This window comes from Winogradskyella ouciana (assembly GCF_965284585.1).
Lineage (GTDB): Bacteria > Bacteroidota > Bacteroidia > Flavobacteriales > Flavobacteriaceae > Winogradskyella > Winogradskyella ouciana.
The window spans coordinates 1211104-1268774 of the sequence record NZ_OZ260095.1 but is presented as its reverse complement, the minus strand read 5'-3'; the positions used below and the strand labels follow the sequence as shown (position 1 = coordinate 1268774).

General features: G+C 35.7%; 44 protein-coding genes and 1 tRNA gene (2 of these 45 only partly in view). 22 read left to right on the top strand and 23 right to left on the bottom strand.

Features of this window, described 5'->3' with window-relative positions; genetic code table 11:
• The 4 genes from ACQ65V_RS05660 to ACQ65V_RS05645 all read right to left on the bottom strand — a co-directional run.
• A protein-coding gene (locus tag ACQ65V_RS05660; RefSeq protein ID WP_273289172.1) for an IPExxxVDY family protein crosses the window boundary here: on the bottom strand, positions 1-91 show its 5' portion. The gene continues 386 nt to the left of window position 1, outside the view; 91 of the gene's 477 nt are visible here — the first part of the coding sequence; its start codon is at positions 89-91; the stop codon falls past the left edge of the window.
• A gap of 121 nt (positions 92-212) precedes the next feature.
• Positions 213-956 carry a ribonuclease III gene (gene rnc / locus ACQ65V_RS05655; RefSeq protein ID WP_430467203.1) on the bottom strand — a complete coding sequence of 248 codons (744 nt, stop codon included), beginning with the start codon at positions 954-956 and terminating at the stop codon, positions 213-215.
• Positions 957-963: 7 nt separating this feature from the next.
• The gene (fabF, locus tag ACQ65V_RS05650; protein ID WP_155089080.1) at positions 964-2214 is read right to left on the bottom strand and encodes a beta-ketoacyl-ACP synthase II; all 1251 of its coding nucleotides are present in this window, start codon (positions 2212-2214) and stop codon (positions 964-966) included.
• Positions 2215-2227: 13 nt separating this feature from the next.
• Positions 2228-2461 (bottom strand): acyl carrier protein, encoded by a 234-nt coding sequence (locus ACQ65V_RS05645; RefSeq protein WP_008269813.1) that lies wholly within the window; start codon positions 2459-2461, stop codon positions 2228-2230.
• 182 nt (positions 2462-2643) lie between these two features.
• Between ACQ65V_RS05645 and ACQ65V_RS05640 the strand changes: the two genes are divergently transcribed.
• From ACQ65V_RS05640 to ACQ65V_RS05625, 4 genes are all read left to right on the top strand, one after another.
• Positions 2644-3207 carry a phosphoribosylglycinamide formyltransferase gene (locus tag ACQ65V_RS05640; protein WP_430467202.1) on the top strand — a complete coding sequence of 188 codons (564 nt, stop codon included), beginning with the start codon at positions 2644-2646 and terminating at the stop codon, positions 3205-3207.
• A gap of 113 nt (positions 3208-3320) precedes the next feature.
• Complete coding sequence (locus ACQ65V_RS05635) at positions 3321-3962, top strand: viroplasmin family protein (RefSeq protein ID WP_430467201.1); 642 nt, start codon at positions 3321-3323, stop codon at positions 3960-3962.
• Between the two features lie 79 nt (positions 3963-4041).
• Positions 4042-4968 (top strand): PfkB family carbohydrate kinase, encoded by a 927-nt coding sequence (locus ACQ65V_RS05630; RefSeq protein ID WP_430467200.1) that lies wholly within the window; start codon positions 4042-4044, stop codon positions 4966-4968.
• Between the two features lie 44 nt (positions 4969-5012).
• Positions 5013-6911, top strand: coding sequence for an amidophosphoribosyltransferase (locus tag ACQ65V_RS05625; protein WP_430467199.1), 1899 nt, complete (start codon positions 5013-5015; stop codon positions 6909-6911).
• 479 nt (positions 6912-7390) lie between these two features.
• On the opposite strand, the gene ACQ65V_RS05620 is transcribed toward ACQ65V_RS05625, so the two are convergent.
• Positions 7391-7999, bottom strand: a complete 609-nt coding sequence (locus ACQ65V_RS05620) for a superoxide dismutase (protein WP_155089085.1) — start codon at positions 7997-7999, stop codon at positions 7391-7393.
• Between the two features lie 113 nt (positions 8000-8112).
• On the opposite strand from ACQ65V_RS05620, the gene ACQ65V_RS05615 reads away from it, so the two are divergent.
• From ACQ65V_RS05615 to ACQ65V_RS05595, 5 genes are all read left to right on the top strand, one after another.
• Complete coding sequence (locus ACQ65V_RS05615; protein WP_430467198.1) at positions 8113-11244, top strand: UvrD-helicase domain-containing protein; 3132 nt, start codon at positions 8113-8115, stop codon at positions 11242-11244.
• 42 nt (positions 11245-11286) lie between these two features.
• On the top strand, positions 11287-12480 hold the full coding sequence (kbl, locus tag ACQ65V_RS05610) for a glycine C-acetyltransferase (protein ID WP_430467197.1): 1194 nt from the start codon (positions 11287-11289) through the stop codon (positions 12478-12480).
• A gap of 127 nt (positions 12481-12607) precedes the next feature.
• Complete coding sequence (locus tag ACQ65V_RS05605; RefSeq protein ID WP_430467196.1) at positions 12608-14005, top strand: OmpA family protein; 1398 nt, start codon at positions 12608-12610, stop codon at positions 14003-14005.
• Positions 14006-14068: 63 nt separating this feature from the next.
• Positions 14069-16831, top strand: a complete 2763-nt coding sequence (locus ACQ65V_RS05600; protein WP_430467195.1) for a PD-(D/E)XK nuclease family protein — start codon at positions 14069-14071, stop codon at positions 16829-16831.
• Entirely contained in the window at positions 16831-17670 is an 840-nt protein-coding gene (locus ACQ65V_RS05595) for an alpha/beta hydrolase family protein (RefSeq protein ID WP_430467194.1), read from the top strand. Before ACQ65V_RS05600 ends, ACQ65V_RS05595 begins: the two co-directional genes overlap by 1 nt.
• 36 nt (positions 17671-17706) lie before the next feature.
• On the opposite strand, the gene ACQ65V_RS05590 is transcribed toward ACQ65V_RS05595, so the two are convergent.
• Together ACQ65V_RS05590 and ACQ65V_RS05585 are read right to left on the bottom strand one after the other, a co-directional pair.
• A tRNA-Ala gene (locus ACQ65V_RS05590) sits at positions 17707-17780 on the bottom strand.
• A 103-nt stretch (positions 17781-17883) separates the two neighbouring features.
• Positions 17884-18681, bottom strand: a complete 798-nt coding sequence (locus ACQ65V_RS05585) for a universal stress protein (RefSeq protein WP_430467193.1) — start codon at positions 18679-18681, stop codon at positions 17884-17886.
• Positions 18682-18717: 36 nt separating this feature from the next.
• Here ACQ65V_RS05585 and ACQ65V_RS05580 point away from each other — a divergent pair, with 36 nt between their 5' ends.
• From ACQ65V_RS05580 to ACQ65V_RS05565, 4 genes are all read left to right on the top strand, one after another.
• Complete coding sequence (locus ACQ65V_RS05580; protein WP_273289159.1) at positions 18718-19218, top strand: GNAT family N-acetyltransferase; 501 nt, start codon at positions 18718-18720, stop codon at positions 19216-19218.
• Positions 19215-20549, top strand: a complete 1335-nt coding sequence (locus ACQ65V_RS05575; protein WP_430467192.1) for an MATE family efflux transporter — start codon at positions 19215-19217, stop codon at positions 20547-20549. Before ACQ65V_RS05580 ends, ACQ65V_RS05575 begins: the two co-directional genes overlap by 4 nt.
• A gap of 114 nt (positions 20550-20663) precedes the next feature.
• The gene (locus ACQ65V_RS05570; RefSeq protein ID WP_430467191.1) at positions 20664-21116 is read left to right on the top strand and encodes a 6-pyruvoyl trahydropterin synthase family protein; all 453 of its coding nucleotides are present in this window, start codon (positions 20664-20666) and stop codon (positions 21114-21116) included.
• A gap of 10 nt (positions 21117-21126) precedes the next feature.
• Complete coding sequence (locus ACQ65V_RS05565) at positions 21127-21882, top strand: UDP-2,3-diacylglucosamine diphosphatase (RefSeq protein WP_430468619.1); 756 nt, start codon at positions 21127-21129, stop codon at positions 21880-21882.
• Here ACQ65V_RS05565 and ACQ65V_RS05560 read toward each other — a convergent pair.
• From ACQ65V_RS05560 to ACQ65V_RS05550, 3 genes are read right to left on the bottom strand one after another with little or no spacing between them, the layout of a single operon-like run.
• On the bottom strand, positions 21879-23153 hold the full coding sequence (locus ACQ65V_RS05560) for an MFS transporter (protein WP_155089096.1): 1275 nt from the start codon (positions 23151-23153) through the stop codon (positions 21879-21881). The genes ACQ65V_RS05565 and ACQ65V_RS05560 overlap by 4 nt on opposite strands.
• A gap of 3 nt (positions 23154-23156) precedes the next feature.
• On the bottom strand, positions 23157-24848 hold the full coding sequence (recJ, locus tag ACQ65V_RS05555; RefSeq protein WP_430467190.1) for a single-stranded-DNA-specific exonuclease RecJ: 1692 nt from the start codon (positions 24846-24848) through the stop codon (positions 23157-23159).
• 2 nt (positions 24849-24850) lie between these two features.
• Positions 24851-26413 (bottom strand): hypothetical protein, encoded by a 1563-nt coding sequence (locus ACQ65V_RS05550; RefSeq protein ID WP_430467189.1) that lies wholly within the window; start codon positions 26411-26413, stop codon positions 24851-24853.
• A 143-nt stretch (positions 26414-26556) separates the two neighbouring features.
• Between ACQ65V_RS05550 and ACQ65V_RS05545 the strand changes: the two genes are divergently transcribed.
• The 5 genes from ACQ65V_RS05545 to ACQ65V_RS05525 all read left to right on the top strand — a co-directional run bounded on the left by ACQ65V_RS05545 (position 26557) and on the right by ACQ65V_RS05525 (position 33507).
• Entirely contained in the window at positions 26557-27732 is a 1176-nt protein-coding gene (locus tag ACQ65V_RS05545; RefSeq protein ID WP_430467188.1) for a 2-isopropylmalate synthase, read from the top strand.
• Positions 27733-29118 (top strand): 3-isopropylmalate dehydratase large subunit, encoded by a 1386-nt coding sequence (gene leuC / locus ACQ65V_RS05540; protein ID WP_430467187.1) that lies wholly within the window; start codon positions 27733-27735, stop codon positions 29116-29118.
• Positions 29119-29205: 87 nt separating this feature from the next.
• Positions 29206-29796, top strand: coding sequence for a 3-isopropylmalate dehydratase small subunit (gene leuD / locus ACQ65V_RS05535; protein ID WP_430467186.1), 591 nt, complete (start codon positions 29206-29208; stop codon positions 29794-29796).
• A gap of 6 nt (positions 29797-29802) precedes the next feature.
• Complete coding sequence (gene leuB / locus ACQ65V_RS05530) at positions 29803-30921, top strand: 3-isopropylmalate dehydrogenase (RefSeq protein WP_430467185.1); 1119 nt, start codon at positions 29803-29805, stop codon at positions 30919-30921.
• A 3-nt stretch (positions 30922-30924) separates the two neighbouring features.
• Positions 30925-33507 (top strand): phosphoenolpyruvate carboxylase, encoded by a 2583-nt coding sequence (locus tag ACQ65V_RS05525; protein ID WP_430467184.1) that lies wholly within the window; start codon positions 30925-30927, stop codon positions 33505-33507.
• Positions 33508-33641: 134 nt separating this feature from the next.
• Here ACQ65V_RS05525 and ACQ65V_RS05520 read toward each other — a convergent pair whose 3' ends face one another.
• Genes ACQ65V_RS05520 through ACQ65V_RS05510 form a run of 3 tightly spaced genes read right to left on the bottom strand, consistent with a single transcriptional unit; the run spans position 33642 to position 36293 of the window.
• Positions 33642-34874, bottom strand: coding sequence for an ammonium transporter (locus ACQ65V_RS05520; protein WP_430467183.1), 1233 nt, complete (start codon positions 34872-34874; stop codon positions 33642-33644).
• 5 nt (positions 34875-34879) lie between these two features.
• On the bottom strand, positions 34880-35218 hold the full coding sequence (locus ACQ65V_RS05515) for a P-II family nitrogen regulator (protein ID WP_155089105.1): 339 nt from the start codon (positions 35216-35218) through the stop codon (positions 34880-34882).
• Between the two features lie 55 nt (positions 35219-35273).
• Positions 35274-36293, bottom strand: a complete 1020-nt coding sequence (locus ACQ65V_RS05510; protein ID WP_430467182.1) for a porin — start codon at positions 36291-36293, stop codon at positions 35274-35276.
• 440 nt (positions 36294-36733) lie between these two features.
• Here ACQ65V_RS05510 and gltB point away from each other — a divergent pair, with 440 nt between their 5' ends.
• Entirely contained in the window at positions 36734-41230 is a 4497-nt protein-coding gene (gene gltB, locus ACQ65V_RS05505; protein WP_430467181.1) for a glutamate synthase large subunit, read from the top strand.
• Positions 41231-41233: 3 nt separating this feature from the next.
• On the top strand, positions 41234-42700 hold the full coding sequence (locus ACQ65V_RS05500; protein ID WP_430467180.1) for a glutamate synthase subunit beta: 1467 nt from the start codon (positions 41234-41236) through the stop codon (positions 42698-42700).
• 121 nt (positions 42701-42821) lie between these two features.
• Here the strand turns inward: ACQ65V_RS05500 and ACQ65V_RS05495 are convergent, their stop codons facing one another.
• The 10 genes from ACQ65V_RS05495 to ACQ65V_RS05450 form a co-directional block, all read right to left on the bottom strand.
• Positions 42822-44411: an NADP-dependent glyceraldehyde-3-phosphate dehydrogenase gene (locus ACQ65V_RS05495; RefSeq protein WP_430467179.1), complete on the bottom strand. Its 1590-nt coding sequence runs from the start codon at positions 44409-44411 to the stop codon at positions 42822-42824.
• 11 nt (positions 44412-44422) lie between these two features.
• Positions 44423-45721 carry a threonine synthase gene (gene thrC, locus ACQ65V_RS05490; protein ID WP_430467178.1) on the bottom strand — a complete coding sequence of 433 codons (1299 nt, stop codon included), beginning with the start codon at positions 45719-45721 and terminating at the stop codon, positions 44423-44425.
• 36 nt (positions 45722-45757) lie between these two features.
• A complete protein-coding gene (locus ACQ65V_RS05485) occupies positions 45758-46699 on the bottom strand; it encodes a homoserine kinase (RefSeq protein WP_430467177.1) in 942 nt (313 codons plus the stop codon).
• Positions 46700-46703: 4 nt separating this feature from the next.
• Positions 46704-49151, bottom strand: coding sequence for a bifunctional aspartate kinase/homoserine dehydrogenase I (gene thrA, locus ACQ65V_RS05480; protein WP_430467176.1), 2448 nt, complete (start codon positions 49149-49151; stop codon positions 46704-46706).
• A gap of 22 nt (positions 49152-49173) precedes the next feature.
• Complete coding sequence (gene ilvA, locus ACQ65V_RS05475; RefSeq protein ID WP_430467175.1) at positions 49174-50442, bottom strand: threonine ammonia-lyase; 1269 nt, start codon at positions 50440-50442, stop codon at positions 49174-49176.
• A 60-nt stretch (positions 50443-50502) separates the two neighbouring features.
• Entirely contained in the window at positions 50503-52002 is a 1500-nt protein-coding gene (gene ilvC / locus ACQ65V_RS05470) for a ketol-acid reductoisomerase (protein WP_430467174.1), read from the bottom strand.
• Positions 52003-52021: 19 nt separating this feature from the next.
• On the bottom strand, positions 52022-52552 hold the full coding sequence (gene ilvN, locus ACQ65V_RS05465; protein ID WP_430467173.1) for an acetolactate synthase small subunit: 531 nt from the start codon (positions 52550-52552) through the stop codon (positions 52022-52024).
• Positions 52552-54288, bottom strand: coding sequence for a biosynthetic-type acetolactate synthase large subunit (gene ilvB / locus ACQ65V_RS05460; protein WP_430467172.1), 1737 nt, complete (start codon positions 54286-54288; stop codon positions 52552-52554). The genes ilvN and ilvB overlap by 1 nt, the downstream gene beginning before the upstream one ends.
• Before the next feature lie 56 nt (positions 54289-54344).
• On the bottom strand, positions 54345-56024 hold the full coding sequence (gene ilvD / locus ACQ65V_RS05455) for a dihydroxy-acid dehydratase (RefSeq protein WP_430467171.1): 1680 nt from the start codon (positions 56022-56024) through the stop codon (positions 54345-54347).
• 215 nt (positions 56025-56239) lie between these two features.
• Positions 56240-56668, bottom strand: a complete 429-nt coding sequence (locus ACQ65V_RS05450; RefSeq protein ID WP_430467170.1) for an OsmC family protein — start codon at positions 56666-56668, stop codon at positions 56240-56242.
• Between the two features lie 66 nt (positions 56669-56734).
• Here ACQ65V_RS05450 and ACQ65V_RS05445 point away from each other — a divergent pair, with 66 nt between their 5' ends.
• Both ACQ65V_RS05445 and ACQ65V_RS05440 read left to right on the top strand, forming a co-directional pair.
• Positions 56735-57337 (top strand): carboxymuconolactone decarboxylase family protein, encoded by a 603-nt coding sequence (locus ACQ65V_RS05445; RefSeq protein ID WP_430467169.1) that lies wholly within the window; start codon positions 56735-56737, stop codon positions 57335-57337.
• Positions 57338-57490: 153 nt separating this feature from the next.
• Positions 57491-57671, top strand: partial view of a hypothetical protein gene (locus ACQ65V_RS05440; protein WP_430467168.1) — the start only. The gene runs 314 nt beyond the window's last position; the window shows 181 of its 495 coding nt (coding positions 1-181); it begins with the start codon at positions 57491-57493; the stop codon falls past the right edge of the window.

Sequence of the window (57671 nt, the reverse complement as noted above, 5' to 3'; positions counted from 1 at the left end):
CCAATCGATAGTCTTCTAGCCCACAATGAATAGCAATGAGTTTGTAGGTGTCGTCATAAAAATCGTCAACAAGAAGTTTGTGTAAAGCCATATAGTCATAACTCTGAAATGTAAATATAGAATATAAATGCCTTAGATTTATTAACTTTTGGTTAATCTTAACCCTTAAAATCTACGAAAACGTTGTAGTTTAATAAAATTAAATTCTTGAATTAAATAAGCTTGGTAATTTGCTTCTGAAATGCAAAAAAAGCGCGTTTGGATGCCTTTTCTTCCGCTTTCTTTTTTGAAGTTGCCCTGGCCTTTGAGACCACTTTATCATTAATACTAAGTTTAACAGAAAAGTGCTTTAACTCATCTTTGCCTGTGTCCTCATAAACTTCATAATCGAATGTGTTTTTTTCTTTTTGGCACCACTCAATCAACAGACTTTTATAACTAATAACTTTGCCTTCTAAGGTCTCTATATCTACATGAGGATTAATAACACGTTTGTAAATAAAGTTTTCGCAAGTTTTATAACCTTTATCTAAATAAATGGCACCTACTAATGCTTCAAAAAGGTTACCGTGGATGTTGTTACCAAAATTAGACTTTGGTATTCTACTTTGCACCAAGTCAATGAGGTTGAGTTCTTTACCAAGTTCATTTAGGTGCTCCCTACTTACTACTTTAGAGCGCATCTTTGTAAGATAGCCTTCGTCACCATGTGGCACTTTCTCGTATAGGTATGCTGCAATAACAGAACTGAGCATGGCATCACCTACAAACTCCAAACGCTCATAGTTTATAGGATTACCCTTTTTATCCCTAATATTCATAGAGCGATGAGTAAAGGCTTTTATGTAAAGTGATTTAGATTTTGGCTTAAAGCCTAGAATATTTTTTAGTTGTAAAAAAAAATTCCCGTCTTCTTGAGAACGGGAATTTTTTAATATGTTACGAATGAAAGTCATTCGGGATTTAATCTATTTTTTTAAATAATACACAAGCGTTGTGGCCGCCAAATCCAAATGTATTACTCATTGCGACTTTTATATCTCGTTTCTGCGCTTCATTGAGCGTTAAATTTAATTCTGGATCTATATTCTCATCATGAGTTTCGTGGTTAATTGTCGGTGGAATAATTCCATGTTCTAAAGCCAAAATCGAAGCAATAGCTTCAATAGCTCCGGCTGCACCCAACAAGTGACCAGTCATAGATTTGGTAGAATTAATATTTATGTTTTTAGCATGGCTGCCAAATACTTCTGATATAGCTTTAAGTTCGGCAACATCACCTAATGGTGTGGATGTACCGTGTGTGTTAATATGATCTACATCTTCAGGATTTAAACCAGCATTCTCTAAACAATTTTTCATTACCGCAACAACTCCTATACCATCTGGGTGAGGTGCTGTCATATGATAAGCATCAGAAGATAAGCCTCCACCTACAACTTCAGCATAGATTTTTGCTCCTCTTGCTTTGGCGTGCTCATACTCTTCTAAAACAATAGAACCTGCTCCTTCTCCCAAAACAAAACCATCTCGGTTAGCATCAAAAGGTCTAGAAGCCGTTTCCGGACTATCGTTACGAGTGCTCATAGCATGCATAGCGTTGAAACCTCCCATACCAGCAATGGTAACCGCAGCTTCACTTCCACCTGTAATTACAACATCACAATGACCTAAACGTATCGTGTTTAAGGCATCGATCATTGAATTAGCGGAAGAAGCACACGCAGAAACCGTTGTGTAGTTTGGTCCCATGAAACCATATTTAATAGATATGTTTCCTGGTGCAATATCAGCAATCATTTTCGGAATGAAGAAAGGGTTAAAACGAGGTGTGCCATCACCAGCAGCATAGTTTAACACTTCTTCCTGAAATGTCTCTAAACCACCAATACCAGCTCCCCAAATAACTCCTACTCTATATTTGTTTAATGAATCTAGATCTAGTTTTGAGTCTGCAATTGCTTCATCCGAAGCAACCATTGCATACTGCGAAAACTTGTCCATTCGCTTTGCCAGCTTTCTGTCAATAAAGTCAGTAACTTCAAAGTTTTTTACTTCACAAGCGAATTGTGTTTTGAACTTCTCAGCATCAAAATGTGTAATTGGAGCAGCACCACTTTCACCATTAACAAGACCATTCCAATATTCATCTTTGGTATTGCCAATTGGCGTAAGAGCACCTAGACCAGTAACTACGACTCGCTTTAATTCCATAAAAATAAAGTTCTTATTTTGCTTCTTCTATGTAAGAGATAGCTTGACCAACTGTTGCAATGTTCTCAGCTTGATCATCTGGGATTTGAATATCAAATTCTTTTTCAAATTCCATTATTAATTCTACAGTATCCAATGAATCTGCACCTAAGTCGTTAGTGAAGCTCGCTTCAGTTACAACTTCGTTTTCATCAACACCTAATTTGTCTACGATAATCGCTTTTACTCGTGATGCAATGTCTGACATAATCTTTTAATTTTAAGTTTTAATTAGATGGCAAAAATAAAAAACTTTACGTTAAAAATCATCTTTACCGATAAAATGTGCTTTTAATTTAGTAAAAATAAAATAGAAGTATTCCGTTTTGCCCTAATTGTTAATTATTATTCTTTTTTTTGTTTGAATAATTTGAACATGATGGCAAGTATATGAAACGAATTGTAATTTTTGCGTCCGGAAGTGGAAGTAATGCTGAAAATTTAATTAAGTTTTTTCACAACAGCGATAATGCGTCTGTTATTCAGGTATTGACCAACAATCCTCATGCCAAAGTCTTAGAGCGATGTAAGAAATTGAAAGTGAGTGGTTTATCATTCAATAGAATTGCCTTTTCAAAGTCTGAAGACGTGTTGAATATTCTAAAAGCGTCTCAACCAGACCTTATTGTATTGGCTGGTTTTCTTTGGAAATTTCCTGAATTTATCCTCAAGGAGTTTGAAAATAAAGTAATAAATATCCACCCTGCTTTACTACCAAAATATGGTGGAAAAGGGATGTATGGGCAATTTGTTCACGAAGCTGTTGTAGCAAATAAAGAAACCGAAACTGGGATAACAATTCATTATGTAAATGAAAATTATGACGAAGGAGCTATAATTTTCCAGGCTAAGTGTGAGGTTGAACCATCGGATTCTGCTGAAGATGTGGCTAAAAAGATTCATAAATTGGAGATGGAACATTTTCCTAAGATGGTACAGCAATTACTTAATTAACAAATTTCAAAAAACTAAACTCCAAAATGATTGGTGAAAATTCGTGAAATTAGTATCATGCCATTCATAGCAAGAGTCAGTGGTAATCTGTGAAATCCGTGTCAAAATAATTCATGTCAAAAAAGAAAAAAAAATATTACACCGTCTGGAAAGGCCATAACACAGGAGTCTTTGAATCTTGGGACGATTGCAAGGCTCAAATCAAAGACTTTAAAGGAGCACAGTATAAATCCTTCACAACTTTTGACGCAGCAAAGAAAGCGTATAGAGATGGACCAAAAGACTATATAGGAAAATCGAAAAGTTTTAAAAGTGAACTTTCTAACGAACTACTGAAAAAAATTGGTCAACCGAATTATAATTCTATTTCAGTTGATGCAGCATCATCTGGCAATCCTGGTAAAATGGAATATCGTGGTGTAGATACCAAGTCCAAAAAACAACTTTTTATACAAGGTCCTTTTGAGGAAGGCACTAATAACATAGGCGAATTCTTGGCCATTGTTCATGGTTTGGCTTTTTTAAAACAACATAAAAGTGACAGGATTATCTACACAGATTCTAAAACTGCCATGAGTTGGGTGCGAAAAAAAACTTGCAATACTAAACTTGAGCGGAATAACAAAAACAAAGATTTGTTTGAGTTGGTTGATAGAGCTGTAAAATGGTTGAAAATCAATAATTATTCTACTACCATAGTAAAATGGGAAACAAAGGCTTGGGGAGAAATTCCTGCAGATTTTGGGAGAAAATAATTTCTGTTATTAGGTTAGGACGCTATTTCACAAGGAAGATATTTTATGTACTTTTGCACCTTAATTCAAACTTACTTTAATGGGTAAATTAGTAATTGTCGGAACAGTGGCTTTTGATGCTATTGAAACACCTTTTGGCAAAACCGATAAAATTCTTGGTGGTGCTGGGACTTTTATAGGTTTGGCTGCGTCAAATTTTAATGTTGATTCCGCAGTTGTATCTGTGGTTGGAGGCGATTTTCCACAAGAGTACTTAGATTTAATGACAGACAGAAATATCGATATTTCTGGTGTTGAAATTGTAAAAGACGGCAAAACCTTCTTTTGGAGTGGTAAGTACCATAATGATATGAACTCTAGAGACACCTTAGCTACCGAATTAAACGTACTTGCCGATTTTGAACCTAAAGTTCCTGAAGACTATAAGGATGCTGAAGTTGTAATGCTCGGCAATTTACATCCACTAACCCAAATGAGTGTTCTAAACCAGATGGAGACCAAGCCAAAGTTGGCCATACTAGATACTATGAATTTTTGGATGGATTGTGCCCTAGAGGATTTACACAATACTATAAAACATATAGACGTTATCACTATCAATGATGAGGAAGCAAGACAATTAACCGGAGAATATTCATTGGTTGTTGCTGCTAGAAAGATTCATGAGATGGGCCCAAAATATGTAGTGATTAAAAAAGGTGAGCATGGAGCGTTATTGTTTCATGACGATAATGTGTTCTATGCGCCTGCATTACCTTTAGAAGAAGTTTTTGATCCAACAGGAGCGGGTGATACCTTTGCTGGTGGCTTTGCAGGATATTTAGCCAAAACTGAAGATTACTCTTTTGAGAATATGAAAAATGCTGTGATTTATGGTTCCACCTTAGCATCCTTTTGTGTAGAAAAGTTTGGCACAGAGCGAATGCTTAATCTCACTGCAAGTGAAGTACATAAGCGATTAGGCCAATTTAAGAGTCTAACACAATTTGATATAGAATTAACTTAAATCTAGCGCACTCTGAAAATGAGTGCGTTTTTTTATTATAGAATATGAGTGATGCTTTAAAACATGAGTGCGGTATTGCACTTATTAGACTTTTAAAACCATTAGATTATTACAAGAAAAAGTATGGGAGTGCCTTTTATGGTGTCAATAAAATGTACCTAATGATGGAAAAGCAGCACAACCGTGGACAAGATGGTGCTGGTTTTGCAAGTATTAAATTAGACACAAGCCCTGGTGAACGCTATATCAGTAGAGTGCGTTCTATTGCGCAACAGCCTATTCAAGATATATTTGCTCAGATTAATGAGCGTATTAATGAGGAAATTACAAAGCACCCAGAGTATAAAGACAACACTGAACTTCAAAAAAAGTATATTCCTTACGTTGGCGAATTGTTATTGGGTCATGTACGCTATGGCACATTTGGGAAAAACAGTGTGGAAAGTGTTCATCCTTTTCTGAGACAGAACAATTGGATGCACCGAAATCTGATTGTTGCCGGTAACTTTAACATGACCAATGTTAATGAGCTTTTCGATAATTTGATAGATCTGGGACAGCATCCCAAGGAAAAAGCGGACACCATAACTGTAATGGAAAAAATTGGTCATTTCCTAGATGACGCTGTCGCTAAAATCTATAAAGATTTAAAAAAAGAAGGCTATTCAAAAATTGAATGTTCGCCATTAATAGCTGAGCGTTTAAAACTGAGCAAAATATTAAAACGCGCGGCTAAAAATTGGGATGGCGGCTATGCTATGGCTGGCTTATTAGGTCATGGAGATTCATTTGTTTTAAGAGACCCTGCAGGCATCAGGCCTACATATTATTATAAAGATGACGAAGTTGTGGTTGTTGCTTCTGAGCGACCTGTAATACAAACCGTTTTTAATGTTGCTTTTGAAGATGTAAAAGAATTAGATCCGGGACATGCCATTATCACAAAGAAATCTGGTGAAACTAAAATTAAAAAGATACTAGAGCCCTTAGAGCGTAAAGCTTGTTCGTTTGAACGTATTTATTTCTCTAGAGGTAGTGATGCAGAAATCTATAAAGAAAGAAAAGAATTAGGTCGTTTATTGATGCCTAAGGTTCTTGAAGCTATTGGCAATGATACTGAAAACACAGTATTCTCATTTATACCAAACACCGCTGAAACTTCATTTTATGGAATGATTGATACGGTTGAAGAACATCTGAATGCTAAAAAAACTAAATCCATCTTAGATGGAAACGGAAAACTTTCAGCAGAAAGAGTTACAGAAATATTATCAGAAAGACCGCGAATAGAAAAGATTGCCATTAAAGATGTTAAGCTAAGAACATTTATTACTGAAGATAGTAGTAGGGATGATTTAGTTGCCCACGTATATGACGTAACCTATGGAGTTATAAAGTCCACAGATAATTTAGTGATTATAGATGATAGTATAGTACGAGGTACAACACTTAAAAAAAGTATCATAAAAATGATGGATCGCTTGAATCCCAAAAAGATTGTTGTGGTATCATCTGCTCCTCAAATACGCTACCCAGATTGCTACGGTATAGATATGGCAAACCTAGAAAGTCTTGTGGCTTTTAGAGCTGCCTTAGAATTATTAAGAGATAATGACCAATACCATATTGTAGAGGACGTTTACAAAAAATGTCTTGAGCAGGTCCATCTAAATGACAAAAATGTAGTGAATTATGTAAAAGAGATCTATAACAATTTTACTGACGAGCAAATTTCTGATAAAATCGCAGAACTTTTGAGTGATGAAGACGTGAACGCAGAAGTGAAAATCATTTTTCAGCCAGTTGAAAACCTTCATAAGGCTTGTCCAAAGAATTTAGGAGATTGGTATTTTACTGGAGACTATCCAACAGACGGAGGCAATAGAGTAGTGAATAGAGCATTTATAAATTTCTACGAAGGAAATAAAGAGCGCGCTTACTAATTATCGCTCAAAATTAACGTTTAATCCGAAAAAATGTGTATTTCATCCAAGAAAAGTGCATTTCATCCATTATATGTACTCTTTTAACAAATAACATTTACTTTGGTATCACCATAACATAAGTAGGTTAAGTTCATGGTAGATTTGGGGCAAAAAAAGGTGAACAGTGTTCACCTTTTTTTATGAATACCATTAAAATAAAAATCCTTGAATTTTTAATTTTCACGGGTTATTTATTAACTAAAAGCTAAGTAATCAAAGTAGTTTCCACGCTTAGACTAATATATAGGTCGTTTATCCAAAAAATTCAGAAGTTAAAATGATGTGAACTTATATTTGACTCACCATAACATAAGTAGGTTAAGTTTATGGTAGATTTGGGGCAAAAAAGGTGAACTCTCGTTCACCTTTTTTCATTTTAATTCATAAAAAATCCAAGCTCGACAAGCCTGGATTTTTTATTTGTGTTATGCCACTACTTATTTCGCTTCTGCGTAACGACGCTCAACTTCATTCCAGTTAATTACCTTAAAAAAGGCATCAATATAATCTGGTCTTCTGTTTTGGTAGTTTAAATAATATGCATGTTCCCAAACATCTAAACCTAATATTGGTGTTCCACCACAACCAACTCCTGGCATTAATGGATTATCTTGGTTAGGAGTTGAACAAACTTCAACCTTACCTCCTTTATGGACACATAACCAAGCCCAACCAGAACCAAACTGTGTTGCAGCAGCTTTAGAAAACGCATCAACAAAAGCCTCTTTGGATCCAAATTCTGCCTCAATTGCATCCTTTAAATCTCCTGAAAGGTAACCTTTATCCTCTGGATTCATAACTTCCCAAAACAATGAGTGGTTGTAAAAACCACCTCCGTTATTTCTAACTGCTTTGTTATCCATGTCTAAATTAATAAGGATATTTTCAATTGTTTTTCCTTCAAGATCGGTGCCTTCAATTGCGCCATTCAATTTATTAGTGTAACCTTGATGATGTTTAGAATGATGAATCTCCATTGTGCGAGCATCAATATGTGGTACTAAAGCATCATAAGCGTATTTTAATTTTGGTAATTCAAAAGCCATAATGTATTTATTTTTAATGGTTAATATTTCAATTTTAACAAATTTACGATTTTGAAAACAAGAAGTTCTAAATAAATTATTAAGATTCCCTATTTTGGTATAAAATTTATCTTTTGTCAAAATCACCCTTTAAAATATACAATGCTTCTGCTGGTAGTGGAAAAACATTCACTTTAGCCAAATCGTATATTAAAATATTGGTCCAATCCCAAAATTACGATCAGTTTAAATCCATTTTAGCCATTACATTTACCAATAAGGCGGTTGGTGAGATGAAAGAAAGAATTATTGAGATGCTCAAGCTGTTTTCTCAAGAAAAAAGCCTTAGAGAACCGCACCCTATGTTTACTGCTATCTGTGAAGAGTTGTCCATTTCAGCTGAAAACCTTCATAATAAGTCTAAGCACATACTCAAACATATTATCCATAATTATGGTGCGTTTGATATTTCTACTATAGACGGATTTACACATAGGATTATTAGAACTTTTGCCCACGATTTAAAATTACCTGTAAATTTTGAAGTGGAATTAGACCAAGAGCGCCTTTTGAATGAAGCCGTTGATAGTCTTATTGCCAAAGCAGGAACAGATAAAGCACTCACAAAAGTACTGGTAGATTTCGCCATTGAAAAAGCTGATGATGACAAAAGTTGGGACATCAGTTACGATTTTAATAAAATAGCGAAGCTTTTGGTGAGTGAAAACGATTTGCCGGCTATAGAAACACTAAAAGACAAAGCCATTGCTGATTTTAAAATTTTAAAATCTAGTTTAAGCCAAGAAATTACTAAACTTGAAGTTGATATTTTAAAAATTGCAGAAACAACCTTAGCCTTAATAGATGAATGTGGTTTACAGTTTGATGATTTTAGCAGAAAATCACTTCCAAATTATTTTGAGAATCTAAGTTCTAGAAATTTTAACGTGTCTTTTGATTCTTCTTGGCAGAGCGACTTAACAGAGGGCAATACACTTTACCCTAAACGAGTTACAGAAACTATTGCCTCTACGATTGAAAGTATTCAACCCGATTTGGCCGAGGCTTTTCTAAAAACTAAGGCCTTAATTATAGAGTTAAAGCTAAAAAAAGGATTTTATAAAAATATTACGCCTTTATCAGTTCTCAATGCTATTCAAAATGAACTAAATATGCTCAAGGAAGAGCAGAATAAATTGCTCATTTCGGAATTTAACAAAATCATAAGCAACGAAATTAAAGACCAACCTACACCATTTATTTATGAACGGCTGGGAGAGAAATTTAAGCATTACTTTATTGACGAGTTTCAGGATACATCTAAAATGCAATGGAGAAACCTCATTTCGCTTTTAGACAGTTCTTTATCGACTTCAAATGGCTCTGTGATGTTAGTTGGCGATGCCAAACAAGCTATTTATAGATGGCGTGGTGGTGAGGCGGAACAGTTTGTTGATCTTTATAACAAAATCGAAAATCCGTTTCAGGTAGAAGCTCAAGTCTTAACCCTCGACACCAATTACAGAAGCGCGAAGGAAATTATCAATTTTAATAATGGTTTTTTTAAGTTTTTGAGTGATAATTATTTTAGCGACAAACGTTATGCAGAACTTTACGAAAACTCAAATCAAAACTTAAATAATGACATTGAAGGCTATGTAAATATCGAATTTTTAGATATTTCTAAAGATGATGATGCTACTGATTTATACGCAAGCCAGGTGCTTAACAGAATAATAGAGTGTCAAAACAATGGCTATTCACTCAATGATATTTGTATAATTGTTAGGAAGCGAAAAGAAGGCGTAGCCATTGCTAACCACCTCAGTGAAAACGGTATAGAAATTACGTCTTCAGAGACTTTATTATTAAAGAATTCTGATAAGGTTAATTTTCTCGATTCGTTTTTACGCTTGTTGCTACAGCCTAATAATGACAGCTTAAAGATTGAAATTTTATCATTCATAGCCGAACAACATAGCATCAATGATAAACATTTGTTTTTTGAAACACACCTTAAACCAAGTATTGAAGAATTGTTTTTAAGCTTAAAGAGTTTAGATATATTTCTAGAAAAAAACGAGCTTTTGCGCATGTCGCTTTATGAGCTGGTTGAGCAACTCATAAGAACCTTCAATCTTCATAATTCATCTGATGCCTATCTTATGTTTTATTTAGATGTTGTTTTAGAATTTACTCAAAAGCAAAATTCAGATCTAGCTGCTTTTATTGACTATTTTGATAAGAAAAAGGACAGTCTTAGTGTTGTTTCCCCAAAAAACATGAATGCAGTTCAGGTAATGACCATTCATAAGTCTAAAGGGTTAGAGTTTCCTGTGGTCATATTTCCATTTGCGGATTTAAATATTTACAGAGAGTTAGACCCAAAGACATGGTTTCCAGTAGAGGAAAATGACTATAATGGCTTTGAAACTCTTTTGCTCAATTACAATAAGGACACTGAGCATTTTGGAGAAATAGGACAACTCATATATAACACACACCAATCACAATTAGAACTCGATAATTTAAATCTTTTGTACGTTACACTTACTAGAGCTGTAGAGCAGCTTTATGTAATTTCAAAAAAAGACATAAATAATAAAGGTGTGGTTGCTGAAAACACCTATGCTGGAATGTTCATTTCTTATTTACAGACTTTAGGAAAGTGGTCCGATAACCAATCAACTTATAGTTTCGGCTCACTCATTAACAATCAAGAAAGACCAGAGTCAGAAGATAAAAATGAGCCTCTTCGACTCATTTCTGTTCCCAAAGAAGATCACAACCTAAATATTATTACCAAGTCTGGTCAACTTTGGGACACAAAACAAGAAAGAGCGATGGAACGTGGTAATCTAGTGCATCTTATTCTATCTAAGATTAAAACGAGCCAGGATGTAGATTTTGCAATCAATGACTTGGTGGTGTCTGGGGATATTCTAAGCTCAGAGGAGAAAGAATTAAGAGATTTAGTAATGGAAGTAATACAACATCAAAAATTAAGCCCCTATTTTACAAGTGAATTCGAAATATATAACGAAAGAGATATTATTACCAATACTGGTCAAATCCTAAGACCAGACCGTATAAATATTCATTCCAATAATGAAGCCATAATCATAGATTACAAAACTGGTGAACAAAAAACCTCATATAAATCCCAGCTAAATAGTTATGCTTCAATTCTTGAAGTCATGAATTATTCCATAAAGCACAAGTATATTGTTTATATAAATGATACTGTCGAAGTCATTGAAGTATAATTTATTGATAGTATCTTTGCGCAACAACTAATATCAAATTACATGTACGGAAGTATAAAATCACATTTACAACAAGAAATAGAATCTATTAAAGACGCAGGCCTTTACAAGGAAGAGCGTATAATCACTTCTCCTCAAGGAGCAGAAATTACACTGAATACAGGTGAAAAAGTTCTAAACTTTTGTGCCAATAATTATTTAGGACTATCCTCTCACCCAGATGTAATACAAGCAGCTAAGAATACTTTAGATTCTCATGGTTTTGGAATGTCTTCAGTACGCTTTATTTGTGGCACACAAGACATTCATAAAGAGTTAGAACAAAAAATTGCAGATTTTTATGGCACAGAAGATACTATACTCTATGCAGCAGCTTTTGATGCAAATGGAGGTGTGTTTGAACCACTGTTAACAAAAGAAGATGCTATCATTTCAGACTCATTAAACCATGCTTCTATTATCGATGGCGTAAGGTTATGCAAAGCTGCGCGTTATCGTTATCAAAATAATGACATGGCTGATCTAGAAAAGCAGCTTATCGCAGCTAACGAAAATGGTGCACGATTTAAGATTATAGTTACAGATGGTGTGTTTTCTATGGACGGCTTAGTTGCTCCTTTAGACAAAATTTGTGACTTAGCAGACAAATATGATGCTTTGGTAATGATTGATGAATGCCATGCTACAGGTTTCATTGGAGAAACAGGAATAGGAACTCTTGAAGAAAAAGGGGTTTTAGGAAGAATAGATATCATCACAGGAACCCTTGGTAAAGCAATGGGTGGTGCCATGGGTGGTTACACCACAGCAAAAAAAGAGATTATAGAAATTTTACGTCAACGCTCTAGACCTTATTTGTTTTCAAACTCTTTAGCACCAGCAATAGTGGGCGCTTCTATTAAGGTTTTTGATATGTTAAAAAACGACACTTCACTAAGAGATAAAGTTGATTGGAACACTAAATATTTTAAAAAGGGAATGAAAGAAGCTGGGTTTGACATTGTGGATGGTGATTCTGCTATAGTACCAGTAATGTTGTATGATGCCAAGCTCTCTCAAACCATGGCTAATATGCTATTAGAGGAAGGAGTCTATGTGATAGGTTTCTTTTACCCTGTTGTTCCTAAAGATAAGGCCCGTATCCGTGTTCAGCTATCGGCCGCGCATACTAAAGAACAGCTAGATAAAGCTATAGCGGCATTTATAAAAGTAGGTAAAGAACTGGAAATTATTTAAAATCGTTCCAAACATACTATTATAGGGCATTATAACAATATTTTTATATATTTGTCTTTGTTAATAACATTTAACAACTTACTTTTGCCAACAATTAACACTTAAAAAAATTAAAATTAATTAGAATATGAAAAATCTTAGCAGATTACTTTTTGTTGCAGTGCTTCTTATAAGCTTTAGCACTACACATGCTCAAGACAAGAACAATCCATGGGCTCTTACAATTGGAGCAAACGCAGTTGATTTTTACCCTGTGGGAGAAGATTCGCCTCAAGGAGATTATTTTGACGAATACTTTAATGTTACAGACCATTGGAATATTTATCCTTCACTATCTACGATTTCTGTTTCTAGATATCTTAGTGATGGTTTTACTTTTACTGCTTCTGGTTCTATAAACAAAATCGACAAATTTGGTACTAATTTTGACCCTTTAACTGGTGAAGAGTCAATAAATAGAGTTGAAGATTTAACATATTTTGGAATTGACGGTAGAGTTTCATACAGCCTTATGGATTTAATTAACTCTAACAAATTCGACCCTTATTTAGGTGTTGGTGGTGGTTATTCATGGTTAGATGATTTAGGTGCCGGAACTCTAAACGGAACTTTAGGTTTCAAATATTGGATTACTGAAAAGTTAGGTTTAGATATTCAATCTACTTACAAGCACTCTTTTGAGGATGTTTTACCTAAGCATTTCCAACACACAGTTGGTCTTTCTTTTAAGTTTGGTGGTACTGATACTGATAACGATGGTATCTACGATCAAGATGATGCTTGTCCTGAAGAAGCTGGTTTAGAAATCTTTAATGGTTGCCCAGATTCAGATAATGATGGTATCCAAGATTCTAAAGATGATTGCCCTAACACTGCTGGTTTAGCTGAGTTCAACGGTTGTCCTGATGGTGACGGTGACGGTGTAATGGACAAGGATGATAAGTGTCCTACTGTTGCTGGTTTAAAATCATTAATGGGTTGTCCAGATGCTGATGGTGACGGTGTTGCTGATGGTGATGATAACTGTCCTAACGAAGCTGGTCCTGCTGCAAACAACGGTTGCCCTTGGCCAGATACTGATGGTGATGGTATCTTAGACAAAGATGATAAGTGTCCTAACGAAGCTGGTACAGCTGCAAATAACGGTTGCCCAGAAGTTAAGCCAACTGCAGAAGTGATGGAAGAATTAAATAGTTATGCTAGAACTATTTTATTTAATGTTGGTAAAGCTTCTTTTAGACAAGAGACTGACCAAGTATTACAAGCAATGGTAGCTATCTTTAAGGATTACCCTAAAGCTAACTTTACTATTGAAGGTCATACAGATAGCTCTGGTTCTGCTTCAATGAACCAAGCATTGTCAGAAAGACGTGCAAATGCAGTTAGAGATTATTTAATTGCCAATGGAATCGATGCTGACAGATTAGTAGCTAAAGGATTTGGTGAAGATAATCCTATTGCAACCAACAAAACAAGAGCAGGAAGAAAAGAAAACAGACGTGTAGAAGTTAAGTTGAAAAACTAACTTATACTCTAAAATAGATTTAAAAAACGCTCCGAAATTCGGAGCGTTTTTTATTTTTATATAATGGAAAGTTTTATACAAGCTGTATTAGTTAATCTTAAGAGCAAAAACCTTAATCTCGAAGATTTACACTTTATCCTTCCTAGTAAACGTGCTGGAACTTTTTTAAAACACCAACTGTCTTCTGTATTAAACCAGCCTATATTTTCTCCTCATATCTTTAGTATTGAGGAATTTGTAGAAGAATTATCCGGATTAAAGAGTTTACCCAACTCTGAATTGCTTTTTAAGTTATACGAAGCTTATAAATCTCTAACTAACAAATCTGAAACCGAATCATTTGAGTTGTTTTCTAAATGGGCTCAAATCCTGTTGCAAGACTTTAACGAAATTGATAGGTATTTAGTTGAGCATGAAAAAATATTCGATTATTTAAGCGCCATAAAGGAATTAGATCATTGGTCACTCGAGTCGCAGCAAACGGACTTAATTAAAAATCATTTAAAATTCTGGAGAAAGTTAAAAGACTATTATTTAGTCTTTACAGAAAAGTTGCTCGAATCTAAACAAGGCTACCAAGGTCTTATTTACCGAGAGGCAGCCAACAACCTCGAATATTACATAGAAAATAATACCAACCGAAAACACATTTTTCTAGGTTTTAACGCCCTAAACGAATCAGAGTCAAGAATCATACAAGGGTTGCTTCAAAGTGACTTAGCAAATATCTATTGGGATATCGACGAAACATTTATTGAGGATAACATTCATGATGCTGGTTTGTTTACCAGGCAGCATAAAAACAACTGGAATTATTTTAAAAAGAACCCTTTTAATTGGATAACGACTCACTACAACGAAAAGAAGAATATCAAAGCTGTAGGAATTCCTAAACTTATAGGTCAGGCAAAATATATAGGTCAAATTTTAGATAAGCTAAGTAAAAATAATGAAAAACTGACTAATGTTGCTGTTGTTTTGGGTGAGGAAAACCTATTAATTCCTGTTATTAATTCTATCCCTAAAACAATAACCCATATTAATGTTACTATGGGCTTGCCTTTAAGGTTTGTGCCTTTAGCTTCATTGTTCGAACTATTATTTTCAACCCATAAAAATAATCCTGAAAAGTATTACTATAAAGATATCGTTGATATTATTTCACACCCGTCAATTTATGGCCTATTTCAATTAGAATCAACAAATTACTCAACTGATATTGTAAACCATATTCAAAAAAACAACTTAGTTTACTTAACGCCATCAAATTTAAAAGGACTTGTTGATGAACCCAATCAAAACATTATAAGATTATTATTCAATTCTTGGAAAGACAACCCAAAAACAGCTTTAGAAAATTGCTCTCAACTTATTTTGGCAATAAAAGATAATCTCACTAAAAATAAACGTCTAAATAACTTAGAATTGGAATATCTTTATCGATTCAACACATTATTTAACCAATTATCAGAGCTTAACTCCAATTATAAATATCTTGATTCTGTAAATGCGCTGTATGGCATCTATAAGGAACTTTTAAACACAGAAACCTTAGACTTTCAGGGTGAGCCTTTAGAGGGCTTACAGATTATGGGTATGTTAGAATCTCGTGTTTTAGATTTTGAGACTGTAATTATAAGTTCAGTTAACGAAGGCATTCTTCCGTCTGGGAAGACAAACAATTCATTTATTCCATTTGATGTAAAAATTGAAAACAATTTACCCACTTTTAAAGAAAAAGATGCCGTTTATACGTATCATTTCTATAGACTACTACAGCGTGCTAAAAATGTCTATATATTATATAATACTGAAGTTGACGCATTAAAGGGAGGTGAAAAAAGTAGGTTCATTACACAGTTAGAAGTTGAAGGTGTTCATGATATTGAACATTCCATTATTTCACCAGAAGTTCCCGCTATTGAAAAAAAGCTAAAACAGATTACAAAAACAAATTCCGTACTAGAAAAGCTAAAACAATTATCCTCTAAAGGATTTTCACCATCCTCCTTAACTAATTATATCAGAAACCCTATTGATTTTTATTATGAAAAGATTCTTGGTATAAAAGAGTTTGAAGACGTAGAAGAAAACATTGCGGCAAATACCTTAGGTTCTGTTATCCATGATACACTTGAAGATTTTTACAAACCATTAGAGGGTGAGTTTTTGACCGTGGAGCATCTGAGTACATTTAAAGCTAATACAAAAGCAACAGTCACCAAGCATTTTAAAATTTTATATAAAGAAGGTGATTTTACAAAAGGTAAAAACCTCATCATTTTTAAAATTGCCCAGCGCTATATTTCTAATTTCATTAATTCAGAAATTGAAAATCTAAATAACGGTAACCAAATTAAAATAATTGCTATCGAAACAGAGGAAGACGTAGAACTTAAGATTGATGACTTGGATTTTTCTATTAAACTTACAGGTAAAGTTGATAGGATTGATCAGTTTAATGGAGTGACCAGAGTAATCGATTACAAATCTGGAAAAGTTGAGCAAAATAAAGTTGAGATAGTAGATTGGAGTGATTTAACCACCGATTATGATAAATATAGTAAATCTTTCCAAATCTTATGCTATGCCTATATGATGCACCGAAAAAATAAAATACAATTACCTATAGAAGCTGGTATTGTATCTTTTAAAAATCTAAATGCCGGCTTTTTAAAATTTGGCAAAAAAGAATCGGCTTATAGTAGAACAAAAAATCAAATAATTACAGAGGAAACATTGGCGAGTTTTGAAATAGAGCTGAAAAAACTCACCCTAGAGATCTGCAACCCAAATATTGACTTTGTTGAAAAAGAACTAGATTAATGATCATTAATAAAAATATAGTTATTGAAAGAAGTGGCAAAAAGCCAATTCTCTTAGACTCGTTTTATCATGAAACAAAAGAACATCAACCAATCATCATTTTCTGCCATGGTTATAAAGGGTTTAAAGATTGGGGAGCTTGGAATTTAATGGCAAAATCTATTGCTGAAGCAGGTTTTTGTTTTATAAAATTCAATTTTTCACATAATGGTGGCACCATGGAAAATCCAATAGATTTTCCAGATTTAGAGGCCTTCGGGAATAACAATTATACTAAGGAACTTGATGATTTAAACGATGTTCTCAACTGGACTCAAAACCATTTCAAAAGCAATAAATGGGTAAACACATCTCAAATCTGTTTAATTGGTCATAGTCGTGGTGGTGGTATTGCCATAATAAAAGCCTCAGAAGACGAAAGAATTTCAAAACTTATCACTTTGGCCAGTGTCAGTGATTTTGGCACCAGGACTTATACTGTTGGTAATCTTGAAGAGTGGAAAAAAAATGGTGTAAAGTATGTTCTCAATGGTAGAACAAAACAACAAATGCCACACTATTATCAATTTTATGAAGATTTTAAAGTAAATGAAAAGCGACTACATATTGAATCAGCCGAAAAACAACTTAAAATTCCACATCTCATTATTCATGGAGATAACGATACTTCAGTAAAGATTGATGAAGCCTATACACTACAACAATGGAATCCCGACAGTAAACTCAAAATAATAGAAGGTGCTGATCATGTATTCAACACCAAGCATCCTTGGGAGCAAGAAAATCTTTCACCCGAACTCAAAATTGTAACCAATTCAATAATTGACTTTTTGAAATAAAAAACTCGCCGTAGTTTAAAACCATGGCGAGTTTTGTGGAGCATATCGGAGTCGAACCGATGACCTCTACGCTGCCAGCGTAGCGCTCTAGCCAGCTGAGCTAATGCCCCAAATAAAAATATTTAATATGTAAAAATACAAATTCCAACATTGCTGTATTACCGTCTTCAACCACTGGGATGAAATTTTATTTCATGGCGTGAATATAGTTTTTTATTTTAATCCGCTCAATACCAAAACCGGCATTTTAGAACTGTGAAAGTCTTTTTTCAAAATAGTATCGTCTTCCCAAAGCTTATTAAAAAACCCTCTTTTTCTTCGCACTACACATAATAAATCAGGGTAATCAGATTTGTAATGTTCTAAAACTGCCTGAAACGTTGTTGGACTCTGGGCAAACTTAATATTTGTTACCAAGTCTTTCAACTCATCATTAAGTTCAAAATCAGCCTCAACATGATATGGAGTTTTTACTAAAAGAATATTAACAACTGCCTTAAAATGATTCTTTATATTCAGCAAGGGCCTTAAAACGCCTTCCTTTTTCGTAATGGCAGATTTAACGGCCATCAAGATTTTCACTATAGGCTTATAAGTATACCCTTCTGGCACAATAAAGGCTGGTATTTGTGTCTGTTTAATGATTTTGCCTGAGGTTTTGCCCAAATACACTTCGTCTTTTATAGAATTGGTACGAGGTTCTAAAATAATTAGGTCAACATCGAGTGCTTCACAAACTTTTTCTAGAGTATCCACAAGTTTTCCCTTAAAGGTTTTGGTATGCACTTCTACGCCTTTTGTGTCAACCGAAGCCACATGATCTTTCAAAAATTGTTTCGATTCACGTTCTATTATATGATCGACCTTTATCATGGTTCCTGCTTTGGTGTAAACATTATATATTTGAACCACATAAAGCTTGGCGCCAAAAGCTTTGGCAAAATCAATAGCATATTGTAAATGCGATTTTGCGTTTTTTGAGGATCCAACAGGAACTAGTATTGTTTTCATCAGACATGAATTTAAATGCAAAAGTAAACATTATAAATGATTCGAAAAGGTAGTTTAGAAGATATAGACAGTATAATGAATTTAACCAAGGCTTGTGCTAAGGCCATGATTGCCAATGGCATTTATCAATGGAATGAGCACTACCCTAATCCGTCTGCGTTTATAAATGATGTAAAACGAAACGAACTGTATGTTCTAGAAATTGACAACCAAGTAAAAGGCACAATTGTGATTTCTACATTTATGGATGAGGAGTATATCCCTATTAAATGGCTGACGAAAAATAAAAAGAATGTTTATATCCATCGCTTAGCTATTCATCCAGATTTACAAGGACAAGGCTATGCGCAGCAACTCATGGACTTTGCCGAAAACCATGCTATAGAAAATGACTATAGTTCTATTCGATTAGATACGTTCTCACAGAACAAAAGAAATCAAAAGTTTTACGAACTTCGCGGCTATAAAAGATTGGGAGATATTTACTTTCCGAAACAAAGTGAATTTCCGTTTCATTGTTATGAGTTAGTCCTTTGAGTGCAGCAATCACATTAAAACAAATCAATAAACTCGCCATACCAGCATTAATTTCTGGTGTGTCTGAGCCTATATTGTCTTTAACCGACGCAGCAATTATTGGTAATATGGATTACAATGCCACAGAATCTCTAGCTGCTGTTGGTATTGTTACTACATTCTTGTCTATGCTCATTTGGGTTTTAGGACAAACACGCAGTGCCATTTCATCCATTGTATCACAATATTTAGGTGCTGATAAATTGAGTGAAGTTAAAAACCTTCCCGCTCAAGCTATCTTCTTAATTACCTCTTTAAGTATACTCATCATACTGGTCACATTTCCCTTTGCAGCTCAAATTTTCAAATTGTATAATGCATCAGGCCCAATTTTAGATTTGAGTGTAGATTACTATCAAATACGTGTTTTTGGTTTTCCGTTTACCTTGTTTACCATTGCAGTTTTTGGCACATTTAGAGGATTGCAAAACACATACTATCCTATGTTAATAGCCATTACAGGTGCAGTTGCTAATATCATCCTAGATATTGTTTTTGTATATGGTATAGAGGGTGTAATCCCTGCTATGCACATAAAGGGTGCAGCTTACGCCAGTGTATTGGCACAAATCATAATGGCTGTTCTTTCTGCATTTTATATCCTTAAAAAAACTGATATTCCGTTGTTGGTGAAATTTCCGTTTAATCCAGAGATAAAGCGATTTGTATTGATGATACTCAATTTATTTATCAGAACTATTGCTCTTAACATTGCCTTATATTTTGGAACCAGTTATGCCACAAAGTATGGTACTACATATATTGCCGCTTATACCATTGCCATTAACCTTTGGTTTTTAGGGGCTTTTTTAATAGATGGTTATGCTAGTGCTGGTAATATTTTATCAGGCAAACTATTTGGTGCAAAACAGTATAAAACACTTTTAGACCTCAGTAATAAGCTTATTAAATATGGTATTATTGTAGGCTTGGTCATTGCTTTGGCTGGTGCTCTTTTGTATTACCCAATAGGTAACATATTTACCGACGATAAAGCGGTTTTAGATGAGTTCTACAGTATCTTTTGGATTATATTGGCCATGCAACCCTTATGTGCTTTAGCATTTATCTTTGATGGTGTTTTTAAAGGTTTGGGAAAGATGCGCTATCTTAGAAATGTACTCTTGTTTTCGACCCTTTTGGTATTTGTCCCAGTAATTTTCATTACGGATGAACTAAACTACAAATTATTCGGAGTCTTCACTGCTTTTACACTTTGGATTATTGCAAGAGGACTGCCTTTAATCATAAAATTCAGAAAAACATTTAAACCACTAGTTCAAAACGCTTAAATTTACTGCATCAAAAATGTAAACATTAGCAACTATGATGGGAAACATGCTTTTTTTAATTCTTGCAATCGTTTTGATAATTGTATATTTTGTTAATAGAAATAAAAGACGTTAATGAGTAACATACGCATAACAAAGCAATTTTCTTTTGAAACTGGCCATGCACTCTACGGCTATGACGGCAAATGTAAAAACGTACATGGTCATAGTTACAAATTGGATGTGACCGTTATTGGCGAGCCTATTTCAGACACTTCTCATGTAAAATTTGGGATGGTCATTGATTTTAGTGACTTAAAAAAAATTGTGAAAGAAGAAATTGTTGAAGTGTTCGACCATGCAACCGTATTTAATAAAAATACACCACATGTGGAATTGGCAAAGGAATTGGAAGACAGGGGTCACAACGTACTCCTTGTAAATTATCAACCGACCAGTGAAATGATGGTGATTGATTTTGCCGAAAAAATAAAGCAACGCTTACCCAATAATATCAAACTGCATTCTCTAAAATTACAAGAAACAGCGACCAGCTTTGCAGAATGGTACGCTTCGGATAATGAATAATAGTCATCACATAGAAATTCCTGACGGAAAAAAAATCTATTTTGCATCAGACAACCATCTTGGCGCACCTACACGCGAAGATTCTTTACCTCGAGAAAAGAAATTTGTAGCATGGTTGGATGACGTTAAACAAGATGCTGCAGCGATTTTTCTGTTGGGTGATTTGTTTGATTTTTGGATGGAGTATCGCCGAGTTGTCCCCAAAGGCTTTACAAGGACTTTAGGTAAGCTCGCTGAAATTACGGATTCTGGCATTCCTGTTTATTATTTTGTAGGTAATCACGATTTGTGGATGGATGGCTATTTTGAAGAAGAGCTTAGCATTCCTGTATATCACAAACCTCAAGAATTCAAACTTGGTAATAAAGCGTTTTTTATAGGCCATGGTGATGGTTTGGGTCCTGGTGACAAAGGTTATAAGCGCATGAAAAAAGTATTTACCAACCCTGTGTGTAAATGGCTGTTTAGGCGTTTGTTGCATCCAGATTTTGGAATGCGGATTGGGCATTATATGTCTGTAAAAAACAAAATGATTTCTGGAGATGATGATGCTAAATTCTTGGGTGAAGACAACGAATGGCTAGTTCTTTATTGCAAACGTAAACTTGAAGATAAGCACCACGACTACTTTGTTTTTGGACATAGACACTTACCTCTAGAAATTCAATTGAATGAAACATCAAAATACATCAACCTCGGAGATTGGATTCAATATTATACCTATGGTGTTTTTGATGGTGATACTCTTAAATTAAAGGAATATTAGAGAATTTCCTCCAATTCGTGTTCCTCAATATCTTTACGTAAATCCAACTCTCGTAACGGTTTATTTTTAACTCCAATTACTGCAGCTATTATCAATGTTACAGTACCTCCAAGCACAACCGCTAATGGTGCTCCAAACAGTTTTGCGGCTATACCACTCTCAAGCGCACCAAGTTCATTGGAAGATCCCACAAACATAGAATTGACCGCTCCTACACGACCTCGCATTTCATCTGGTGTCTTAAGTTGAAGGATTGTTTGACGAATCACCATGGAAACACCATCAAAGACACCAGAAAAGAATAATGCTACAACACTCAACCATAACAATTTTGAAGCTCCGAAAATGATCATAAAGACACCAAAACCAAATACCGAAACAAGTAGTTTTTTTCCTGTGTTTTTTGTGATTGGCAGATATGTGGTGGCCAGCATAGTTATAATACTACCAGACGAAAGCGCTGCATTCAGCAGTCCAAATCCTTTAGGTCCTGCATCTAAAATATCTTTAGCAAAAACAGCGAAAATCGCTACTGCACCACCAAATAGAACGGCAATCATATCTAAGGTCAATGCCCCTAAAATAACTTTATCGTTAAAGACAAAACTAAGTCCGGCTTTTAAACTTTCTTTTACTGATTCGTTATTTCCCTTGTATAGAATAGGCTTTTTTCCAATTCTAAACACCAACAATAAGGCAAACATTACCAATATAAATATAATTCCAAGGGTGTAATGCACTCCAATCCATGCAATCAAAAATCCAGCACACAAGGCTCCAAAAACATTGGCTCCTTTCCATGTGCTACTGCTCCAAGTGGCAGCATTTGGATAAGCTCGCTTTGGTACCAAAAGTGCAATAAGTGAAAAAATAGTCGGTCCGAAAAATGCTCTTAATACACCACCAAAAAACACCAACGCATAAATACCTAAGAGAATGGAACCCGTTTCCCAATTAGCTTCTATATATTCTGAAGTTAACCAGAACAGCCCAAAACTTATTAAAGAAAACAATGCAATACAAAGGGTAAACAGGTTACGTTTTTCTTTTTTATCTACGATATGCCCAGCAAAAGGAGCTAAAAGAAATGCAGGTAAAAATTCGCAAAGTCCAATAATACCTAATGAAAGTGGATCTTCAGTTAATGCATAGACCTGCCATTCTATTACTACAAACTGCATGGACCAACCTAAAACCAATGCAAATCGCAGCAATAGAAAGATGTTAAACTCTTTAAACCGAAGTGCTGCGTATGGGTCGTTTTTTGCCAAAGATTATGGTTTTATGTCTTTTAGTTTTAGCTGTAAGCTTGTATTTCCGTTCCAATGATTTTCATCAATTGAATAGGCTATGCTGAAAGGCTGTCTGGTTTTTATAAAGTCGATTTTGTCACCTAAACCAAAACCTATACAAACCATATTGTCATGAGGTGATTGTGTTGCTGTAAACCTTAAATGTTTATCATCTTCTCCAACACATTTTCCCCAACCTGTATCTTTCACTCCTTGCGTCATAAATGTTGGAGACATATTGCCAGGTCCAAATGGTGCAAATTGTCTTAGTATGCGAAATAGCTTGTGGTCTATTTGACTTAGCTCTATTTCTAAATCCACTTTAAGTTCTGGTGTTAAAAGTTTTGGGTCAATGGTGTCTTTTACAATGCTTTCAAATTTAGTTTTAAAACCCTCGTAATTCTCTGGTAGTAGCGTTAATCCTGCTGCATATTTATGACCTCCAAATTGCTCGATATATTCTGAACAGGCTTCTAAAGCATTATAAACATCAAAGCCTTTTACAGAACGTGCTGAAGCCGCTAATTTATCTCCACTTTTAGTAAACACTAAAGTTGGCCTATAGTAGGTTTCTATCAATCTTGATGCGACAATCCCAATTACTCCTTTATGCCAGTTTTCATTATAAACCACTGTGGTAAAGCCTTCTTGTTCATTGTTTTCTTCAATTTGAAGCAATGCTTCTTCTGTAATACGTCTGTCGGTTTCCTTTCGGTCTGTATTGAATTGATCGATATCCACAGCATATTCAGCAGCGAGATTAAAATCAGTTTCTGTCAATAATGTAACGGCATGGTTGCCATGTTTCATTCTTCCTGCTGCATTAATGCGAGGTGCGATGATAAAGACCACATCAGTAATAGTCAGTTCATCTTTTTTAACCTCAGCTATAATAGCCTTCATTCCTGGTCTTGGCGCGGTATTGATAACATGTAAGCCTATGTATGCCAAAGCTCTGTTTTCGCCAACTATCGGAACAATATCCGCACCAATCGCTGTTGCCACCAAATCGAGATATTCTACTAAATCTTCAACCGTTTGACCTTCCTTGGAGGCCAAAGCCGTAATCAGTTTAAAACCAACTCCACAGCCACATAATTCCTTAAAAGGGTAGTCACAGTCATCTCTTTTTGGATCTAAAACCGCTATAGCCTCAGGCAATTTGTTTCCCGGTCTGTGGTGATCGCAAATAATAAAATCGATACCCTTGTCTTTAGCATATTTGACTTTATCAACTGCTTTGACTCCACAATCTAAAGCAATAATGAGACTGAAATCATTATCGTGAGCAAAATCAATCCCTTTATGTGAAATACCATAACCTTCATCATAGCGGTCAGGAATATAAGTAGCAACGGAATCTAACCTTGTTTTTAAGTACGAAGACATTAAAGCTACAGATGTTGTACCATCCACGTCATAATCTCCATACACCAAGATATTTTCACCGTCTGCAATTGCTTTTTCAATGCGAGCAACAGCTTTATCCATATCCTTCATTAAAAATGGATCGTGCAAATCTTCAAAACTTGGCCTAAAAAACGTCTTTGCAGCTTCATAAGATTCTATACCGCGTTGTAATAATAATGTGGCAACAATATCATTGACTTGAAGTGCTTTTTTCAACTCTTCAACTTTTGAAACTTGTGGTTTTGGTTTAAGTGTCCAACGCATAGTTAAAATAGTCTTCTGTTGTTTTGAGGCGCTAAATATTTCCTCTTAATTATCTCTTGAACCGTACAATTTTCAATTTTACTCTCCAACCAGGAAATAATATCGAGATATAAAAAAGCTCTACGCTCAAAAGGGTGATCTTCATAAACCTTAAGCCTTTCAAGTAAATCCTTAAAAGCATTCTTTAAATCATGAGGGTAAATATCTTGTAGTCCGCGTATAAATTTTATCATTTCTTTTTGCACTTCGTGCAGATCGTTCATTTTTATTAAAAACTTATAGGTGCTGCGTAGAAGTGTATCTAAATGATAATCCAATCCTGCTTCATAATGGGCAACAAGATTCAATACTCTAGAAAAGCAGAGCAAATCTTCACGCATGGATAAAGATTTGTTTGATATAATTTTGCTCAAATAGGCAATGCACGCCTTATTGTTTCCCGCACCGAAATGTAAGCTGGCAAACTTGTAGTAAAATATCATTTTGTGGTGAGGATCAATACGACTTTCAAATTTAACGAGTTCTTTTTCAATTTTAGGGATGAGCTCTAACCCTTCTTCAAAACTACCGTCAATGAAGTGTTGGTTGATACTATGAAAATTTGTATAAAGAAACACCAAGGTGGAAACGTTCTCGTCTTGTATAAATTTTTTATTGTCAACGGTAGCTTTAAAATCCTTTAACTTTTCTACAAATCTTGGTTTGTTTCCTATAAAAAATATGGCTTCGAGAAGATAATTGTTGCCTTTTAAGAAAAACACTGGGTTTACGTTTATCATTTTTGGGTTTTGATAAAATAAATCCACCCATTTTGAAGCATATCTGTAACAGTTCAAAAAATCCTGAAGTAAAAAGCTATGCCATAAATGTGCTTTGTAATACCATAGCTTCTCCCTAAAACCTAATTTCTTTTTTTTAATTTTAGGAAGTCTGTTATTAAAATATTTTGTAACAATTTTAGCCTCCTCTTCGTTCTTAACGTAACCCGTTTTTAGAATGATACTGTAAAGCTGTAACGATAAATTAGAAAGCTTACTCGCTATAACATTTTGTGAACTTAAGTCACGCGCTTGTATTGCCAATTCATCAGCTCTATTGCTTATGCTTCTAGTAATATATTGGGATTCTATTATTTTTTCGAGCTCAACAATTTCAAAAGCCAAGTTCTTTTCTTCATTGGCAATGGCTAGATCCTTTGCTTTATCTAAAATTTTCAGACCTTGTTTATAAAGTCCTTTATGATATAAAATGGAAGCAAAATCTAACTGCTCTCTTATTTGAGAGCGCACATTTTGATGTGATGGATTAAGTTTTAGGCTTATTAGTATTTGCTTGTACAAGTGCGCTTTAACATTAGCCAATTGTTGTTTCTTAACTATTTTACTCTGCAAAATAGTGTCCTCGTTATAGGTTTTGGCTTTATCAAGAAGATTGAAAAGATTCAAAAACTTAGAATCCGCATTCACACCTAACCGACCCACATAGAGTTTAAATTGCCTTTTCTCTGATTTAGTCAGCGATTTAACAAGGGAAAATAGATTATCTTTTTGGTCTTTAGTTGTCAATACAAATTTGTCTTAATTGCTTGATTATATGCGTTTTAATACATGTTTTTGATTTTGAACATCGTAAAATCAAATTAACGCTTAAGTCATTGAAAAAATCAAAGTATAACTTCGTTAGACAATACTAATCTTTATTTTGTTAAATGTCAAATAACGCTATTCAAATATTCGACACAACCCTACGTGATGGTGAACAGGTTCCGGGCTGTAAACTAGATACAAAACAAAAAGTAGTGATTGCTGAGCAATTAGACACTTTAGGTGTTGATGTTATCGAAGCAGGTTTTCCGGTCTCAAGTCCAGGCGATTTTAAATCTGTCCAGTCCATCTCAAAAATAGTAAAGAATGCAACGGTCTGTGGCTTAACGCGTTCCGTAGAAAATGATATTAGAGTTGCTACAGAAGCGTTACAATATGCAAAAAAGCCTAGAATCCATACAGGAATTGGTACTTCAGAGTCTCATATTGTACATAAATTTAAAACGACTCAAGAAGATATTCTAGAACGTGCCTATGCAGCCGTTAAATACGCTAAATCATTTGTGGAAGACGTAGAATTCTATGCGGAAGATGCTGGTCGTACTGATAATGAATATTTAGCAAGAGTTTGTGAAGCAGCTATTAAAGCTGGAGCAACAGTTCTAAACATTCCCGATACCACAGGTTATTGTTTGCCAAGTGAATATGGAGCAAAGATCAAATACCTAAAGGAAAATGTAAAAGGTATTGAAAAAGCGATTTTATCTTGTCACTGCCATAACGATTTAGGTCTTGCTACGGCTAATTCTATTGAAGGCGTAATTAATGGTGCAAGGCAAATAGAGTGTACCATTAACGGTATTGGTGAACGTGCGGGAAACACAGCACTAGAAGAAGTGGTCATGGTCTTAAAACAACATCCATACCTTAATCTAGATACCAATGTTAACACCTCAATGCTTTATGGTATGAGTCAGTTGGTTAGTGACAGTATGGGTATTTACACCCAACCTAACAAAGCTATTGTGGGTGCAAATGCTTTTGCTCATAGCTCAGGGATACATCAAGATGGTGTGATAAAGAATAGAGAAACTTACGAAATTATAGATCCGAAAGATGTTGGTGTTACAGAATCAGCAATAGTTTTAACTGCAAGAAGTGGACGAGCAGCTTTAGCATATCGTGCCAAAAATGTTGGATATGAGCTAACCAAACTTCAGCTAGATGAAGTCTATGCCAACTTCTTAACTTTTGCCGATAGAAAGAAAGAGATTGATGATAACGATATTCATCAGATTATTGAAACAAGCAAAGTCTATCAACAAATTATTTCTGCTTAGATGTCAAAAAAAACATTATTCGATAAGGTCTGGGACTCGCATGTGGTAAGTACAATAGAAAATGGGCCACAGGTTCTATATATTGACAAGCATTTAATCCATGAAGTCACAAGTCCACAAGCTTTCAATGAATTGGAAGAACGTGGCATTCCAATATTCAGACCAGACCAAATTGTGGCCACTGCAGACCATAATACACCAACCTTAAATCAAGATCAGCCAGTAAAAGATGCGTTATCAAGGCAACAGTTAAAGCAACTTTCTATAAACTGTAAAAAGAACAATATTACATTATATGAGTTAGGACATAAATATAATGGAATAGTCCATGTAATGGCTCCAGAATTGGGTATTACACAACCAGGTATTACAATGGTGTGTGGAGATAGTCACACATCAACCCATGGTGCATTCGGAGCCATTGCATTTGGTATTGGCACAAGTCAAGTTGCACAAGTATTTGCTAGTCAATGTTTGTTGCTAACCAAACCCAAAAGTTTGAGGGTAACAGTAAACGGAAAACTTAAAAAAGGTGTATTGCCAAAAGATGTCATACTTTATATAATTTCAAAATTGGGCACTAATTCAGGTACAGGATATTTCTGCGAATATGCAGGCAATGTATTTGAAGAAATGAGCATGGAAGGTCGTATGACGGTTTGCAATATGAGCATTGAAATGGGAGCACGAGGAGGCATGATTGCACCAGATGAAACCACATTTAAATATATAAAAGGCCGAAAATTTGCTCCAAAAGAAGAAGAATTTGAAAAGAAAGTAGCTTATTGGAAGTCATTACCAACCGATGAAGGTGCTGTTTTTGACAAAGAATACCACTTTGATGCTGCCGATATAGAACCCATGATTACCTATGGTACCAATCCGGGAATGGGCATTAAAATTTCTGAAAACATTCCTGTAGAAGAGAATGCATCATTTAAAAAATCATTGGCTTATATGAATTTTGAAGCTGGTGAAAGTCTAATAAACAAACCCATTAATTACGTGTTTATAGGAAGTTGCACCAATTCTAGAATAGAAGACTTTAGGGTGGCGGCCAATTATATAAAAGGAAAGAAAAAAGCCCAAAATGTGACGGCTTGGCTGGTTCCTGGAAGCAAACAAGTAGAAGCCCAAATCATTGAAGAAGGCCTGAAGGACATCTTTGATAATGCAGGATTTGAACTGCGTCAACCAGGATGCTCAGCGTGTTTAGCGATGAATGATGATAAGATACCTCAAGGAGAATATTGTGTATCTACATCCAACAGAAATTTTGAAGGACGACAAGGACAAGGCTCTAGAACAATCTTAGCCAGTCCATTAGTTGCGGCTGCCACAGCAGTAGAAGGAAAGATTACTGATATTACTAAGCATTTAAATTAACTTTGGATAGGAGACCTCACAGGTTTTAAAAACCTGTGAGGTCTTGAACGATAATAAAAATAGATTACTGCTTTCGCAGTAAATAATATGGAAAAATTCACAACATTAAAGTCAACTGCAATTCCATTGAATATTGAGAATGTTGACACGGATCAAATCATCCCAGCACGGTTTCTAAAGGCAACGGACAAAAAAGGTTTTGGAGAAAATGTGTTCAAGGATTGGAGATATCATAAAGATGGTTCTATAAATTCAGATTTTGTATTAAACAAGTCAGAGTACTCTGGCAGCATTTTGGTTGCAGGCAATAATTTCGGATGTGGATCTAGTAGAGAGCATGCCGCATGGGCAATTGTGGGTTATGGTTTTAAAGTCGTAGTCTCTAGCTTTTTTGCTGATATTTTTAAAGGAAATGCTTTAAATAACGGGCTTCTTCCAGTGCAGGTTTCTGAAGAATTTTTAAGTGACCTATTGCAGAAAATTGAGTCCAATCCAAAGACGGTAATAGAGGTAAACCTTCAAAACCAAACCATTTCAATTCAAGACTCAGATTTGTCAGAACATTTTGAAATAGATGCTTACAAAAAAACATGCATGCTTAATGGGTACGACGATATTGATTATCTCGTGAATAATAAAAAACAAATTGAAGCTTTTGAGGCTCAAAAAACATACTAAATAAAAATGAAATTAAACATTGCAGTATTGCCAGGTGACGGTATAGGTCCAGAGGTTACAAATCAATCTATTAAAGTTTTAAAAGCTATAGCTTTGATGTTTGATCATAAGTTTACATTTAAAACGGCTGATGTAGGTGCTGTAGCCATAGACAGGCACAATAACCCCTTGCCAGATGCTACATTGGATTTATGTAAATCCTGTGATGCCATTTTATTTGGGTCCATAGGACATCCAAAGTACGATAATGATCCTACAGCAAAAGTACGTCCAGAACAAGGGTTGCTAAAGCTAAGAAAAGAGCTTGGTCTGTTTGCTAACATAAGACCCGTAAAGGCTTACGATACACTTTTAGATAAATCTCCTTTAAAGCAAAACATTATTCAAGGAACGGATATCAGTATCTATAGAGAACTTACTGGTGGAATATACTTTGGAGAAAAGCACTTGAGTGAAGACGGCAATATGGCTTCAGATTTATGCGAATATTCCCGTGAAGAAATTGAGCGAATTACACATTTAGCATTTAAGGCGGCTAAAACCCGAAGCCGAAAAGTGACCTTGGTAGATAAAGCCAATGTCCTTGAAAGCTCTAGATTATGGAGAAAAGTGGTTGGAGAAGTAGCTGAGCAATATAAGGATGTAACATTGGATTTTTTGTTTGTAGACAATGCAGCTATGCAAATGATTTTAAACCCAAAACAGTTTGATGTTATTTTAACTGAGAATATGTTCGGTGACATTATCAGTGATGAAGCGAGTGTCATCGGTGGTTCCATAGGATTATTGGCTTCTGCTTCCGTCGGAAATAAATACGCTATGTTTGAACCTATTCATGGATCTTTTCCGCAAGCCACAGGCAAGGGTATTGCCAACCCAATAGCATCAATTTTATCTGCAACCATGCTGTTAGAACATTTTGGTCTATTTGAAGAAGCCGAGTTAATTAAAGAGGCGGTTGACAAGTCATTAAAACTCAACATTTCAACACCAGATATCAATAACAAATATGATAATGTTACAACTGACAAGGTTGGTGATTTCATTGAGGATTTTATATTAAACCCTAATGACACCAACATGAATTTTACAAACATCCACTTAGGACAATCCACAATTATTTAATTGATGCCTACACAGCCAAAGCTTACGAGATTTAATCAAAATGTATTGTCAAAATATCAGATATACAACAGTATATTTATGACCTTGCCTTTTGATAATGTTACAAAGACGGGAGCTCTTTTGCCTTTATTTCATGAAACATGTCAGAAGGGTTTTGCTAATCAAGAAGATCCCACGACCATTGTAAATGAATTCTTTAAGAAGTATCAAGGGAGACGCTCTAAAGAAAGTCAGATTAACTTATTGTTTCGGTTTATACAATATATAGAGCGGCAAGTTGTATTGTTTGATGCTATTGAGGATGCGGCATTTCCTGTTGTCAATAACATGGATGGTATCGGAACCTTAAGAAGTTTAAAGGAATCCGTTACGGCTGAAAATAAATTAGAAACGCTCAGAAAATATCTTGAGGAGTTTAAGGTTAGAATAGTACTTACAGCACATCCAACCCAGTTTTACCCTGGTTCTGTTTTGGGTATAATAACAGATTTAACCGAGGCCATTCGCGAAAACGATTTGTTGAGAATAAATGATTTATTGGCACAACTGGGAAAGACACCCTTTTTCAAGCATAAAAAACCGACACCTTTTGACGAAGCTGTGAGTTTAATATGGTATTTGGAAAATGTGTTCTACAAATCCTTCGGAACGATTTACGATTACATTCAACAAAATATTTTTGAAGGAAAACAGATTGATAACGATATTATTAATATCGGTTTTTGGCCAGGTGGAGACAGAGATGGTAACCCATTTGTAACACCAGAAATTACATTGAATGTCGCAAAACGTTTGCATGATACAGTTATAAAAAACTATTATAGAGACGTACGTCGATTAAAAAGAAAATTGACTTTTGTCGGAGTCGAAGAACGAATAAATGTTTTAGAAAAAGAGCTCTATAAAATTATTACCAACAAGAATTCAAACTTAACAGCAGAAAGCTTTACTTCAGAATTAGAGGTAATTAAAAATGTCATTACAAAAGAACATCAGTCGCTCTATGTATCCGAAGTCAATAGTTTATTGAATAAAATTCATCTGTTCGGTTTTCATTTTGCAAATTTAGATATCCGCCAAGATAGTAGAAAGCACAACCAATTCTTCAACGATATGGTGAATGCATTGATTGAAAATGGCAGCACAATTTTCCCAAAGAACTATCACGATTTATCAGAAAAAGAACAGGTAAAAATTTTATCTAAAGTTGAAGGGGAAATTGATTTAGGCATAATTAAGGATGATGAAACCTTAAAAGCCCTAAAAACCATGAAGGTTATTAAAACCATTCAAGGTACAAATGGAGAAAAGGCTGCAAATCGTTATATAATCAGTAATAACCAAACAACATTAAACGTCATGCAATTGTTTGCCATGTTAAAATTGGTAGCTTTTCATGATGAGTTAACCGTGGATATCGGACCTTTATTTGAAACGATTACCGATTTAGAAAATGCTCCTGCTGTGATGGAAGAACTATATACCAATCCAGAATACGCAGCGCATTTAAAATCTCGTGGCAACAAGCAAACTATAATGCTTGGTTTTAGTGATGGCACCAAAGATGGTGGTTATTTAATGGCAAACTGGGCTATCTATAAGGCTAAAGAAAATCTGACCAAAGTTTCAAGAGTACATGGTATCAAAGTTATATTCTTTGATGGACGTGGAGGACCACCTGCACGTGGAGGAGGAAAAACCCATAATTTTTATGCTTCGCTTGGACCTACGATTGAGGATAAAGAAGTACAGCTTACTATACAAGGGCAAACCATTAGTTCTAATTTTGGCACCTTGGAATCTTCGCAATACAACTTAGAACAACTCATAAGTTCTGGAATTTACAACAGTATTAGCGATAAGGATTTGAGCATGACTCCAGAAAATCGAGAGGTAATGACAGATCTTGCTGAAAGAAGCTATAAAGCGTATTCAGACTTTAAAGCGCATCCAAAATTTATTTCATATTTGGAGCATATTAGTACCTTAAAATATTATGCAAAAACAAATATAGGAAGCCGACCTTCTAAACGAGGTAAATCCAAAGGCTTAGTTTTTGAAGACCTTAGAGCGATTCCCTTTGTTGGCTCTTGGAGTCAATTAAAGCAAAACGTACCAGGCTTTTTTGGAGTTGGTACCGCTTTAAAACATTATGAAGAAACTGGGAATTTTGAACAAGTCAAAAATTTATTCAAAACCTCTGATTTCTTTAAAACACTGATTGAAAACAGTATGATGTCATTATCTAAATCCTTTTTTGATTTAACACGATATATGGCAGAAGATCCTGAATACGGAGAATTTTGGAAAATTATTTATAACGAATACGAAACTTCAAAACGATTAATTTTAAAGCTTACAGGCTATAAAGAATTGATGCAAGAAGAGCCTACAGGTAAGGCGTCAATTGCCATGAGGGAATCAATTGTGTTGCCACTACTGACCATTCAGCAATATGCTTTAAAGAAAATCCAAGAGCTAGAAAAATCTGGAGCAAAACCAGATGACGAACAAATGAAGGTCTATGCTAGTATGGTAACACGTTCGTTATTTGGGAATATTAATGCAAGTCGTAATTCGGCTTAATTCATAAACTTGTCATTCCTGCGTAGGCAGGAATCTACTTTTTAAATCTTCTACATAAAAAACCCTCTAAGCAAATGCTCAGAGGGTTTTCACTAACAACTAATGACCTAAACAATCAAATTTAAAACAATCTATCAATGTTCGTTTAGTCTAAAATCTGGATATGCATCCATACCATGTTCATGGGCATCTAGCCCTTCTAATTCTTCTTTTTCAGAAACTCTAATACCAACTGTCTTCTTCAATACAAATAAGATTATAAAAGATGAGACAATACAAATGGCAGCATAAGAGGCAACACCTATTAACTGACTAACAAATTGTGCTCCACTCGCTAAATCCCCAAAAATACCTACTGCTAAAGTTCCCCAAATACCACAAGCTAAGTGTACGGCTATGGCACCTACTGGGTCGTCTAGCTTAAGTCTATCAATTAAAGACACAGCAAAGACGATAATCGCACCAGCTACGGCTCCAATAATTATAGCATCCGTAGGGCTCATTTGGTCTGCTCCTGCTGTTATACCAACAAGACCGCCTAAAATCCCATTTAGAAACATAGTTAAATCTAAATTTTTATACCGTAATGTAGAAACTAGAGCGGCTACAACACCGCCAGCCGCAGCGGCCAAACATGTAGTGACTAAAGTTAGTGAGGTTAGTTCAGGATCTGCCGACAAAACAGAACCTCCATTAAAACCAAACCATCCTAACCAAAGGATTAAAACTCCCGCTGTTGCCATAGGAATGTTATGACCAGGAATAGCTTGTAATTTTCCATCTTTAAATTTTCCTATTCTAGAGCCCAATAAACAAACGGCCACAACGGCAGCCCAACCACCAACGGAATGAACTAAAGTAGAACCAGCGAAATCATAAAACGGAGTTTCCAAAGTTTGTAAAAAGCCTCCACCCCATTTCCATGAACCTGCAATTGGATAAATTAATCCAACATATAGTACTGTAAATAACATAAATGGACCTATCTTAATACGCTCAGCTACGGCACCAGATACTATTGTTGCGGCTGTTGCAGCAAACATACCTTGGAAAAGGAAATCTGTCCAGTAGGTATAACCTTCATTATAGGCCAAATCTAAAGCGCCTGCATCTGTAAGTGGTGAGTCCAATCCAAATCCTGCAAATCCTAAAAATCCATTGAAGTCTCCTGGATACATTAAATTAAAGCCAACCAAGCAATACAATAGTAAACCTACTGTGATAATAAAGATATTTTTAAATAATATGTTAATCGTATTCTTTTGACGTGTTAATCCGATTTCTAAAAATGCAAATCCTAAGTGCATAAAGAAAACGAGTGCTGTACAGATCATCATCCATACATTATTTGTAGTTAATAATTCCATGTTAGTTATTTTAAAGTTTGTCCTCCTTTTTCTCCCGTTCGTATTCTATAGACTTCCTCAATGTGAGAGACGAATATTTTTCCGTCTCCAACATCTCCCGTAGCAGCAGATTCTAGAATGGCTTTTATAGTAACCTCTTCAAAATCATCGTTAACTACAATAGAAAGGTAGCGTCGTTGTATGTCGCTTGTGCTGTAAGTAACACCTCTGTAAACATGTCCCTCTTTTTCATTACCGAGTCCGGTAACATCCCAATACGAGAAGAAGTTTACACCAACTTCGTGCAGTGCGGTTTTCACTGCAGAAAACTTGGATTTTCTGATAATTGCTTCAACTTTTTTCATAAAAATTGGTTTTTGGTTTCCACTCAGGTGGAAATCTTTATTAATTAGTATTTAGTTAGAATTGATAAATAGCTGCTATTAAAAATGACCCTAAACTCTTAGTTGCTGCTAGGTCATTATCTATAAAGGCATCATCAGATGCACTGTCGAGTCTTAATTCTGGTTTAATGATTAAATTATCCACAGTATAGCTTCCGGTAAGTGTCGCGGTAATTACACTAGTATCTGCAACACCAGATCCTATCGCCCCAAAATTGCCATCTTCAGCGAAGTATTCTCCTCTTAAACCAAGTGTAAAATCATCAGAAATTGTGTATTGAGGGTAAAGAGCTGCACCCATGAATCCTGGACCATCATCTTCTACAGCTAGATAAGCGGCATTGATACCTAAGAAGAACTCATCTGATAAATCGAACCCACCTGTAAAATCAATTTCAAAAAATGATGGATCGTATAGTACATTTAAATATTGACCAGCATAGCCTAATTGCGCTCCGGCCGCATAATCTCCTGTTGGATTAAACTCAGTTAAATCAGTGTCATTAAAAACACCCAACATTAAATTTAAATCGTCTGATAAGGCAAAGTCAGCTTTAAATCCAGTATGACTAAACGGCCCATATGAAAATAAATAAGAAGTACTATAATTAAAGTTGGCTACTGGTGATATAACTTCATAGCCTAAAAAGGTATTAAAGTTTCCTAAAGTAAGGGTAACACTTTCGCTAACATTCCAATACGCATATAACTGGTTAACAATGTTTCCTGTTGCGGAGTACATTGGAGAAGCAAATATGGCATCAGTTCCTCTAGGGCCAAAAACTAAATCCGCAACAAATCCAACTTTTTCGCCTTCATAAGAGGCAATTACATTTGCCATACCCAATGCAAAGCCAGGTAAGTTAGCAAAGGACGACCCAGGTGCGATAGCATTCTCATCGTTTGGAGCCGTTAAATTTGCCCTATAATAAGCATCAATACTTCCGCTTATCTCAAATGACTTTTTTTCCTCGTCTTCTTGCGCGTTAGTTACTGCTACCATTAATAATAACATTAAAGTAAATAATCGTTTCATAAAAAATCTATTTTATTAGTTAGACGAGCCAAATCTATATAAACTTTAAAAATACCCCCTAATTAAATAGGGTAAAAAATATATTTTTATCATTTTATAAATTTATACCCTATTTTTTTAGGGGTTAAATTTATTTATTTTCAAATTTTGATAAATTAGCAATTTTGAAATTTAATTATTGTTACTTTTTTTGCGTTTTTATAAATTATTATTAGTTAAACAATATTTTCGCAAACGTTTTCGCAATACAATCTTAGTTTTGCTGAATTTTTTTCATTGTTTATTTCGCAAATAATACCCAGTACATTTATCGAATTTTCATTTAGAAAGCCTTGAATTATCGATTTGTGAAAAGTATTTTCACTTCTTTCTTAATCAATAATTAGAGTATATATTACCCTTTCAAACAGAGCACAGAAGGCTCTAAAACACTTGGAATTATGCTGAAGAAACAAGGACTTTATTTACCGGAATTTGAACACGATAATTGTGGAGCTGGATTTATTTGTAGTTTAACCGGAAAACGCTCTAATGACATTATACACAAAGCACTAGAAATTTTAGTGAAGCTAGAGCATCGTGGTGCCGTAAGTGCAGATGGTGTTACAGGAGATGGCGCTGGTATCTTAATAGATATTCCACACAAGTTTTTTAAAATTTTCTGTGAGTTTGAATTGCCTGAAGCTGGCGAATATGCAGTAAGTAATGTCTTTTTGCCCAGAAAGGAAAATCAGCGTCAATATTGTATAGATGTTTTTGAAAAAGAAATTAAAAACCAAGGGCTTAAATTAATTGGCTGGAGAGATGTCCCTGTTAACAGTGATATACTGGGTGCCATCGCAACGGTCACTGAGCCTTCCATAAAACAAATATTTATTGGCAAGTCTGATAAAAATCAATCCGATAGAGACTTTAACCTAAAATTATTTGCCGCTCGCAAAATTGCTGAACATACCATTTACGAATCTAAATTATCAGAGTCTAAATTCTTTTACCTTCCAAGTCTATCTACAAAGATTATCATTTTTAAAGGGTTGCTAAAACCAGAACATATTAATGAATATTATTTGGATTTGTTCAATTCTGCATTAGATACAAGATTAGCATTAGTACATCAGCGATTTTCAACCAATACATTTCCTACTTGGGATTTAGCTCAACCTTTTAGATACATCTGCCACAACGGTGAAATCAACACCTTAAGAGGAAATGTGTCTCGAATGTTTTCGCGAGAAGAAATAATGAAAAGTCCTCTATTTGGCGAGGATATCAAGAAAATTATCCCAACGGTATTAAAAGGGAAATCAGACTCTGCTACTTTAGATATGGTTGTGGAATTATTATTGATGACAGGTCGTTCCTTGCCAGAAGCTATGATGATGTTGGTACCAGAAGCATGGGAAAAAAACGATAATATGTCGGATGCCAAAAAAGCGTTTTATGAGTACAATTCTTGTCTTATGGAACCTTGGGATGGTCCAGCCTCCATTCCATTTACAGATGGTAATTATATAGGTGCAGTACTAGATCGTAATGGTCTGCGACCTTCTCGATACACAGTTACAAAATCGGGTAATGTTATCATGTCTTCAGAAACCGGAGTGGTAGATATAAAACCAGAGAACGTAGAACACCATGGCAGGCTAGAACCTGGCAAGATGTTTTTAGTGGATATGAATGAAGGCCGAATTGTAAATGACGAAGAAATAAAGGAGAAAATCGCCTCATTGCATCCGTATAGAAAATGGCTTAATGAGAATATGGTACACCTAAGGGATCTTTCTGCCAAGAAAGGACCAATAAATTATGATGAAATTGAATTAAAAAAGCGCGAAATAGTTTTTGGTTACACGGAAGAAGATTTAAATACCCTCATTAGACCAATGGCCCAATTGGGCAAAGAACCAATAGGTTCCATGGGAAGCGACGCTCCAATTGCCGTACTTTCAGAACGTCCACAATTAGTTTACAACTATTTTAAGCAGTTGTTTGCCCAGGTAACCAATCCGCCTTTAGATGGAATTAGAGAAGAGTTGATTACAGACATCAGTCTAACACTTGGTAGCGATGTTAACCTATTTGATATAAGTCCAGAGCATTGCAAAAAATTGAAAATTCAAAATCCTGTAATATCTAAGCATGATTTAGATAAAATCAGAAATTACGATACCAATCCAGATTTTAAAATCGAATCGATTTCCATGTTATATGAAGTGAATCGAGGCTTAAATGAATTGGAAATAGCATTGGAAAATTTGGTTACAAAAGCGTCCAAGGCTATTGATGAAGGAGCAAACATCATCATACTTTCAGACCGATATGTCGATGAAAACCACGCGCCAATCCCAGCGCTTTTGGCCTGCTCCTATGTTAATCATGCTCTACACAAATTAAAAAAACGCTCACAAATTAGCCTTATTATTGAGTCGGCAGAACCTCGTGAAGTCCACCACTTTGCATTATTGTTTGGATATGGTGCAAGTGCAGTGAATCCATATATAGTTAACGAGATTGTTCAGAAACAAGTTAATAATAAGGATGTCACAGATTTAGAATATCTCAAAGCCATTAAGAATTACAATAAAGCCATCGGAAAAGGCATTTTGAAAGTGATGAACAAAATAGGAATCTCAACATTGAATTCTTATCGAGGTTCACAGCTATTTGAGTGTATTGGTATCAATAAAGCTACGGTAGATAAGTATTTTCCGAATACACCAACCCGCATTCAAGGCATAGGATTACGAGAAATTGAACAGGAAATCGTAAAGCGCCACAAAAAAGCATTTAACCAAAACGTTGAGCCTAATATTGAAATTGGTGGAGATTATAGATGGAGACGAGGTCAAGAAAAACACATGTTCAACCCATTGACAGTGGCTAAGCTTCAAGAGTCCGTTAGAACAAATAAAGCCTCAACTTTCAAAGAATATTCAGAGTTGGTAAACAACCAGTCTAAAAATCTAATGACTATTAGAGGTCTTTTTGAATTCGATCAATTCGACCCAATTCCGATTGATGAAGTAGAGCCTTGGACGGAAATCGTCAAGCGATTTAAAACAGGTGCAATGTCCTACGGTTCCATAAGTAAAGAAGCGCACGAAAACTTAGCAATTGCCATGAACAGGATTGGAGGAAAATCCAATTCGGGTGAAGGTGGCGAAGACCAAGAACGCTTTTATAAAAGTTCGCAAGGAGATTGGCGTAATTCTGCCATTAAACAAGTTGCTTCGGGTCGTTTTGGTGTAACATCTAATTATTTGACCAACGCTAACGAAATTCAAATAAAAATCGCTCAAGGAGCAAAACCAGGTGAAGGTGGTCAGTTACCTGGACCAAAAGTAAATCCTGAAATCGCCAAAACAAGAAATTCCACACCTTACGTTGGATTAATTTCTCCACCACCTCATCACGATATTTATTCCATTGAGGATTTATCACAATTAATTTACGATGTAAAATGCGCCAATGGAGACGCAAGAATCAATGTGAAATTAGTATCAGAAGTTGGTGTTGGCACAGTCGCTGCTGGTGTATCAAAAGCCAAGGCAGATGTAGTCTTAATCTCTGGTTTCGATGGTGGAACGGGTGCCTCACCATTAACTTCATTACGACATGCTGGCTTACCATGGGAGCTTGGTATTGCGGAAGCACAACAAACGTTGGTTATGAATAACCTTAGAAACCGAATCGTATTAGAATGTGATGGTCAATTAAAAACTGGTCGAGATGTAGCCATTGCTTGCTTGTTAGGTGCAGAAGAATTTGGTTTTGCCACAGCACCACTCGTCGCTTCAGGTTGTATTATGATGCGAGTATGCCATCTTAACACTTGTCCTGTTGGCATTGCGACACAAAATCCAGAGTTGCGTAAAAAGTTTAAAGGTAAACCAGAGCATGTAGTCAATTACATGTATTTCGTAGCTCAAGAACTGCGAGAAATTATGGCAAAGCTTGGATTTAGAACCGTTAATGAAATGGTTGGTCAAGTACAAAAGTTAAATCGCAATAAAGCTATTGAGCATTACAAAGCATCAGGAATTGATTTAACTCCAATTCTACATAAAGTTAAAGTAGCTGAAGATGTGAAGTTATATAATACAGAGCTACAAGACCACGCTCTCGAATCACATCTCGATTTTCAAATTATAAAGCAGGCACATCAGGCTTTATTCAGACGACAAAACACACAACTGGAGCTTCCAATCACAAATATAGACAGAGCAGTTGGAGCCATAGTGAGTAACGAAATTTCAAAAATTTATGGTGCCGATGGTTTACCAGAAGACACTATAAATATAGATTTCACTGGTTCAGCTGGTCAGAGTTTTGGTGCCTTTGCAACTAAAGGACTAAGATTTACGGTGCATGGAAACACAAACGATTATTTAGGAAAAGGACTTTCGGGTGGAAAGCTAATCATAAAGGTACCTGAAAAATGCACCATCATTCCTGAAGACAATATTATTACCGGAAACGTGACACTTTATGGAGCAACTTCTGGTGAGGTTTACATCAATGGTAAAGCGGGCGAACGATTTTGCGTAAGAAACTCTGGTGCCAAAGCCGTTGTAGAAGGCATCGGAGACCATGGTTGCGAGTACATGACTGGTGGTGTTGCTGTTATTTTAGGAAAAGTAGGTCGAAATTTTGGTGCTGGAATGAGTGGTGGTATCGCTTATGTATTGGATAGCGATAACACATTTGAGCAATACTGCAATGGAGCGGACTTAAACATTGACCCTGTTCAAAGTATTGAAGATCAAGTACAGTTGGAACAATTGATTGAAAATCATTTCCTGGCAACAGGAAGCCCTTTGGCAAGACGACTTTTAGATGACTGGAAAAACAGCCTATCAGAATTTAAAAAAGTACTTCCTGAGGAATATAGACAAGCTTTGTTGAGATTAGAACAAGAACTATTAGAAACTGCGTAGATTATGGGAAAGATAACAGGATTTTTAGAGTATAAGCGAGAGAACGAAAGTTATGTAAAGCCACAAGAGCGCGTTACAAATTATAAGGAGTTCACCATTCCGCTTGAAGAAAAAAAGTTGAAAAATCAAGGTGCGCGTTGTATGGATTGTGGTATTCCATTTTGCCATAGTGGCTGTCCGCTTGGAAATTTAATACCAGATTTTAACGACAAAGTTTACAAAGGCAAGTGGAAAGAAGCCGCAGAGATTTTACACAAAACCAATAATTTCCCAGAATTTACGGGTCGCTTATGTCCTGCGCCTTGCGAGGAAGCATGTGTATTAGGTATTAATGAAGATCCTGTAACCATAGAAAACATCGAAAAAAATATTGTTGAACAAGCTTTTTCTGAAGGTTGGATTACTGCACAACCTCCCAAAACAAGAACTGGTAAAACTGTGGCCGTTGTTGGTTCTGGACCAGCAGGATTAGCAGCTGCTCAACAATTGAACAGAGCAGGTCATTCGGTTACCGTTTTTGAACGCGACGAAAAGATCGGTGGCTTATTACGTTATGGCATTCCTGATTTTAAGATGGAAAAACATATCATCGACAGACGCCTCAAAGTACTAGAAGAAGAGGGCATTTCCTTTAAAACCAATGCTCATGTTGGTGGAAATATTGATGCCAATAGGTTGAAAGATGAGTTTGATGCTATTGTGTTATGTGGAGGAGCAACTGTAAGACGACAGATCCCAATTCCTGGAGCCGACTTAAAAGGTGTTGTTCAAGCCATGGATTTTCTAAAACAGAACAATGAGTATGTGGATGGCCTAAAGGATTTTGAAGATATTATTTCGGCAAAAGATAAAAATGTAATTGTTATAGGAGGAGGAGATACAGGAAGTGATTGTATTGGAACCTCAAATCGACACGGAGCGAAATCGGTTACCAATTTTGAAATTTTAAGCAAGCCAACCGAAGGTCGCCCAGCACATCAGCCTTGGCCTTATTGGCCAATGAAGTTAAAGACAACATCGTCTCATCAAGAAGGTGTAGAACGTTTTTTTAGTATTTCGACCAAAGAATTTTTAGGTGATAAAAATGGTCAACTAAAAGGTTTGAAAACTATTGAGGTAGAATGGATTTTTAAACCAGATGAGCGTCCACAACTGGTAGAAATTGAAGGCACAGAAAAAGAATGGAAATGCGAGTTGGCCTTATTGGCACTTGGTTTTACGGGCTCAGAAAAAACGCTTGCAGACCAGTTTGGTCTCAATATGGATTTTAGAACCAATATTGAAGCATCAACAAAGGATTATACAACTAATGTACCTGGCGTTTTTGCTGCTGGTGATATGCGTAGAGGACAGTCCTTAATTGTTTGGGCAATTTCAGAAGGTCGCCAAGCCGCTCATCACGTCGATACATATTTAATGGGTGAATCCAATTTACCGTTAAAAGATGACAATGATTTACCGAGAATATAAAATTAAGAAAAGTCGCTAGTTTTAGGGTTAGGGGATTAATTCTGGTGGCAATATTTAAAGCATCTTGTTTAAGATGCTTTTTTTATTACTTATGGTGCCGCAGCAATCACATTGGTTTCGTTTACAATATATAATCCGTGTTAACAAAGTTTGAGGCTTTAGAATCCAACAAATCTTGTAAAATCTCATTATTATAGGCATTGTCTTTTGAAGCCACAAACGTTCTTATGGAGAACGAACGTAATGCATCATGAACGCTCAACGTTGCAACTGCAGAATCCTTTCGACCGGTAAACGGATAAACATCTGGTCCACGCTGACAAGAACTATTGAGGTTAACTCTACAAACCAGATTCACCAAAGTGTCAATTAATGGCGCCAATGTATTAACATCTTTACCAAATAAGCTGACTTGCTGTCCGTAATTAGATTCTGCCATATCATCCAAAGGCTCTTCGATATCACTAAATGAAATTACGGGAATTACTGGTCCAAATTGCTCTTCTTGAAATACTCTCATATCCTTTGACACTGGATAAAGTACAGCGGGAAAAATATAATTTTCACTAGTTTCTCCACCTTTTTCATTGATAATTATAGCACCTTTTGCAAGAGCATCATCTATCAAGCCCTGAATATAAGCAGGCTTATCTGGTTCTGGCAAAGGCGTAAGTTTTACACCTTCCTCCCATGGGTTTCCAAACTTTAACGCATCTACTTTGGCAGAAAATCTCTTGTTGAATTCCTCCACAATATCCTCATGCGCATAGAGCACTTTCAATGCTGTACAGCGTTGACCATTAAATGATGTGGTGCCTGCAATACATTCGGTAATTGCAAGATCCAAGTCTGCATCAGGTAAAACAATTGCAGGATTTTTAGCCTCCAAACCTAACACCAAACGCAATCTGTTACTTTTTGGATGTTGGTTTTGCAACGCGTTAGCAGATTTACTATTTCCTATTAAAGCCAATACATCAACCTTACCGGTTTGCATAATTGGTGCGGCCACTGTTCTACCTCTTCCATATAAAATATTCACTACCCCTTTTGGAAAACTATTTTGAAACGCCTCCAATAACGGAGACAATAACAATACACCATGTTTAGCTGGTTTAAAAATTGTGGTGTTTCCCATTATGATAGCTGGAATCAATAAAGCGAAGGTTTCATTTAAGGGGTAATTATAAGGTCCTAAGCACAATACAACACCTAATGGCCCTCTTCTTATATGTGCTCTAACTCCATCATGTTTATGAAACTTTGCACTATCGCGATCCATTTGTTTGTAATCTTCAATTGTATCGTAAATATATTCTACCGTTCTATCAAATTCCTTTTGAGAGTCTGGCAGATTTTTACCAATTTCCCACATTAAAAGCTTAACCACTTCCTCTCGTTTGGTTTTCATTTGTGATACAAACTTTTCCATACAAGCAATCCTGTCTTCAACCTTCATTGTAGGCCACAAACCTTGACCATTGTCATAGGCATTAACCGCAGCGTCCAACGCACTAATTGCTTCTTTTTTTCCTAAGGTTGGGATAGTACCCAACAGTGTTGGTTTATAGTCATCAGTTGATGAAATCGTAGAATACACTTCTGAAGTTTGTCCTCTCCATATTCGTAATTCACCATTAACCAAATAGGTCTCCTGGTGTAGTGGTTTCTCAATTTGAAATTCTTTTGGAATATTTACTTTAAGACTCATAATTACTTTGTTTAGCTCAACAAATATGATTTTAGTTGATTGTAATTGGATATTTTAATCCGTTTCTTATCCTTGTTTAGAACAGCTTCGATCTGAGGTGGCATTTTAATTTCTTTAGCAATGGTTTTAGGCATAACACCAAAAAATTTTATTGGATGTGCGGTTTCCAAAAACACTCCCAGTGTATGGGTTTTGTCTTTCAAATAAGCTTTTAATGCTAAATATCCTATAGCGCCGTGAGGATCTGCGATATAATTAAATTTTGAATATAGGTTCTCAATAGATTCCGTTGTTTCTGCGTCGGAATAACTGTAACCCGAAAGATTATTGCGCAATGTTTCAAAATTATTGTTGTGCAATTCTTTTATTCGGATGAAATTGCTTGGGTCACCAACATCCATAGCGTTGGAAATGGTCTGTACTGATTGTTTTGCTACGTATTTACCAGTTTCTAAATAGTTTGGCACTACGTTGTTGGCATTGGTGCCAGTTACAAAATGATGAATTGGCAATCCTAGTTTTTGCGCCATCATTCCTGCGCATATATTTCCGTAATTGCCACTTGGAACAGAAAATACCAGTTTTTTGCTTTTAGATTTTAATGCTTTATAAGCAATAAAAAAATAAAACATTTGTGGCAACCAACGTGCAATGTTTATAGAGTTTGCCGAAGTTAACACGCGTTTTCCTTCATAATCCGAATCCAAAAACGCCTGTTTGACCATCGCTTGGCAATCGTCAAAAACTCCATCAACCTCCAAAGCCGTAATATTCTGACCTAAGGTTGTGAGTTGTCTTTCTTGTATGTCACTTACTTTTCCGCTTGGGTATAAAATGACAACCTCAACACCATCTACTCCAAGAAACCCACTGGCAACTGCCCCTCCTGTATCTCCAGACGTTGCCACCAAAACCGTTACCTCATTTTTTTCTTTTTTGTCTTTATTAAAATAGCCTAAACATCTCGCCATAAATCTTGCACCAACATCCTTAAACGCCATTGTTGGTCCGTGGTATAATTCCAATGCGTAAATATCGTCTTCAACTTTTTCAACAGGAAAATCGAAATTCAATACATCTTCAAGAATAGCTTTTAATTCATTTTTAGGGATTTCATTGCCTATAAATTGCTGAATCACTTCATAAGCAATCGTAACATTATCCATCTTTTCAATATTCTGAAAAAAGGTGTCTGGTAATTTTGTAATCGCCTCAGGAAAGTACAAGCCCTTATCTGGTGCCAAACCTTTGACGACAGCTTCTTCAAATGAAACTTTAGGTGCTTTATGATTTAAACTATAATAGTTCATTCGATACTTTTTAAGCTAGATTGATTAGTGTATGTATTATAAACTAGCGTTAACTGAATTTATAATTTTTGCTCCATGAGTGCTAATTCTAGAGATATAGATTTTGTAATCTATGTTTTTGTCTTTATATATCTTATTCATGGCCTCTGCAACATTATTAGCTGTTTCTACTCCTTTACTCAAAGCGAATATTGATGGTCCTGAACCCGAAATTCCTGCTCCCAATGCACCCTGTTCTATGGCTGCATTTTTTACAGCATCAAAGTACGGTATTAAATATTTTCTTGCCGGTTCTGCTACATAATCTACCAATGAGCGGCTTATTAAATCAAAATCTGAGGTATGTAATCCACTAATGAGTCCACCAACATTTGCCCATTGTGCAATAGCCGTTTTTATAGGTATTTCTGGTTTTATAACCTTACGAGCATCTTCTGTTTTGACTTCAATTTGTGGGTGAATGATTGTAGCCACTAATTCTGAAGGTGAAGGAATCTCAACAATATCCAAAGGTTCGTAATTTCTCACCAAAATAAAACCTCCATAAATTGCTGCTGCAACATTATCTGCAATAGCTGAACCGCAAGCAACAACTTCGCCTTGCATGGCAAATTTTGTGAGGTCTAGGTTTGAATACTTATTCCCTAACAATTGGTTAATTGCAAACGCACTACCAGAGGCACTGGCAGCACTGCTTCCTAAACCACTGCCTGGTATAAATTTTTTAAAAATTTGAATATCTACTCCAAAATCAGACTTACTATCTTCTAGCATTAATTTTGCAACGACTCCCGCTACATTTTTATCGGCTTCAAAAGGCAATTTGGCACCTTCTATTTTTGAAATTGTAACCGCATTAGAATCCGTTTTGGTAAAAACCATTTCATCACCAAGAGCTTGCAAAGCAAAACCCATAGCATCATAACCGCATGATACGTTCGCTACTGTTGCCGGAGCAAATATTTTAACTTGGTTCATAGTCTTAATTTCTTCCTAAGGTAATGATATCTGCAAACAATCCTGATGCAGTCACTTCTGCGCCAGCACCAGCACCTTTTATGATTAAAGGTTGTTGTGCATAACGTTCTGAGTAAAATAATACGATATTGTCCTTGCCTTCAAGATTGTAAAAAGGATGGTTTTTGTCTACAGCTTTCAATCCTACTGCTGCCTTACCTTCATTAAATTCTGCCACGTATTTTAATTGGCAATCCTTTTCTTTTGCTTTTGCATACATAGTTTCAAAATGGGAGTCATTTGCCTTTAAGATTTTGTAAAACTCGTCCGTGGTCTTTGCTTCTAAACTGCCTTTAGGTAAAAAAGATTCGTTTTTAATATCTTTTAAATCCATTCTATAACCAGCTTCTCTTGCTAAAATCAAAATTTTACGAGCAACATCCACTCCACTTAAATCTATACGAGGATCTGGTTCGGTATAGCCTTCTTTTTGCGCTTGTTTTACAACATCGTGGAAACTGTTGTTTTCATTGAAATTGTTGAAAATGAAATTTAAGCTTCCTGATAATACAGCTTGTATTGAAGTAATTTTATCTCCTGAATTAATCAAATTGTTTAACGTGTATATCACTGGTAATCCTGCACCCACATTGGTTTCAAAGAGAAAGGACGCTCCGTATTTTCTAGACAAGTCCTTTAATTCTCTATAAGACTTATAAGTTGATGAGCACGCTATTTTATTACACGCTATTACCGAAATACTTTCCTTTAAATATGATGCATAGGTATTAGCAACATCTTCGTTAGCTGTTACATCTATAAAAATGCTGTTGCTTAAATTAAACTCTTTAACTGCGTTAAAAAATGTTTGATTTGTTCTCGGTTGTCCTTTTTTAATAAGGTCTTTCCAGTGTCTTAAGTCAATCCCTTCCTCATCAAAAACCATTTTTCTTGAGTTACTAACTCCAACGACTTTAATATTTAACAACAAATTTTCGTTTAAATATTCTTGTTGCTGCAGTATTTGATCTAGTAATATTGAGCCTACGTTACCAACACCAACAAGAAACAAATTTAAGGTCTTTACTTGTTTTTCAAAGAATCTATTATGGAGTGAAACAAGAGCTTTTTTAATATCCTTATGAGCTATTACCGCTGAAATATTTCGTTCTGATGCTCCTTGAGCAATTGCTCTAACATTTACATTATTTTGCCCTAGAGACCTAAACATTCTACCACTAATACCTTGATGGTTTTTCATATTGTCTCCCACAACCGCAATTATAGCCAAGTTGTCCTCAACCAATAATGGCTTTATTTTTTTAAGCGATATTTCGTAAGCAAACTCATTGTCTAAAATGCGTTTAGCTAACTTGGCATCTTCACTATAAACACCAACACAAATGGAATGTTCTGAAGATGCTTGGGTAATTAAAACCACATTGATCTGTGCTGTGGATAATGTAGAGAACAAGCGCTTTGAAAACCCAGGAACACCAACCATACCATTACCCTCTAGTGTTACGAGTGCTATATTTTCTACATGGCTTATCCCTCTAACTGGGCCATTTTTTGAAGCTGCTTTTTTTGAAATTAAAGTGCCTTTTGCTTCCGGTTGAAATGTATTTTTTATATATATAGGAATATTTTTCTGCAAAGCGGGCTGTACTGTTGGTGGGTACAAAACCTTGGCTCCAAAATGTGATAATTCCATAGCTTCTTGATATGAGATTTCTTCTATCGGAAATGCCTGTTTTACCAATTTAGGGTTAGCAGTAAACATACCACTTACATCTGTCCAAATCTCCAAGTCGGAAACCTTTAAGGCAGATGCTATAAGTGCTGCCGTATAATCAGAGCCTCCTCTACCTAAAGTTGTTGTTTCTCCTTCTTCACTTCTAGAAACAAATCCAGGTAATACAACCACCTTATCTTTATTGGATTTAAAAAAACTTGAAATTCTAATATTGGTTTCGTTAGTGTTTACATTGGCTTGTGAATGCAAGTCATCGGTTACAATCAGTTCTCGGCTATCTTTTAAAGACGATTTTTCTATTTTTAATTTTAAAGCTTTAGAGATAATATAGGAGGACAATAACTCCCCAAAACTTAAAACTTTATCTCGCGTTTTATCTGAAAATTCATTAATTAAATAAATACCATGAAGTAAATTTTTAAGCTCTTCAAGCTTTGCTTCAACAGTTTTAATTACTGCATTTGACTGAGCTTTTGGCATTAAAGTTTGTATGGTTTCCAAATGCCTTTCTCTAATATTTTCAAAAACCGTGATGTAGGATCCATCCTTTTCAGTAGCAAGTTCTCCTGTTTTAATTAGAGCATCAGTAACACCACCGAGTGCAGACACCACTACAGCAACATTTTGCTTTTTGGATTCTTGAACAAGAATCGCTATAACCTTTGATATATTTTCGGCATTTGCAACTGACGTGCCGCCAAACTTAAGTACTTTCACCTGATTGTATTCTTTTTAGCAATTATATTAAAAATTGAAACAAATCTGGTTTGTCATTGAGATAATCTCCATAAAAATTATGAAGTTTCATTTTTGTAATCAGAGGTTCTAAATCACTTGGTTTTTTTAATTCTAAACCAACGACTGCAACATCGTTTTCACGGTTGACTTTTTTAGTGTATTCAAAATGGGTAATATCGTCCGTTGGACCTAAAATAGTGCTGACAAATTCACGCAGTGCACCTGCACGTTGCGGAAACTTAACGATAAAATAGTGTTTTAAATTGCCGTATAATAAGGCACGCTCTTTAATTTCTGGTGTTCTTGTAATATCATTGTTGCTGCCACTAATTATGCAAACCACATTTTTTTCATGGATATCCTCAGCGTACTGTTCTAAAGCAGATACACTCAATGCGCCTGCAGGTTCTACAACAATGGCATCTTTATTATAAAGGTCTAAAATAGTTTGACAAATCTTGCCTTCATCAACCGTAATTACATCGTGTAATGTTTCTCTACAAATCTCAAAATTTAAATCACCCACACGCTTTACAGCCGCTCCGTCAACGAAGTTTTCTATCGATTTCAACTCTGTAACCCGATTGTTATTAAGTGATGTGATCATAGATGGTGCTCCTTTTGGCTCTACTCCAATTATTTTAGTTTGAGGTGATAAAATTTTAAACACTGAAGACAATCCAGATGATAAACCACCTCCTCCAACAGGTACAAACACATAGTGAATTGGCTGTACCTTGGCCTGATCTATAATCTCCAGTCCGACCGTAGCTTGTCCTTCAATCACTTTCTTGTCGTTAAATGGGTGGATAAATGTTTTGTTCAATCTCTCGCATTCTTCAATTGCGGCATCATAAGCATCATCAAAAGTGTCTCCAATTAAAACAACATCGATATAATCTTCACCAAAGAGCTGCACTTGCTCAATCTTTTGATTTGGTGTTGGTGCAGGCATAAAAATGGTGCCTTTTATTTTTAAAAGCTTACATGATATAGCAACTCCTTGAGCATGATTTCCAGCACTAGCACAAACAATTTCATCTTCAACCTGAGTTTCCGATAATGATGAGATTTTGTTATAAGCACCACGGATTTTATAAGAACGGACTTCTTGTAAATCCTCCCTTTTAAAATAGATGTTGGCTCCAAACAGTTTTGAATACTGCGCATTTTTAATTAACGGAGTTACTGATGATACTCCACTAAGTTTTTCTGCTGCAGCTTTAACAGCTTTTAGTGTTGGCTTATATATTGTTTTTGTTTCGTTCATTCCTTTAAAATCCCTTTCGGAGACTTTCTTGCTTCTTTTCTTAAAAGACTTGTCGGCTTTTTAAGCTAAAGTAGTTTCTTTTACTTCTTCAGTTTTTATTGCTTTCATTGCAGTCATGGCTGCACGTAATCGTTTTCCAACTGATTCTATGGGATGATTTCTAATGATCTCGTTTATTGCAATCAATTCTACATTGTCTACTCCGTTTGATTTTGAAAATGGTTTTCCAATAACGGACGTGTCAACATTTTCCATAAAGTCCATTAACAAGGGTTTACAGGCATGATCGAATAGATAGCAACCATATTCTGCAGTATCTGAAATAACACGATTCATTTCAAATAGTTTTTTTCTTGCAATGGTGTTTGCGATCAATGGTAATTCATGCAAAGATTCATAGTATGCAGAATCTTCAATTATACCAGCGCTCACCATGGTTTCAAAGGCCAGTTCCACGCCTGACTTTACAAAAGCCACCAACAATACTCCATGGTCAAAATATTCTTGCTCTGTTATGTGGTCTGATGTCAATGCTGTTTTTTCAAACGCAGTTTCGCCTGTAGCTTCACGCCATTTTAATAGATTTTTATCGTCATTTGCCCAATCTTCCATCATGGTTTTTGAGAAATGGCCAGAAATGATGTCGTCCATGTGTTTTTCAAAAAGTGGACGCATAATATCTTTTAATTCTTCGGATAATTCGAAAGCCTTGATTTTTGCTGGATTCGATAAACGATCCATCATATTGGTAATACCACCATGTTTTAAAGCTTCGGTAATCGTTTCCCAACCAAACTGAATTAATTTTGCTGCATAGCCTGGCTCAATGCCCTCTTCGACCATTTTATCAAATGACAAGATTGCACCAGTTTGCAACAAACCACAAAGAATGGTTTGCTCTCCCATTAAATCCGATTTTACCTCTGCGATAAAAGACGATTCCAACACACCAGCTCTATGTCCTCCAGTTGCAGCAGCATAAGCCTTTGCTTGTGCCCAACCTTTATTTTCAGGATCATTTTCAGGGTGCACTGCAATTAACGTTGGTACACCAAATCCTCTTTTGTATTCTTCTCGTACTTCAGTTCCCGGACATTTTGGTGCTACCATAATTACGGTTAAATCCTCACGGATTTTTGTACCCTCTTCTACAATATTAAATCCATGTGAATAACTTAGTGTCGCTCCCTTTTTCATTAAAGGCATGACCGCTTTTACAACATTGGTGTGTTGCTTGTCTGGTGTTAAATTCAATACCAAATCAGCTGAAGGAATAAGTTCTTGGTACGTACCAACTGTAAAACCATTTTCGGTCGCAGTTTTATAGGATGCACGTTTTTCGTCAATGGCATTTTGCCTTAATGCATAAGAGATATCCAAGCCAGAATCTCTCATATTAAGACCCTGGTTCAATCCTTGCGCGCCACAACCAACGATTACGATTTTCCTCCCTTTTAATGCGTCTATGCCATCTTCAAATTCTGAAGCATCCATAAATCTACATTTTCCTAATTGTTCTAGTTGTGTTCTTAATGGTAATGTGTTAAAATAATTTGCCATTGTTTTTTAGTTTATTTTTTTAATTCTGAAATGCTTCAAGCATCTTTGATATGTTCATTTTATCCTTGGTCACTGCCACTCGTCCAGAACGTGTGAATTGCCCTATTCCGAAAACATTTAATTCCCTGTACAATAAATCTATTTCTTCTTTTCTTCCTGATTTTTCTATCACAAAAAATTCTTTGTTAACGGTTACAATTCTAGCATTACTTTCTTTTATTATATTCTGAATCTGTCGTTCATCAAACAACAAATCTGATTTGAATTTGAATAAGCACGATTCTTGATAAATGATTTCGTCTTCGGTATGGTAATAAGCTTTTATCACCTCAACCTGCTTTTCTATCTGGCCAATGATTTTCTTCATTTGGGATTCCGTTATTCTTACGACGATTGTAAATCGTGAAACACCCTCTATTTCTGAAGCCGAAGTGTTTAGGCTTTCCACATTAATATGGCGTCTTTGGAATATTGCCGAAAGTCTATTTAGTAACCCGATATTATTTTCGGTATATACCGAAACCGTGAATTGTTTTTTTTGGTCTTCCATTATTCTAATCTTATATCTGAAACACTTGCGCCTGTAGGAATCATCGGGAAAACATTGTCTTCTTTTTCTACTCTTACCTCCAAAAAATATGGCCCATCAGTATCTATCATTTCTTTTACCGCATCCTTTAAATTTTGTCTTTCTGAAACTTTTTGCGCTTTAATACCATAGCCTTTTGCAATGGCGACGAAATCTGGATTTACCATTTCTGTTGAAGCATAGCGCTTATCAAAAAACAACTGTTGCCATTGACGCACCATTCCTAAAAACTCATTATTCAGAACCACGATTTTTACAGGAACTTTCTGTTGAAAAATAGTACCTAACTCTTGTATTGTCATTTGGTAGCCACCATCACCAGCAATCATCACCACTTCGCGATCTGGAGCAGCCATTTTTGCTCCGATGGCTGCTGGTAACGCGAATCCCATGGTGCCTAATCCACCTGAGGTGATATTACTTTTTGATACCTTAAAATCTGCATAGCGGCATGCAATCATTTGATGTTGACCAACATCTGTAACAATCGCTGCTTCACCTTTGGTTTGTGTGTTAATTTCTTTCAACACTTCACCCATAGTTAAACCGTCTTTGGTTGGGTGCAAATCGTTTTTAATGACTTTTTCATATTCGATTTTGTATAAATCCTTGAATTTTTGATGCCAATCGCTATGAGAATTTGGATTCAGTAATGGCAATAAAGCTTGTAAGCTCGTTTTGGCATCACCAAGAACTGCAATGTCTGCTTTTACGTTTTTGTTAACCTCAGCTGGGTCAATTTCAAAATGAATCACTTTTGCCTGTTTGGCATAAGTGGCTAAATTTCCCGTAACCCTATCATCAAAACGCATTCCTATGGCGATTAACACATCACATTCATTAGTTAAAACATTAGGAGCGTAATTACCATGCATACCAACCATACCAACATTTAAAGGATGTGATGACGGAATTGCTGAGGCTCCAAGAATAGTCCATGCAGAGGGAATTCCCGCTTTCTCTATAACTGCTTTAAACTCTTCTTCTGCTTTTCCTAAAATGACACCTTGTCCCCAAACTATTAATGGCTTTTTAGCATCATTAATGAGGTCTGCTGCAACTTTAAGAGATTTTTCATCTGTTTCTGGAACGGGTTTGTAACTTCTAATGCCTTCGCATTTTTTGTATGTAAAATCAAATTCCTCAAATTGAGCATCTTTAGTAATATCAATAAGCACAGGTCCTGGTCTTCCGCTTTTTGCGATGTAAAACGCTTTAGCAAAAACTTCTGGTATTTCCGAAGCTTTGGTAATCTGATGGTTCCACTTTGTTACAGGTGTAGAAATACCAACAATATCTGTTTCCTGAAAGGCATCACTTCCCAATAAATGAGAGCCGACCTGACCCGTAATACAAACCATAGGAGTAGAATCAATTTGGGCATCTGCGATTCCAGTAATTAAGTTCGTGGCACCTGGACCAGAAGTTGCAATCGCTACACCAACCTTGCCCGAAATTCGAGCATATCCTTGTGCTGCATGGGTTGCGCCTTGCTCATGTCGTGTTAATACATGGTGTAACTGATCTTGATATTTATATAATTCGTCATATACAGGCATAATCGCTCCTCCTGGATAACCATAAAGAATATCGACACCTTCTGCCAATAAACATTTTACTACGGCTTCACTTCCTGAGGTTCTTTGTGTTGTTAACACTTGCTCTTCTTGTTTGTTTATGGTTTGAGCTTCTTTCATGTTTTAATTTTTCAATACTCTTCGACTGCGCTCAGAGTGACATTCTCATTTCAATTTTAAAACTCATCCGTTACACATCCTTTAGATGCTGAGGAAACTGTTTTGGCATATTTATATAAAACACCACGTTCAAATTTGAGTTCTGGTGCTTCCCATTTTTCTCTTCTTTTTTGAAGTTCATCTTCCGAAACCTCTAATGAAATTGTATTGGTCTCAGCATCAATTATAATCATATCACCATCCTTTACAAGTGCGATGGTTCCACCTTCTTGTGCTTCTGGCGTGATATGGCCAACAACAAATCCATGTGTACCTCCTGAGAATCTTCCATCTGTAATTAATGCCACATCTTTTCCAAGACCTGCTCCCATAATTGCAGCTGTTGGTTTGAGCATTTCTGGCATTCCTGGTCCGCCTTTTGGACCTTCGTATCTTATGACCACGACATCTCCTTTTTCAACTTTCCCATCTCTGATACCATCGTTGGCAGCATATTCACCCTCAAAAACTTTAGCTTTTCCTTTAAACGACAATCCTTCCTTACCTGTGATTTTCGCGACAGATCCTTCAGTTGCTAAATTGCCGTAGAGCATTCTCAAATGCCCAGAAATTTTAATGGGTTGTTCTATGGGTTTAATGACGTCCTGACCTTCGGCTAAATCTTCAACTTCCAGTAAATTTTCAGCAATTGTTTTTCCTGTAACGGTTAAGCAATCTCCGTGAATTAATCCTTTCTTTAAAAGGTATTTTAATACCGCAGGAATACCTCCAACAGCATGAACGTCTTCCATCAAATATTTTCCGCTTGGTTTTAAATCTGCCAAAAACGGCGTGTTATCGCTTATATCTTGAAAATCTTTAAGTGTAAAGTCAATTTGTGCTGCTCTAGCAATAGCTAAAAAGTGTAAAACAGCATTGGTCGAACCTCCTAATATGGTTACTAATCTAACTGCGTTTTCAAGGGATTTCCTTGTTATAATATCTGAAGGCTTTATGTCCTTTTCTAACAATGTTCTCAATGCTTCACCAGCTTTCACCGACTCTTGCTTTTTTGCATCACTCAATGCTGGATTGGACGAATTAAATGGCAAAGCCATTCCTAAAGCTTCAATTGCTGAAGCCATGGTGTTTGCTGTGTACATACCACCACAGGCACCTGCACCAGGACAGGCTTTTTCAACAATATTTTGATATTCATTCTCAGACATGGTTCCAGCAACCTTGCTTCCCCAAGCTTCAAAAGCAGACACGACATCTAGTTTTTTTCCTTCGTGGCAACCAGAGTCAATGGTTCCACCATACACCAAAATACTTGGTCTATTCAGACGAATCATCGCCATTAATGCGCCTGGCATATTTTTATCACATCCAACCACAGTCACCAAGCCATCATAACTCATAGCTTGTACAACCGTTTCCATAGAATCTGCAATAATATCTCGTGATGGCAATGAATAGCGCATACCAGGTGTTCCCATAGATATACCATCGCTTACTCCAATAGTATTGAAAATCAACCCAACCACATCTTCGTTTTGTGTGCCTTGCTTCACAAGTTTTGCCAAATCATTCAGGTGCATATTACAAGGATTACCTTCGTAACCTGTACTAGCAATACCTACTATGGGTTTAAAAAAATCTTCTTTTGTTAATCCAATAGCATGTAACATGGCTTGAGCCGCTGGTTGTGTTGGATCTTGGGTAACGGTTTTACTGTATTTGTTTAATTGACTCATAACTAAATCGTGCAAAAATCTCAATTGCAGTGATAAAGTTACTTTTTGAGCAAGGCTTTAGGGTAGGTGAGATAGGTTAACCTCTAAATTCAATTGTAGAGTTAATTTTTTAATTGATTGAAAGTCAATTATTTATATGAAATTTGTTATGATGCCCAATACTTTATTTTATTAGAAAAAATCACATAAAGTGCTTTTGTAATAAAGTGAAGTCATTATTTTGTAAGCACAATGTGATAATGAATATTAAAATTGATTGTTGCAAAACGCCTAAACATTTCCATAACACCGCAATATTTTTCAACGGATAAGTTCACTGCGCGTTCGCACTTCTTTTTATTTAAATCTGAACCATAAAAATGATAATCAACTAAAACGGAATGATAATATTTTGGATGTTCATCGGTTAACTCACCAGACACCTCAATCTTAAGGTCATCGATTTCAACTTTCATTTTCTCCAACATTAAAATAACGTCTATTGCCGAGCAACCTGCCAAGGATGACAGCATCATGGCTTTGGGAGACAAACCTTTACGTTCTTCGCCCATAACATCTGTATCCATAGTTACAAATTTTCCACTCGGATTATCCGACTCAAAAGTCAATCCGCCTTTCCAATGTGTTGTGATTTTATGATCCATATTCTTTTAAATTAAACGTTATAACTCCTATCTTGTACATTCAAAAATACTACTAAAAATACAACCATGGCATTAGTGACTCCATTATCTCCCGAGCATGATTTAGAAACCAAAGCATTAGCAGAATTCTTTAACGAGACACTTGGATTTTGTCCAAACTCAGTTTTGACCATGCAGCGCAGACCAGCAATAAGCAAGGCATTTATAAACTTAAATAAAGCTGTAATGGCTAATGAAGGTCGTGTAACCTCAGCATTAAAACGTATGATTGCTTGGGTAAGTAGTAATGCTACAGGTTGCAGATACTGCCAAGCACATGCCATTAGAGCTGCAGAACGTTATGGTGCAGAACAAGAGCAGTTAGACAATATTTGGGAATACAGAACGCATCCTGCGTTTTCTGAAGCGGAACGTGCCGCATTGGATTTTAGTTTGGCGGCAAGCCAAGTACCAAATGCCGTTAATGCTGAAATTAAAGAGCGATTGTACAAGCATTGGGATGAAGGTGAAATCGTAGAAATGCTAGGTGTGATTTCGCTCTTCGGATATCTTAACCGTTGGAATGACTCTATGGGAACCGATATTGAAGAAGGTGCTGTGGAAAGTGGCAATAAATATTTAGGAAAACATGGTTATGAGGTTGGTAAGCATGATGGGAGTCAGTATTAGATTGTCATTCCTGCGAAGGCAGAAACCTAGATAGTTAGACTTTTAGACAAATTAGATTGAACCTCTTTACTAATTCATTTAACGTGTTTACTCATTCCTAGTTTGTGGTTTTTACCGTAAATTATACATTTGAATAAACCGACCTAAATACTTATGAATAAAATACAACTAAAAGCATTCTTTCTTTTCTTGTTATTTTCACTTTTAATTTCATGCTCTGAAAAAGTAAATCAACCAATAAATCAAAATAAAATAGATAAGGAAGAAATAGAGAAACTTATTTCAACACTATCTTGGGATTCATTCATAGTTTATACTAACTACGCTACCACAA

What these genes read in the sequence shown, in the direction of transcription:
- ACQ65V_RS05500 (WP_430467180.1), top strand. Translation starts at nt 41,234, where the DNA reads ATGGGAAAGATAACAGGATTTTTAGAGTATAAGCGAGAGAACGAAAGT.
- ACQ65V_RS05485 (WP_430467177.1), bottom strand. Translation starts at nt 46,699, where the DNA reads ATGAACCAAGTTAAAATATTTGCTCCGGCAACAGTAGCGAACGTATCA.
- recJ (WP_430467190.1), bottom strand. Translation starts at nt 24,848, where the DNA reads ATGCGTTGGACACTTAAACCAAAACCACAAGTTTCAAAAGTTGAAGAG.
- ACQ65V_RS05645 (WP_008269813.1), bottom strand. Translation starts at nt 2,461, where the DNA reads ATGTCAGACATTGCATCACGAGTAAAAGCGATTATCGTAGACAAATTA.
- ACQ65V_RS05605 (WP_430467196.1), top strand. Translation starts at nt 12,608, where the DNA reads ATGAAAAATCTTAGCAGATTACTTTTTGTTGCAGTGCTTCTTATAAGC.
- ACQ65V_RS05595 (WP_430467194.1), top strand. Translation starts at nt 16,831, where the DNA reads ATGATCATTAATAAAAATATAGTTATTGAAAGAAGTGGCAAAAAGCCA.
- ACQ65V_RS05525 (WP_430467184.1), top strand. Translation starts at nt 30,925, where the DNA reads ATGCCTACACAGCCAAAGCTTACGAGATTTAATCAAAATGTATTGTCA.
- leuD (WP_430467186.1), top strand. Translation starts at nt 29,206, where the DNA reads ATGGAAAAATTCACAACATTAAAGTCAACTGCAATTCCATTGAATATT.
- ACQ65V_RS05520 (WP_430467183.1), bottom strand. Translation starts at nt 34,874, where the DNA reads ATGGAATTATTAACTACAAATAATGTATGGATGATGATCTGTACAGCA.
- ACQ65V_RS05510 (WP_430467182.1), bottom strand. Translation starts at nt 36,293, where the DNA reads ATGAAACGATTATTTACTTTAATGTTATTATTAATGGTAGCAGTAACT.
- leuB (WP_430467185.1), top strand. Translation starts at nt 29,803, where the DNA reads ATGAAATTAAACATTGCAGTATTGCCAGGTGACGGTATAGGTCCAGAG.
- ACQ65V_RS05580 (WP_273289159.1), top strand. Translation starts at nt 18,718, where the DNA reads ATGATTCGAAAAGGTAGTTTAGAAGATATAGACAGTATAATGAATTTA.
- ACQ65V_RS05640 (WP_430467202.1), top strand. Translation starts at nt 2,644, where the DNA reads ATGAAACGAATTGTAATTTTTGCGTCCGGAAGTGGAAGTAATGCTGAA.
- ACQ65V_RS05570 (WP_430467191.1), top strand. Translation starts at nt 20,664, where the DNA reads ATGAGTAACATACGCATAACAAAGCAATTTTCTTTTGAAACTGGCCAT.
- ilvB (WP_430467172.1), bottom strand. Translation starts at nt 54,288, where the DNA reads ATGAAAGAAGCTCAAACCATAAACAAACAAGAAGAGCAAGTGTTAACA.
- fabF (WP_155089080.1), bottom strand. Translation starts at nt 2,214, where the DNA reads ATGGAATTAAAGCGAGTCGTAGTTACTGGTCTAGGTGCTCTTACGCCA.
- ACQ65V_RS05625 (WP_430467199.1), top strand. Translation starts at nt 5,013, where the DNA reads ATGAGTGATGCTTTAAAACATGAGTGCGGTATTGCACTTATTAGACTT.
- ACQ65V_RS05495 (WP_430467179.1), bottom strand. Translation starts at nt 44,411, where the DNA reads ATGAGTCTTAAAGTAAATATTCCAAAAGAATTTCAAATTGAGAAACCA.
- ilvN (WP_430467173.1), bottom strand. Translation starts at nt 52,552, where the DNA reads ATGGAAGACCAAAAAAAACAATTCACGGTTTCGGTATATACCGAAAAT.
- ACQ65V_RS05600 (WP_430467195.1), top strand. Translation starts at nt 14,069, where the DNA reads ATGGAAAGTTTTATACAAGCTGTATTAGTTAATCTTAAGAGCAAAAAC.
- ACQ65V_RS05630 (WP_430467200.1), top strand. Translation starts at nt 4,042, where the DNA reads ATGGGTAAATTAGTAATTGTCGGAACAGTGGCTTTTGATGCTATTGAA.
- gltB (WP_430467181.1), top strand. Translation starts at nt 36,734, where the DNA reads ATGCTGAAGAAACAAGGACTTTATTTACCGGAATTTGAACACGATAAT.
- ACQ65V_RS05445 (WP_430467169.1), top strand. Translation starts at nt 56,735, where the DNA reads ATGGCATTAGTGACTCCATTATCTCCCGAGCATGATTTAGAAACCAAA.
- ACQ65V_RS05515 (WP_155089105.1), bottom strand. Translation starts at nt 35,218, where the DNA reads ATGAAAAAAGTTGAAGCAATTATCAGAAAATCCAAGTTTTCTGCAGTG.
- ACQ65V_RS05620 (WP_155089085.1), bottom strand. Translation starts at nt 7,999, where the DNA reads ATGGCTTTTGAATTACCAAAATTAAAATACGCTTATGATGCTTTAGTA.
- ilvC (WP_430467174.1), bottom strand. Translation starts at nt 52,002, where the DNA reads ATGGCAAATTATTTTAACACATTACCATTAAGAACACAACTAGAACAA.
- rnc (WP_430467203.1), bottom strand. Translation starts at nt 956, where the DNA reads ATGACTTTCATTCGTAACATATTAAAAAATTCCCGTTCTCAAGAAGAC.
- ACQ65V_RS05585 (WP_430467193.1), bottom strand. Translation starts at nt 18,681, where the DNA reads ATGAAAACAATACTAGTTCCTGTTGGATCCTCAAAAAACGCAAAATCG.
- leuC (WP_430467187.1), top strand. Translation starts at nt 27,733, where the DNA reads ATGTCAAAAAAAACATTATTCGATAAGGTCTGGGACTCGCATGTGGTA.
- kbl (WP_430467197.1), top strand. Translation starts at nt 11,287, where the DNA reads ATGTACGGAAGTATAAAATCACATTTACAACAAGAAATAGAATCTATT.
- ACQ65V_RS05545 (WP_430467188.1), top strand. Translation starts at nt 26,557, where the DNA reads ATGTCAAATAACGCTATTCAAATATTCGACACAACCCTACGTGATGGT.
- ilvD (WP_430467171.1), bottom strand. Translation starts at nt 56,024, where the DNA reads ATGAGTCAATTAAACAAATACAGTAAAACCGTTACCCAAGATCCAACA.
- ACQ65V_RS05635 (WP_430467201.1), top strand. Translation starts at nt 3,321, where the DNA reads ATGTCAAAAAAGAAAAAAAAATATTACACCGTCTGGAAAGGCCATAAC.
- ACQ65V_RS05450 (WP_430467170.1), bottom strand. Translation starts at nt 56,668, where the DNA reads ATGGATCATAAAATCACAACACATTGGAAAGGCGGATTGACTTTTGAG.
- thrC (WP_430467178.1), bottom strand. Translation starts at nt 45,721, where the DNA reads ATGAACTATTATAGTTTAAATCATAAAGCACCTAAAGTTTCATTTGAA.
- ilvA (WP_430467175.1), bottom strand. Translation starts at nt 50,442, where the DNA reads ATGAACGAAACAAAAACAATATATAAGCCAACACTAAAAGCTGTTAAA.